The 56002-nt window shown below is 72.4% G+C and carries 53 protein-coding genes and 1 pseudogene (2 of these 54 only partly in view); 38 read left to right on the top strand and 16 right to left on the bottom strand.

The genetic code is table 11. The features are described 5' to 3' along the window. On the top strand, positions 1-585 hold the 3' portion of the coding sequence (locus FHU30_RS26445; protein WP_253879335.1) for a nitroreductase family protein. The gene continues 24 nt to the left of window position 1, outside the view; the window shows 585 of its 609 coding nt (coding positions 25-609); the start codon falls outside the window, past its left edge; the stop codon is at positions 583-585. A gap of 144 nt (positions 586-729) precedes the next feature. On the opposite strand, the gene FHU30_RS26440 is transcribed toward FHU30_RS26445, so the two are convergent. Beyond that, positions 730-1422, bottom strand: a complete 693-nt coding sequence (locus tag FHU30_RS26440) for an SDR family oxidoreductase (protein WP_253879334.1) — start codon at positions 1420-1422, stop codon at positions 730-732. Between the two features lie 70 nt (positions 1423-1492). Here FHU30_RS26440 and FHU30_RS26435 point away from each other — a divergent pair, with 70 nt between their 5' ends. After that, the gene (locus FHU30_RS26435; protein WP_253879332.1) at positions 1493-2080 is read left to right on the top strand and encodes a TetR/AcrR family transcriptional regulator; all 588 of its coding nucleotides are present in this window, start codon (positions 1493-1495) and stop codon (positions 2078-2080) included. Positions 2081-2102: 22 nt separating this feature from the next. Here the strand turns inward: FHU30_RS26435 and FHU30_RS26430 are convergent, their stop codons facing one another. Further along, positions 2103-2777, bottom strand: a complete 675-nt coding sequence (locus FHU30_RS26430; RefSeq protein ID WP_253879331.1) for a pentapeptide repeat-containing protein — start codon at positions 2775-2777, stop codon at positions 2103-2105. 86 nt (positions 2778-2863) lie between these two features. Between FHU30_RS26430 and FHU30_RS26425 the strand changes: the two genes are divergently transcribed. Continuing rightward, positions 2864-3475, top strand: a complete 612-nt coding sequence (locus tag FHU30_RS26425; protein WP_253879329.1) for a TetR/AcrR family transcriptional regulator — start codon at positions 2864-2866, stop codon at positions 3473-3475. 60 nt (positions 3476-3535) lie between these two features. Next, a complete protein-coding gene (gene atpB / locus FHU30_RS26420; protein WP_253879327.1) occupies positions 3536-4318 on the top strand; it encodes a F0F1 ATP synthase subunit A in 783 nt (260 codons plus the stop codon). A 21-nt stretch (positions 4319-4339) separates the two neighbouring features. On the opposite strand, the gene FHU30_RS26415 is transcribed toward atpB, so the two are convergent. Further along, positions 4340-5536 carry a cytochrome P450 gene (locus FHU30_RS26415; RefSeq protein WP_253879326.1) on the bottom strand — a complete coding sequence of 399 codons (1197 nt, stop codon included), beginning with the start codon at positions 5534-5536 and terminating at the stop codon, positions 4340-4342. 139 nt (positions 5537-5675) lie between these two features. Here FHU30_RS26415 and FHU30_RS26410 point away from each other — a divergent pair, with 139 nt between their 5' ends. From FHU30_RS26410 to FHU30_RS47710, 4 genes and pseudogenes are all read left to right on the top strand, one after another. After that, complete coding sequence (locus FHU30_RS26410; protein ID WP_253879324.1) at positions 5676-6491, top strand: SAM-dependent methyltransferase; 816 nt, start codon at positions 5676-5678, stop codon at positions 6489-6491. 235 nt (positions 6492-6726) lie between these two features. Continuing rightward, the gene (locus FHU30_RS26405; RefSeq protein WP_253879323.1) at positions 6727-7413 is read left to right on the top strand and encodes an AAA family ATPase; all 687 of its coding nucleotides are present in this window, start codon (positions 6727-6729) and stop codon (positions 7411-7413) included. Further along, positions 7352-7903 carry an AAA family ATPase gene (locus tag FHU30_RS26400; protein WP_253879321.1) on the top strand — a complete coding sequence of 184 codons (552 nt, stop codon included), beginning with the start codon at positions 7352-7354 and terminating at the stop codon, positions 7901-7903. The genes FHU30_RS26405 and FHU30_RS26400 overlap by 62 nt, the downstream gene beginning before the upstream one ends. Then, positions 7800-8480: pseudogene (locus FHU30_RS47710) on the top strand (RloB family protein). The gene FHU30_RS26400 and the pseudogene FHU30_RS47710 overlap by 104 nt, the downstream one beginning before the upstream one ends. Before the next feature lie 3 nt (positions 8481-8483). Here FHU30_RS47710 and FHU30_RS26385 read toward each other — a convergent pair. The 3 genes from FHU30_RS26385 to FHU30_RS26375 all read right to left on the bottom strand — a co-directional run bounded on the left by FHU30_RS26385 (position 8484) and on the right by FHU30_RS26375 (position 13773). After that, the gene (locus FHU30_RS26385; protein ID WP_253879318.1) at positions 8484-10442 is read right to left on the bottom strand and encodes a hypothetical protein; all 1959 of its coding nucleotides are present in this window, start codon (positions 10440-10442) and stop codon (positions 8484-8486) included. A gap of 129 nt (positions 10443-10571) precedes the next feature. Next, a complete protein-coding gene (locus tag FHU30_RS26380) occupies positions 10572-12020 on the bottom strand; it encodes a catalase (protein WP_308211397.1) in 1449 nt (482 codons plus the stop codon). A gap of 238 nt (positions 12021-12258) precedes the next feature. After that, positions 12259-13773: a PucR family transcriptional regulator gene (locus FHU30_RS26375; protein ID WP_253879315.1), complete on the bottom strand. Its 1515-nt coding sequence runs from the start codon at positions 13771-13773 to the stop codon at positions 12259-12261. 157 nt (positions 13774-13930) lie between these two features. On the opposite strand from FHU30_RS26375, the gene uraD reads away from it, so the two are divergent. The 16 genes from uraD (at position 13931) to alc (ending at position 31147) form a co-directional block, all read left to right on the top strand. Continuing rightward, entirely contained in the window at positions 13931-14446 is a 516-nt protein-coding gene (gene uraD / locus FHU30_RS26370) for a 2-oxo-4-hydroxy-4-carboxy-5-ureidoimidazoline decarboxylase (RefSeq protein ID WP_253879313.1), read from the top strand. A gap of 79 nt (positions 14447-14525) precedes the next feature. Continuing rightward, positions 14526-14840, top strand: a complete 315-nt coding sequence (gene uraH / locus FHU30_RS26365; RefSeq protein WP_253879312.1) for a hydroxyisourate hydrolase — start codon at positions 14526-14528, stop codon at positions 14838-14840. A gap of 6 nt (positions 14841-14846) precedes the next feature. Next, entirely contained in the window at positions 14847-15746 is a 900-nt protein-coding gene (pucL, locus tag FHU30_RS26360; RefSeq protein WP_253879310.1) for a factor-independent urate hydroxylase, read from the top strand. Between the two features lie 11 nt (positions 15747-15757). Further along, positions 15758-16633: an FAD binding domain-containing protein gene (locus FHU30_RS26355; protein ID WP_253879308.1), complete on the top strand. Its 876-nt coding sequence runs from the start codon at positions 15758-15760 to the stop codon at positions 16631-16633. After that, positions 16633-17157 (top strand): (2Fe-2S)-binding protein, encoded by a 525-nt coding sequence (locus FHU30_RS26350; RefSeq protein WP_253879305.1) that lies wholly within the window; start codon positions 16633-16635, stop codon positions 17155-17157. Before FHU30_RS26355 ends, FHU30_RS26350 begins: the two co-directional genes overlap by 1 nt. Beyond that, positions 17154-18512, top strand: a complete 1359-nt coding sequence (locus FHU30_RS26345) for an 8-oxoguanine deaminase (RefSeq protein WP_253879304.1) — start codon at positions 17154-17156, stop codon at positions 18510-18512. Before FHU30_RS26350 ends, FHU30_RS26345 begins: the two co-directional genes overlap by 4 nt. A gap of 2 nt (positions 18513-18514) precedes the next feature. Next, positions 18515-20875, top strand: a complete 2361-nt coding sequence (gene pucD, locus FHU30_RS26340) for a xanthine dehydrogenase subunit D (protein WP_253879302.1) — start codon at positions 18515-18517, stop codon at positions 20873-20875. Between the two features lie 165 nt (positions 20876-21040). Further along, positions 21041-22501 carry an NCS2 family permease gene (locus FHU30_RS26335; RefSeq protein ID WP_253879300.1) on the top strand — a complete coding sequence of 487 codons (1461 nt, stop codon included), beginning with the start codon at positions 21041-21043 and terminating at the stop codon, positions 22499-22501. Further along, a complete protein-coding gene (locus FHU30_RS26330; RefSeq protein ID WP_253879299.1) occupies positions 22501-23595 on the top strand; it encodes an XdhC family protein in 1095 nt (364 codons plus the stop codon). Before FHU30_RS26335 ends, FHU30_RS26330 begins: the two co-directional genes overlap by 1 nt. 50 nt (positions 23596-23645) lie before the next feature. Further along, entirely contained in the window at positions 23646-24035 is a 390-nt protein-coding gene (locus tag FHU30_RS26325; protein ID WP_253879297.1) for an allophanate hydrolase-related protein, read from the top strand. After that, positions 24035-24832 (top strand): hydroxypyruvate isomerase family protein, encoded by a 798-nt coding sequence (locus FHU30_RS26320; protein ID WP_253879295.1) that lies wholly within the window; start codon positions 24035-24037, stop codon positions 24830-24832. The genes FHU30_RS26325 and FHU30_RS26320 overlap by 1 nt, the downstream gene beginning before the upstream one ends. A 7-nt stretch (positions 24833-24839) precedes the next feature. Next, entirely contained in the window at positions 24840-25733 is an 894-nt protein-coding gene (locus tag FHU30_RS26315; protein WP_308211406.1) for an NAD(P)-dependent oxidoreductase, read from the top strand. A gap of 95 nt (positions 25734-25828) precedes the next feature. Beyond that, the gene (gene gcl, locus FHU30_RS26310) at positions 25829-27544 is read left to right on the top strand and encodes a glyoxylate carboligase (protein ID WP_253879292.1); all 1716 of its coding nucleotides are present in this window, start codon (positions 25829-25831) and stop codon (positions 27542-27544) included. A 41-nt stretch (positions 27545-27585) separates the two neighbouring features. Continuing rightward, the gene (locus FHU30_RS26305; RefSeq protein ID WP_253879291.1) at positions 27586-28770 is read left to right on the top strand and encodes a glycerate kinase; all 1185 of its coding nucleotides are present in this window, start codon (positions 27586-27588) and stop codon (positions 28768-28770) included. 50 nt (positions 28771-28820) lie between these two features. Further along, positions 28821-30149 (top strand): allantoinase AllB, encoded by a 1329-nt coding sequence (allB, locus tag FHU30_RS26300; protein WP_372503954.1) that lies wholly within the window; start codon positions 28821-28823, stop codon positions 30147-30149. Beyond that, on the top strand, positions 30146-31147 hold the full coding sequence (alc, locus tag FHU30_RS26295) for an allantoicase (RefSeq protein ID WP_253879287.1): 1002 nt from the start codon (positions 30146-30148) through the stop codon (positions 31145-31147). The genes allB and alc overlap by 4 nt, the downstream gene beginning before the upstream one ends. Positions 31148-31188: 41 nt before the next feature. Here the strand turns inward: alc and FHU30_RS26290 are convergent, their stop codons facing one another. Continuing rightward, complete coding sequence (locus tag FHU30_RS26290) at positions 31189-31665, bottom strand: carboxymuconolactone decarboxylase family protein (protein ID WP_253879286.1); 477 nt, start codon at positions 31663-31665, stop codon at positions 31189-31191. Between the two features lie 177 nt (positions 31666-31842). Here FHU30_RS26290 and rpmG point away from each other — a divergent pair, with 177 nt between their 5' ends. Next, a complete protein-coding gene (gene rpmG, locus FHU30_RS26285; protein WP_253879284.1) occupies positions 31843-32007 on the top strand; it encodes a 50S ribosomal protein L33 in 165 nt (54 codons plus the stop codon). A 64-nt stretch (positions 32008-32071) separates the two neighbouring features. Here the strand turns inward: rpmG and FHU30_RS26280 are convergent, their stop codons facing one another. The 3 genes from FHU30_RS26280 to FHU30_RS26270 form a co-directional block, all read right to left on the bottom strand. Next, entirely contained in the window at positions 32072-33049 is a 978-nt protein-coding gene (locus FHU30_RS26280) for a hypothetical protein (RefSeq protein ID WP_253879282.1), read from the bottom strand. Further along, positions 33046-33444 (bottom strand): hypothetical protein, encoded by a 399-nt coding sequence (locus tag FHU30_RS26275; protein WP_253879280.1) that lies wholly within the window; start codon positions 33442-33444, stop codon positions 33046-33048. Before FHU30_RS26275 ends, FHU30_RS26280 begins: the two co-directional genes overlap by 4 nt. A gap of 91 nt (positions 33445-33535) precedes the next feature. Continuing rightward, entirely contained in the window at positions 33536-35191 is a 1656-nt protein-coding gene (locus FHU30_RS26270) for an FAD-dependent oxidoreductase (RefSeq protein ID WP_253879278.1), read from the bottom strand. 103 nt (positions 35192-35294) lie between these two features. Here FHU30_RS26270 and FHU30_RS26265 point away from each other — a divergent pair, with 103 nt between their 5' ends. Both FHU30_RS26265 and FHU30_RS26260 read left to right on the top strand, forming a co-directional pair. Beyond that, complete coding sequence (locus FHU30_RS26265) at positions 35295-35849, top strand: TetR/AcrR family transcriptional regulator (protein WP_253879271.1); 555 nt, start codon at positions 35295-35297, stop codon at positions 35847-35849. A gap of 58 nt (positions 35850-35907) precedes the next feature. After that, a complete protein-coding gene (locus tag FHU30_RS26260) occupies positions 35908-36171 on the top strand; it encodes a hypothetical protein (protein WP_253879267.1) in 264 nt (87 codons plus the stop codon). A gap of 49 nt (positions 36172-36220) precedes the next feature. Here the strand turns inward: FHU30_RS26260 and FHU30_RS26255 are convergent, their stop codons facing one another. Next, positions 36221-36457, bottom strand: a complete 237-nt coding sequence (locus FHU30_RS26255) for a DUF397 domain-containing protein (RefSeq protein WP_199744763.1) — start codon at positions 36455-36457, stop codon at positions 36221-36223. A gap of 196 nt (positions 36458-36653) precedes the next feature. Here FHU30_RS26255 and FHU30_RS26250 point away from each other — a divergent pair, with 196 nt between their 5' ends. Together FHU30_RS26250 and FHU30_RS26245 are read left to right on the top strand one after the other, a co-directional pair. Then, positions 36654-37190: an RNA polymerase sigma factor gene (locus FHU30_RS26250; protein WP_253879265.1), complete on the top strand. Its 537-nt coding sequence runs from the start codon at positions 36654-36656 to the stop codon at positions 37188-37190. A 5-nt stretch (positions 37191-37195) separates the two neighbouring features. After that, complete coding sequence (locus FHU30_RS26245) at positions 37196-38170, top strand: CU044_5270 family protein (RefSeq protein WP_253879625.1); 975 nt, start codon at positions 37196-37198, stop codon at positions 38168-38170. Between the two features lie 18 nt (positions 38171-38188). Here FHU30_RS26245 and FHU30_RS26240 read toward each other — a convergent pair whose 3' ends face one another. Continuing rightward, positions 38189-38716, bottom strand: coding sequence for a TetR family transcriptional regulator (locus FHU30_RS26240; protein ID WP_253879624.1), 528 nt, complete (start codon positions 38714-38716; stop codon positions 38189-38191). Between the two features lie 328 nt (positions 38717-39044). Here FHU30_RS26240 and FHU30_RS26235 point away from each other — a divergent pair, with 328 nt between their 5' ends. The 5 genes from FHU30_RS26235 to FHU30_RS26215 are packed head-to-tail and all read left to right on the top strand — an operon-like array spanning position 39045 to position 45495. After that, positions 39045-40706: an AMP-binding protein gene (locus tag FHU30_RS26235; protein WP_253879260.1), complete on the top strand. Its 1662-nt coding sequence runs from the start codon at positions 39045-39047 to the stop codon at positions 40704-40706. Then, entirely contained in the window at positions 40707-41786 is a 1080-nt protein-coding gene (locus FHU30_RS26230; protein ID WP_253879259.1) for an acyl-CoA dehydrogenase family protein, read from the top strand. A 3-nt stretch (positions 41787-41789) separates the two neighbouring features. Then, positions 41790-42962: an acyl-CoA dehydrogenase family protein gene (locus FHU30_RS26225; RefSeq protein WP_253879257.1), complete on the top strand. Its 1173-nt coding sequence runs from the start codon at positions 41790-41792 to the stop codon at positions 42960-42962. A 9-nt stretch (positions 42963-42971) separates the two neighbouring features. Further along, positions 42972-44315 carry an OB-fold domain-containing protein gene (locus FHU30_RS26220; RefSeq protein WP_253879256.1) on the top strand — a complete coding sequence of 448 codons (1344 nt, stop codon included), beginning with the start codon at positions 42972-42974 and terminating at the stop codon, positions 44313-44315. Between the two features lie 16 nt (positions 44316-44331). Beyond that, positions 44332-45495 carry a lipid-transfer protein gene (locus FHU30_RS26215; RefSeq protein WP_253879254.1) on the top strand — a complete coding sequence of 388 codons (1164 nt, stop codon included), beginning with the start codon at positions 44332-44334 and terminating at the stop codon, positions 45493-45495. Here the strand turns inward: FHU30_RS26215 and FHU30_RS26210 are convergent. The 3 genes from FHU30_RS26210 to FHU30_RS26200 form a co-directional block, all read right to left on the bottom strand. Continuing rightward, positions 45482-47011 (bottom strand): immunity 49 family protein, encoded by a 1530-nt coding sequence (locus FHU30_RS26210; RefSeq protein WP_253879252.1) that lies wholly within the window; start codon positions 47009-47011, stop codon positions 45482-45484. The two genes, FHU30_RS26215 and FHU30_RS26210, sit on opposite strands and share 14 nt — an antisense overlap. An 11-nt stretch (positions 47012-47022) precedes the next feature. After that, entirely contained in the window at positions 47023-48591 is a 1569-nt protein-coding gene (locus FHU30_RS26205) for an immunity 49 family protein (protein ID WP_253879251.1), read from the bottom strand. A gap of 135 nt (positions 48592-48726) precedes the next feature. Continuing rightward, on the bottom strand, positions 48727-49374 hold the full coding sequence (locus FHU30_RS26200; protein WP_253879250.1) for a TetR family transcriptional regulator: 648 nt from the start codon (positions 49372-49374) through the stop codon (positions 48727-48729). A gap of 145 nt (positions 49375-49519) precedes the next feature. On the opposite strand from FHU30_RS26200, the gene FHU30_RS26195 reads away from it, so the two are divergent. Together FHU30_RS26195 and FHU30_RS26190 are read left to right on the top strand one after the other, a co-directional pair. Then, positions 49520-51115 (top strand): MFS transporter, encoded by a 1596-nt coding sequence (locus FHU30_RS26195; protein WP_253879248.1) that lies wholly within the window; start codon positions 49520-49522, stop codon positions 51113-51115. A 291-nt stretch (positions 51116-51406) separates the two neighbouring features. Continuing rightward, positions 51407-52141, top strand: coding sequence for a rhomboid-like protein (locus FHU30_RS26190; RefSeq protein WP_308211405.1), 735 nt, complete (start codon positions 51407-51409; stop codon positions 52139-52141). A 116-nt stretch (positions 52142-52257) separates the two neighbouring features. On the opposite strand, the gene FHU30_RS26185 is transcribed toward FHU30_RS26190, so the two are convergent. Further along, entirely contained in the window at positions 52258-53478 is a 1221-nt protein-coding gene (locus FHU30_RS26185; RefSeq protein ID WP_253879246.1) for a sigma-70 region 4 domain-containing protein, read from the bottom strand. Positions 53479-53760: 282 nt separating this feature from the next. On the opposite strand from FHU30_RS26185, the gene egtA reads away from it, so the two are divergent. Beyond that, a complete protein-coding gene (gene egtA, locus FHU30_RS26180; protein ID WP_253879245.1) occupies positions 53761-55080 on the top strand; it encodes an ergothioneine biosynthesis glutamate--cysteine ligase EgtA in 1320 nt (439 codons plus the stop codon). Next, positions 55074-56002, top strand: the 5' portion of a protein-coding gene (gene egtB, locus FHU30_RS26175; RefSeq protein ID WP_253879244.1) for an ergothioneine biosynthesis protein EgtB. Its footprint extends 400 nt past the window's final position; the window shows 929 of its 1329 coding nt (coding positions 1-929); the start codon lies at positions 55074-55076; its stop codon lies off the right edge, out of view. Before egtA ends, egtB begins: the two co-directional genes overlap by 7 nt.

Below are 56002 nucleotides of genomic sequence, written 5' to 3'. Positions count from 1 at the left end.
CGTCGCCGGATGGTCCGCCTGTACCGGCCGGACCCCGTTCCCGAGGACGTCCTGGACGGCGTCATCGCGGTGGTCCGGCGGGCACCGAGCGCGGGATTCAGCCAGGGCCACCGGGTCGTTGCCGTCACCGACGCGGAGACGCGGACCCGGATCGCGGAGATCGCGAACGAGCGCTGGTACCTGGACCGCGGGCGCGAGCCGTGGCTGTCGGTCGCGCCCATCCTGCTGGTGCTCGGGGTCAGCGAGGACGCCTACCACGAGCGCTACCGGCGTCCCGACAAGGTGAACGCCGAGGGCGCGGAGATGACCTGGCCCACCCCGTACTGGTGGGTGGACTCCGGCGCGCTGATGATGCTGCTCCAGCTCGCCGCCATCGACGCCGGCCTGGCCTCCGGTTTCGCCATCGTCCACCGGACGGACGAGCTGAAGGAGCTGCTCGGCATGCCCGGCGACGTGGCGGTCGTCGGGATCATGACGCTCGGCTACCCGGCGGAGCCCCCGGACGGCGACCCCGCGGACCGCGCCCGCCTCCGCTCGATGCGCAAACCCCTCGACCACCTCGTCCGCCGCAACCGCTGGTCCTGACCCGGCCCCCGCCGTGACATGAGCCCCGGCCCGGTCCGGCAAGGGACCGGGTCGGGGACCGTCGCTCGTCGCGGTGTTCGTCGCGGTGTTCGCCGGGGCGGCGATCTGGATCGATCGACTTCGCCGGTTCGGCGAGTTGGTCCGCTACGAGATGGTCGCGCCGCCGTCGACCGGGAGGATCGTCCCGGTGACGTACTCGGCGGACACCAGGTAGGCGATCGCGTCCGCGACCTCCTCGGCGCGACCGGCGCGCGGCACCGGGAGGGCGCCGGTGAACTGGTCGAACGCGCCGGTCCGCTGCTCCTCCGGGATGAAGGACCACCACGGCGTGTCGATCAGGCCGGGGGAGACGGCGTTCACCCGGACGGGCGCGAGCTCGGCCGCGAGCGGCGGGACGATCCGCTCGATCGCGCCGTTCACCGCCGCGAGCACCGCCGTGCCCGGGTTCGCGGCGCGCGCGGACGCGGCCGACAGCAGCGTGATCGAGCCCTTCACCCGGCCCTGCGCCAGCCTGATCACGGTCAGGTAGGCGAACAGCTTGCCCTCGAACATGGCCCGGACGGCGTCCGCGCCGACCTCGGCCACCGGGCCCATCGCGATCCCGCCGGGGCTGAAGGCGAGGACCAGGTGGTCGATCTCGCCCGTCCGCTCCAGGAACTCGCGGACCTCGGTCTCGTCGGCGCAGTCGACCTGCTCGGCCGCGGTCACGACCGCCTTGAGCTCGGCCAGCCGCTCGGGGTCGCGGCCGGTGACGATCACCTCCGCGCCGCGCCCGGCGAGCCGCTCGGCCGCCGCGCGGCCGATGCCGGAGGTGCCACCCATGATGACGACGCGCATCCTGCGCTCCTTTTCTAGACGTTGCGTCTCGATATTAATCCGAGACGCGGCGTCTTGTAAAGTGGCGGGCATGACCGGACAACGCGGCCCGGGCCGCCCGCGCAGCGAGGCGGCGCGGCGGGCCATCCTCGACGCGGCCATCGGCGAACTCCAGGAGCGCGGCTACGGCGCGCTGACCATGCAGGGCATCGCGGCCCGCGCCGGCGTGGGGAAGCAGACGGTCTACCGCTGGTGGCCGTCCAGGGCCGACGTCGTGCTGGAGGCCGTGATCGAGTGGGCGGACGAGGCGGTCGCCCTCCCCGACACCGGCTCGCTGGAGGACGACCTGGACGCGTTCCTCGCCGCGACCTTCCGCCAGCGCGGGCAGCGCCCGCTGCTGCTGGGGCTGATGGCCGAGGCGCTGCTCGACCCCGCGTTCGCGACGCAGTTCCGCGACCGCTTCCTGTTCGCCCGGCGCGCCGCGTTCCGCTCGATCCTCGACCGCGCCGCCGCGCGCGGCGAGGTCGCGCCGGACGCCGATCCCGAACTGCTCATGGACGTCGTCTACGGCGTCCTCTGGTACCGGCTCATGCTCGACCACGCCCCGATCGACGACGAACTCGGCCGCCGCCTGAGCCGCCTGGTGGCCCGCGAGGCCGCAGCCCCCAAGCCCCCCTGATCCTCCTGTGCCGGGTCGGCGGTTAGTCGGCGATGGTGATGCCGAGGGCGTGGACGAGGGAGGGGAGGAGGGAGCGGGCGTCGGACGGTGCGACCGTCGCGCCGTCCAGGCCGTCCACGCCGCCGAGGCCGGACAGGTCGCAGCCGTCGAAGCGGACGTCCCGCATGGACGCCTGGCTGAACTGCGCCGCGACCAGCGTGCAGTTCTCGAACCGGACGTCGCGCAGCTCGGCCTTCTGGAAGTTGGCCTCGGTGAGGTTGCAGTCGCGGAACACCACGTTCCGGAGGACCGCGAAACGGAATCCGGCCAGGTCGGCGCGGCAGCCGTCGAACGTGACGTCGCGCAGGCCCGACTCGCTGAACTGGGTGCCGGTCATCCGGCAGGTGGTGACCGCGGCGTTGAACAGGCGGGAGTCGAACAGCCGCAGGTTGGCGAGGTCGCTGCCCCGGAACGCCACGTCCGCGAAGCCCGCGCGGTGCAGCGTGAGGCCCGCGAGGCGCGTGTCGGTGAAGCGGCAGCGCTCGAACGTCACGTCCTCCGGGTCGTCCTCGGGGGTGAACAGGTCGAGCGCGCCGAAGTCGAGGGACAGGCGCTTGGCGTCGTGGACGAGCTCGGCGTCGTCCCGTCCGGCGGGGGTGAGCTCTCTGGGCAGGCGCGGTGCGCGCGGGGATTTCGGACTCGTGCTGGACCCGGACATGCCGCCGACCGTACCCGACGCCTTCGCGCCCGCGTGCGCCGTACGCTGGCCGGATCGGATTCCGGGAGACGGGAGGGCGCGGCGCGGTGCCGAAGAAGGTCGACCACGAGCAGCGGCGCAGGCAGATCGCCGAGGCGCTGCTGCGGATCGCCGGGGACCGCGGGCTCCAGGCGGCGACGATGCGCGAGGTCGCCGCGGAGGCGGGGGTGTCGCTCCGGCTCGTCCAGTACTACTTCGACACCAAGCAGGAGCTGCTGCTCGGCGCGGTCCCGTTCCTGGGCGAGCGGATGTCGGCGCGCATGATCGCGCGGATCGGCGAGGAGGCCGGCGGGGCGTCCCCGCCCCCGCCGCGCGCGGTCCTGGAGGGCGCGCTCACCGCCGTCATGCCGCTGGACGATGAGGGCCGGCGGCTCTGGCGCACCTACAACGCCTACTTCGTCCTCATGCTGGACGACCCGGAGTTCGCCGAACGCGTCGGCGCTCCGCATCACAGCGCGACCGACCGGTTCCTGGCCGACCACATCACGCGCGCGCAGGAGGCGGGCGAGATCGACCCCGAGCTGGACGCCCTGACCACGGCCGCCGGGCTGTTCACGATGGCGCAGGGGCTCGGCTCCGGCGTGATGGCCGGGCACCGGGACGGCCCGGAGGCCCGCGCGATCCTCGCCTACCACCTCGACCGCCTCTTCCGACGTTAGTGGTACGCCTGTACCATATCTACTTGGTACAGGCGTATCATCATGCCTCGGGAGGGCCGCATGCCGACCGCGTCCGACGACTTCCACGCCCCCGGCGGCGAGCTGTTCCAGTGGGGGCCGCTGTGGCCGGGCGTGCTGCCCCACTGGGTCACCAAGCCGGTTCTCCTCATCGTCCTCTCCGCCGTTGCGGTCTGCCTCTTCTGCTGGCGCGCCTTCGGGCGTCCGTCGCTGGTCCCGCGCGGCGTCCAGAACGTGGGGGAGCTCGGCTACCTGTTCGTCCGCGACCAGATCGCGCGGCCGATGATCGGCAAGGACGGCGACCGCTGGATGCCGTTCCTGCTGCCGCTGTTCCTGTTCGTCCTCGCCATGAACCTCATGGGGGACGTCCCGGTCCTGCAGCTGCCCGCGACCTCGCACTTCGCGATGCCGCTGCTGCTCGCGCTCGTCTGCTACGTCCTGTACCTGGTGGTCAGCGTCCGGACGCAGGGGTTCGCGGCCTACTTCAAGAACGTCATGTTCCCGCCCGGCCTGCCCGCCTGGGTGTACGTGCTCTACGCGCCGATCGAACTGCTCCAGCACCTCGTCCTGCGGCCGTTCACGCAGTCGGTGCGGCTGTTCGCGAACATGTTCGCCGGGCACATCCTGCTGGCCTTCTTCGCGACCGTGGCCTGGTGGTTCCTGCTGGAGAGGCCCACGGTCGCGGGGTTCGGGCTCGGCGTGGTCGGGGTGGCGATGTCGGTGCTGCTGACCGCGTTCGAGATCTTCGTGCAGGTCCTGCAGGCGTACATCTTCACGCTGCTCGCCGCGTCCTACATCGGCGGCGCGCTCCACCCCGACCACTGAGGCCGAGCTGCGGCCAGCCGCTCAGTGCCGGGCGGTGATCCGGGTCGGGAGGGCGACGAAGCCGCGGTCGTTGGACGAGTAGATCCGCTTCACGCCCGACTCGTCCAGCTCGAAGTCGGCCACGGCGGACGCGATCTCGGTCAGCGCCACGCGCGCCTCCAGCCGTCCGAGCGCCGAGCCCAGGCAGTGGTGGCGGCCGATGCCGAACGAGAGCGCCCGGCCGGTGTCGCGGTCGAGGTCGAAGGCGTCCGGCGCGTCGAACACGCGCGGGTCGCGGTTGGCGGAGCCGAGCAGGGCCAGCACGCGGCCGTCCTTCGGGACGGTCACGCCGTGCAGCTCGACGTCCTCGGTCGCGGTGCGCGCGAGGGCCTGCGTGGACGGGTCGTACCGCAGCGTCTCCTCGATCCACGCGTCGACGCGGCCGCCGCGCAGCGCCGCGGCGCGGGCGGACGGGTGCGTCCAGGCCGCGTGCCAGCAGTTGCCGAGCAGCAGCATGGACGTCTCGATCCCCGCCCCGACCAGCAGGATCAGCACGCCGACGATCTCCTCGGGGGAGAGCCGGTCCTCGCCCTCCGACGCGTCCAGCAGGCCGGAGAGCAGGTCGTCCCGGCGCTCCTTCGCGCGCTCGATCGTCAGCTGCGTGTAGTAGCCGACCAGCTCGCCGATCGCGGCGAGCGCCTCCGGCGGCAGGTCGGTGACCGGTCCGGGCACGTCCTCCGGCCGGTGCATGATCGCCGAGCCGAGGTCGCGGACCCGGTCCCGGTCGGCCTCCGGGACGCCGACCAGCTCGGAGATCACGTCGGTCGGGAAGCGCGCGGCGAAGTCCGACATCAGGTCGAACTCCCCGGCCTCCAGCAGCGGTTCGAGGTAGCCGCGGGCGATCTCGCGCAGCCGCGGCTCCAGCGCCGCGACGCGCTTGGCGGTGAACGCCCGCGACACCAGGCCGCGCATGCGGGAGTGCTTGGGCGGGTCCATGGCGACGAACGAGAAGAACCGCTCGGCGTCCGGGCCCCAGAACGCGGGCTCGATCCGCAGCCCGTTCACGCTGGAGAACCGCGCCGAGTCGCGCAGCGCGGCCTCGACGTCCTCATGCCTGGACAGGACCCAGATGTCGTCCTCGTCGTTCCGGTAGACCGGGGCCTCCTCGCGCAGGCGCTCGTACACCGGGTACGGGTCCTTCTGGACGTCGAAGTCGAAGGGGCTGTAGCGGACACTCATAGGGAAGGGCCTTCCGCGTCGTCGCGACCGAAGCGCACCGATCATGACCGGAATCCACCCGGCATTCCACCCCGAACGCCCGAACCGCCGCCCGTCCGGCACAATGATCAGGCAGGAGCCGCCCGAATCGAGGTGCCGTGTGAGCGTTGAGCGCGCCCCCCGGGGGATCGACCCCAGCAAGCCGCATCCCGCCCGCCGGTACAACTACTGGCTCGGCGGCAAGGACAACTTCGAGGCGGACCGCGTCTCCGGCGAGGCCGTCGCGTCCGGCTTCCCCACGATCCGGCTCGCCGCGATCGAGAACCGCCGCTTCATGCAGCGCGCCGTCCGGCACCTCGCGCGCGAGGAGGGCATCCGGCAGTTCCTCGACATCGGCACGGGCCTGCCGTCCGCCGGCAACGTCCACGAGATCGCGCAGGAGATCGACCCGTCGTCCCGCATCGTGTACGTGGACAACGATCCGATCGTCCTCGTGCATGCGCGCGCCCTGCTGACCAGCTCGCCCGAGGGCGCGACCGCCTACCTCGACTCCGACCTGCGCGACCCCGGGCGCATCCTCGCCGACCCGGTCCTCCACAAGACGCTCGATCTGACGAAGCCGGTCGCGCTGCTGCTCGTCGCGATCACCCACTTCCTCACCGACGAGGACGACGCCTACGGCAAGGTCGGCACCCTGGTGAACGCCCTGGCCCCCGGCAGCCACGTCATCATCACCAACGCGACCGCCGACTACCTCACCCCGGACGAGCTGGCCGCTGTCAACGAGGCCAACCAGCGCAGCGGCATCCCCTTCCGCAACCGCTCCCGCGCCGAGTTCGCCCGCTTCTTCGACGGCCTGGACCTCCTCGACCCCGGCATCACCTCCGTCGTCGAATGGCGCCCCGACACCCCACCCGAACACCGCCCGCCCGTCGAGGACGTCTCCATGCACTGCGCCGTCGCCCGCGTCCCCTGAGTCCCGAAGGTCCCGGCCACGTCACCGACTCATGTGATTGCATGGAGTTACTGGCCTCGTGCGCGAGTTTTCGGCAAGCTTGCGGGGTAAGCCGGGAATGAGAGGGGGCTTCGATCCAGATGATGCTGAGTTTCCGCACTGCCAACCATCGTTCGATCAGGGACGAGCAACAGTTGCTCCTCACCTCGTCCTACGCTTCGGACTTCCCGAGGCGCCCTCGTGGCAGGCGCTCCCGGTGGTGGGGGTCTTCGGCCCCAACGCCTCGGGCAAGTCGAATCTTTTCGATGCCCTCCGATACGCGCGAGCGATGGTGACCGGTTCGTTCCGGGAGAGCGAGCCCGACGCCGGTGTGCGGCGGTACCCCTTCGCGGGCGCGGACGGCGCCGCCTCATCGAGCTACGTCACCGATGTGTCGATCGACGGTGTGCGACACACGTACGGCTTCTCGGTCGATGACGGCGGTGTCGTCGAAGAATGGATGTACAGCTACCCGCGCGGCCGTGAGCGGACGGTGTTCCATCGGACGCGAGACGGCTACCGGTACGGCGAGAGCACTCCGCGAAGCCTGAGGGAGATCGAGCAGTTCACCGAGCCGAACGTGCTGTTCATATCGGTCGCCGCACGAACGCGCCAGGAGTCGGTTCGCCCAGTTTATGACTGGTTCGCCAGCGGTGATTTTCGTGACCATTCCACCGGGAGAGGCTTCGGCCGGCGGCACATGCGGACCCTGCCGGGATGGGAGCGGGCGGGATACCTCGACCGGCTTTCCACTCTGCTCCGTGCCGCTGACACGGGAATCGAACGGGCGGAGATCCGTGAGGAGGACGACGCTGAGTACCACGCGCGAATGAAGTTGATGGATGAGATTTCCCGGGCAGGCGGCGCGGGAGCGACTCCGTCGTCTCAGCCTTCGCCACCTTGACGGGGCGGAGGGTTTCTCGCTGGGCGTCGATGAGGAGTCCGCAGGTACGAGGGCGCTGCTCGACCTGAGTCTTCCGACGTTCTACTCGCTCGACCGGGGCAACCTCCTGGTGGTGGACGAGCTGGATGCCAGCCTGCATCCGTTCCTCAGCGCTCAGCTGATCAGGCTGTTCCAGGACCCGGAGACCAATCCGCGCGGTGCCCAGTTGGTGTTCACCAGCCATGATCCCTCCCTTCTCGGTCGCGTTCAGGGGGTCGAGGTGCTCCACCGGGACCAGATCTGGTTCACCCAAAAAGGTGATTCCGGGGAGACCGAGCTGTTCCCGCTCTCCGAATTCAAGCCTCGCAAGGATGAGAACCGAGAGCGCCGGTACCTCGCAGGAAGGTATGGTGCCGTGCCAGTCGTCAACGATGAGCTGTTCATCGCCGCATTGGCCGCTCGTGAGGAACCCGCCGATGTCCCCCAGAACTCCGAAGCCCAGCGGATGTAAGCAAACGAAAGGGGCAGTGGCCAGGACCACGGATCTGCGGCGTCGTCCCAGTGGTGCCAAGAAGGAAAGAGCCAGTTTTCTGATCCTCTGCGAGGGGAAGACGGAGAAGCGGTACTTCACGGGAATGCGCACGCGGCGTGGTCCTGAGCTCGCCGTCGACGCACCGGGTGGTGATCACGTCGGGGTGGTTCGCGAGGCCGTCCGGCGCTGCACCGATGAGTACGACGAGGTCTGGTGCGTCGTGGACACCAAGCTGGACCGCGAGCTGATCGGTCGGCTGCGCGCCGAGTCCTCCGGCACTCCTGTCGAGTTCGCCCTGTAGACCCCGAGTTTCGAAACGTGGCTGCTTCTGCATCACACGGACCGCGCGGCACCGTTCGCCTCGGCGGAGCAGGCGAAGAAGACGCTGTCGAGCATAGTGCCCGGCTGGAGCGAGGCGAAGACCAGGTTCACCGACTTCGAAGCCGGAGTCGACCAGGCATGCGAGCGTGCCAAGAAGCTGCATGAAGGTGAGCGGGATCCGCATCTGAATCCTTACAGCGATGTCTGGCGGCTGGTGGAGCGCATTCTCTGGTGACGCCTACTGGCGGGAGAGGACTCGGGTGGCGCCGGTGATGATGGTGGTGGCGAGGATCCAGCCGGAGGCCACGAGGGCGGCGGCGAACCATTGGTCGGTGCCCTTGGGGGCGAAGGCGCTCTCCTGGCCGAAGCTGATGATGGGCAGGAGCAGGTCGAGCGTGTAGAGGAACGGGTTGAAGCGCGGGTGCTCGTCGGGTTTCAGGACCGGCGGGTGATGCCAGGTGAAGATGAGCGTGCCCAGGGTCAGCAGGGCTATGAGCCAGGTGGCGGCTCGCATGGGGCGGTAGCCATAGCCGACCGTCCAGTCTTGGACGTAGCCCCAGAGGCGTTGGGGGAGCGCATGGACGCTTCGGCGGCGGCGTTGTTTCGCTAGGAGGACGTCTCGGGCGGCGCCTTCGTGCCCTGTGCGCCGGTAGACGGCCGCTAACTGCTCGTAGGGCTGAGGGATGTAGCCGTCGGTGTCCCGTGTCAGGAGTTGGAGGCGGGGGCCTACCGGCATGGGACGGTGCAGGGTTTCGTAGACGAAGCCGTCCAGCCGGACGGCTTCGGGCCACGCGCTGGGGAAATCGGCCAGGACGTTGGTGGTCGCGTGGCGCAGGTCGGCTTGGCCTAGGAGTTTCGTGGTTTCGGCGAAGCGCAGGATGCCGGTGCGGGAGCGTTTCAGTTCCAGGTCGCCGTCGATCGTCGCGCTGTCGAAGCAGAGATCGCGGGCGATCTCCGCGGACGTGAACGAGACGCGGCCCCGGGCGGTGAAACCCTTGCAGCAGTCCACCGAGCCGCCGACCTTGACGCGGGCGCCGGTGACGCCGTCCATGCGGGCCTCTTTGAGCGTGAGGCTGGCGGTCACCTGCGCGTCGGTGAGGTCGAGAGCGCCGGCCAGCCTCGTCCGCCGGAGGCTCAGGCCGCCTCCGATGGACGCGGTCGCCAGCGTCACGGCGATGCCGCCGGGTTGCGAGACCCGGGAGTCGAGCAGGTGGAAGCCGCCGCCGACGCGGGCCCCGGAGAAGGTCAGCCCGCCCTCGGCGGAGAAGCCGTCGCACAGCCGGACGCTCCTGCCGATCTCGGTGTTCGGAGCGTAGAGCGCCTGGCCGCCGGGGTTGGCGAGCGTCGCACCGTCCATGAGCAGCGTGCCGGTCAGCGTGCTGCCGCGGAGCGTGACGCGGCCCTCGGAAGTGAAGCCGCCGGACATCTCCAGCGTGCCGTCCACCTTGAGGGCGCTGGCGCGCAGGGCGTCGCCGCCGGGGTTGGCGAGGCGGGCGCCGGTGAGGTCGCAGAGCCGCCCGATGCGGGCGTGCTGGAGGCGGAACTCGCCGGACGCCTCCATCGCGCGGGCGAAGAGGCCGTCCCCGATGGCGAGGCCGTCGCCGTCGAAGGCGACGTCCGGGGCGGAGAGGTGGGCGGCGTCGAGTTTCAGGGTCTGGCCGATGCGGGCGTTCCAGAGGCTGACCTTGCCGTCGATCGCGGCGTCGCGGAAGCTCAGGTCGCGGCCGACGGTCAGGTAGTCGGCGCGGACGGCCGGGTCGCCGCGCAGCTCGGCTCCGGTGAGATCCAGGATGCCGGTGATGTCGGTGCCGTCCAGCCAGAGCGTGCCGTCGCAGCGGCATTCGAGGAGGCTGAACGCGCCGGTGATGCGGGTTCCGAGCGCTTGGAGCCCGGGCAATCGCGCGCGCACGAGGGTGAGGGCGGACATCTGCGCGCCGTCCAGGACGGGTGCCTCATCGAACTCGCAGCCGACCAGGATCAACGGATGCGGGACGGACGCTAGGGACAGGTCCAGTTGCCCGGTGACGCGGGCGTTGAACAGCCGGACGGCAGGGGTGCGGCCTGGCTCGACCGGGCGGACGCCCAGGGCAAGCGCGGCGATGACCGAGGCGCGGACGGGCGCTCCGGCCAGGTCGGTGGCGAGCGATTCGGGGAAGGCGTCCCAGAGGCGTTGTTCCGGTTCCGTCAGATCGTCCACATCGGATGGGACGCGGTGGAGCCGGGGTCGGTTGCTGAGGTCGGCCACTAGGGGCGCGGCCCCGTCCGGGGTGGAAGTCGGACGGGGCCCGCCTCGTGTGTCCGGTCATGGGGAACCGGACGGGGTCCGTCAGGAGCGGCGCTCCTTGACGGCCGTCTCGACCGCGTGGCCGTACGCGGGGTCGGCGGCGCGGAAGTGCGCGATGGCGCGGTCCACGATCGCGTCGTCCGAGACCCGGGAGAGGCCGCCCGCGATGTTGGCGACGAGCCTAGACTGCTCGGCGCCGCTCATCAGCCGGTACAGCGCTCCCGCCTGCGAGAAGTGGTCGTCGTCCCGGTGGAGGACGGGCTCGTGCGCGCCCGCGAGGCCCGAGACTTCGATTCCTGTGGCCAGCGGCTTGTTCGTTTGGGCCGGGCCACCGAAACTGTTCGGTTCGTAGTTCTTGGCCCGTCCGGCATTGCCGTCGAAGCGCATCGCGCCGTCCCGCCCGTAGTTGGACGCGGACGTGGCGTGCGGCGCGTTCACCGGCAGTTGCGTGTGGTTGACGCCGAGCCGGTAGCGGTGCGCGTCGCCGTACGCGAACAGGCGTCCCTGGAGCATCTTGTCCGGGGACGGCCCGATTCCCGGGACGAAGTTGTTGGGCGAGAACGCCGCCTGCTCGACCTCGGCGAAAACGTTCTCCGGGTTCCGGTTCAGGACGAGCCTCCCCACGCGCACGAGGGGGTAGTCGGCGTGCGGCCAGACCTTGGTGAGGTCGAACGGGTTGAACCGGTAGGACGCGGCGTCCTCGACGGGCATGAGCTGCACGGACAGCGTCCAGGACGGGAACATGCCGCGCTCGATCGCGCGGTGCAGGTCCTGCTGGTGCGAGTTCGGGTCGCGTCCGGCCAGCACGGCCGCCTCGTCCGTGGTCAGGCACTTGATGCCCTGGTCGGTCCTGAAGTGGTACTTCACCCAGTGCGCGCGCCCCTCGGCGTTGACCCACAGGTAGGTGTGCGAGCCGAACCCGTTCATGTGCCGGTAGGTCGCGGGGATGCCGCGGTCGCCCATCAGCCAGGTGACCTGGTGCGTCGCCTCGGGGGAGTGCGACCAGAAGTCCCACACGTTCTCGGGCTCCTGGACGCCGGTGTACGGGTCGCGCTTCTGCGAGTGGATGAAGTCGGGGAACTTCAGCGGGTCCTTGATGAAGAAGACCGGCGTGTTGTTGCCGACAAGGTCGTAGTTGCCCTCCTCGGTGTAGAACTTCACGGCGAAGCCGCGCGGGTCGCGCACCGCGTCCGCGCCGCCGAGCGAGTCGGCGACGGTCGAAAACCGGACGAACACCTCCGTTCGCTTCCCGACCTCGGCCAGGAACGCGGCATGGGTGTAGGAGGTGACGTCGTCGGTCACCTCCAGATGGCCGTACGCTCCGGCGCCCCGCGCGTGCACGACGCGTTCGGGGATCCGCTCGCGGTTGAACCGGGCCAGCTTCTCGACGAGCTGCTGGTCCTGGATGAGTAGCGGCCCGCCGGCCCCGGCGGACGCGCTGTTCTGGTTGTCCGCGACGGGCGCCCCGGACTCGGTCGTCAAGTGGCTCACTGTCACCTCCGTGGTGACGCCGACCGTACGGAAGGGGCTCCGGGGCCGGTCAAGGACGGCCCCGGAACTCTGTACGAAGCTCCGCCCAGGCGGGCGCCGCCCGGCCGCGAACTCCGCCGGATCCTCCAAAAGCCGGCGGTCAGCCGAGGCGCAGCGCCAATAAGCGCCTCGCTCAGCCGAGGCGGAGGGCCAGGAAGCGCCTCGCTCAGCCGAGGCGGAGGGCCAGGAAGCGCCTCGCTCAGCCGAGGCGGAGGGCCAGGAAGAAGTCGACGCGGTCCTCCAGACGGGCCAGGTTGCGGCCGGTCAGCTCCTCGATGCGCTGGATCCGGTAGCGGACGGAGTTGACGTGCAGGTGCAGCTGCTCGGCGCAGCGCGTCCATGATCCGGAGTGCTGGAGGAAGGTCTCCAGGGTCAGGATCAGGTCGGCCTTGTGCACCTCGTCGTAGGTGCGCAGCGGGTCGAGCAGCCGGACCTTGAACATGTGCCGGACCTCGTCCGGCACGGACGCCAGCAGGAGCACGTGCGTGGCCAGCTCGTCGTGCCCGACGACCGCGACGGCCTCGCCGCGTCCGGCCGAGAGGCGCCGGGCGTAGCGGGCCTCCTCGACCGCGCCGCGCAGCTCACCGGCGGCGACGACGTCGCTCACCCCGACCGCGAGCCGGTCCCCGCCGAGGCCGGGGGCGAGGGCCTGGAGCGCCTGGTGCGCCTCGCCGGCCACGTCGTGGCCCCGCTCGACCTGCACCAGCGCGACCGCCTCGTCGTCCAGCAGGCCGACGACCGGGCTCGGGCCGGGCATCGCCTCGCGCAGGACGGTCCGCAGCTCGCCGGGCCGCAAGCGTCCCGTGGCCGTGGCCGAAACGGCCGCGAAGGTGGCGGTGGCGTCGAGGCCGGTCAGCTCCAGCCGCGGGACGACCTCGTCCGCCGCCGCGCCCGACACCACCAGCCGGACGAGCTCCTGCGTCAGCCGCCCCTCCACGCTGAGCCGATCGTCCAGCCGGGCCCGTTCCAGCGCGACGATCGCGGTCAGCTCGGACATCAGCGCGCGCCGCTCGGCGGGCCAGTCCTCCACGTCGCCCGCGCAGGCGATGAACCAGTCGGCGACCCGCGCGGTGGTGTCCGGCGCGACGGGGAAGATCGACAGGTCCGGCGAGGTCAGCCGGTGCGGCAGGCGCGGCGCGGTGAGGAACACCCGGGCCAGGCCCTCGGGGTCGTCCGGCGGCCCGGCACCCGCGACGACGCGTCCGGTGGGGGTCAGCACCCAGCAGCGCATGCCGAGGTCGCGGTCCACCAGCTCCAGCACCGGGCCGAGGCCCGCGCCCTCGCTGACCCCGGCGACCAGCTGCCGGTGCCGGTCCAGGACGGCGGTCAGGTCGGCCGCCCGCGCCCCGGACAGCCGCCGGACGACGTGCTCGGTGACCGTCGCGAACGCCACGTCCTCCGGCACCCGGAACAGCGGGATCCGGTACTGGGCGCAGGCCTCCACCAGGTCGGCGGGGATCGTCCCGTTCACCGCGTCCCAGGCGGCCAGGGCCGAGACCCCGGCGCGGGCGAGGGCGCGGACGAACACCTGCGAGTCGTCCGGGGACGTCCGCCAGACCAGCCCGGTCAGGACCAGCTCCCGGCCGCTCAGGTAGCGGCCGGGGTCGAGCAGGTCGGTGGTGACCACCCAGCGGACGACCCGGTCCAGCTCGTCGTCGCCGGTTACCAGCTCCAGCCGGATTTCGGGCATCGCCAGCAGGGAACGCAGCCTCATAGGGCCGAACGTTAACCCACGGTTCACGTGCGGAGGCGATTGGAGCAACGCACGAAATCCACGGTGAGGTGCCGTGCGGAGTTCGGACTTCCTGTCTCTCGACCTGCCGGGCGGCGGCTGTGTGTACTCGTGTCAACCACCGGAAAGGGGAGGCGGAGTGCTGGACCGGTTGAACGCGCTGCCCGAGGACGCGGCGGAGGCGGAGCTGCTGACCTGCTGCGCCTCCCGGCGCTGGGCGGCCGAGGTCGCCGCCGGGCGGCCCTACGACGACCCGGCCGCGCTGGCGGCGGCCTCGGCGAAGGCCCTGGACGACCTGGACTGGGCGGACGTCCGGGAGGCCCTCGACGCGCACCCCCGGATCGGGGACCGCGCGAAGGGCGAGGGCCGGGAGGCCCGCTGGTCGCGCGGCGAGCAGTCCGGGGCGGCGTCCGCCGCGGACGAGACCAAGCGCTTGCTGTTGGAGGGGAACCGGGCGTACGAGGAGCGTTTCGGGCACGTGTTCCTCATCTGCGCGACCGGCCGGACCGCCGAGGAGATCCTCGCCGACCTGCGCGTCCGGCTGGGACACGACGCCGAGACCGAGCGGTCCGCGGTCCGCGCCGAACTCGCCGCGATCACCGGCCTCCGCCTGGCCAAACTGATCGAGGGTCCTGAATGCCGCTCTCCACGCTGACCGAGGGTTCTGAATGTCGCTCACCACGCTGATCGAGGGGGCCCGGAGGCCGCTCTCCACGCTGATCGAAGGGGCGTGAATGTCGCTCTCCACGCACGTGCTGGACGCCGCCCGGGGACGGCCCGCCGAGGACGTCCGCGTCCGGCTGGAGCGGCGGGACGGCGCCGGGTACCGCGAGATCGCCGCGGCCCGGACCGACGCCGACGGCCGGATCCGCGACTGGGGCGGGGCCGACCTGGCCGCGGGGACGTACCGGCTGGTCTTCGACACCGCGGAGCTGTCGGACTTCTACCCCGAGGTCGCCGTGGCGTTCCGGATCGCCGATCCCGGTCAGCACTACCACGTGCCCCTGCTGCTGAGCCCGTTCGCCTACTCGACCTACCGAGGGAGCTAACCCCCCATGGCCATCGTTCTCGGCCCCAACCGCTACGGGAAGGCGGAGACGCGCGTCGTGCGCGTCACCAAGGACGGCGGGACCCACCGCATCAAGGACCTGAACGTCAGCGTCTCCCTCTCCGGCGACATGGACGAGGTGCACCTGACCGGCGACAACGGCTCGGTGCTCCCCACCGACACGCAGAAGAACACGGTCTTCGCGTTCGCGAAGAAGTACAACATCGGGGAGATCGAGGAGTTCGCGCTGCTCCTGGCCCGGCACTTCGTGGACTCCCAGCCGTCCGTCCACCACGCCCGGGTGGAGATCGAGGAGTACGCCTGGGACCGGATCCCGGTGGAGGACAACCCGCACCTCGGGTTGCGGGACGAGCAGCACTCGTTCGTCCGGAACGGCGCGGAGACGCGGACCTGCCTCGTCCACAGCGACGGCACGGACGGCGAGGAGTCGGTGGTGTCGGGGCTGACGGACCTGGTCGTCCTGAATTCCACGGGCAGCGAGTTCCACGGGTTCATCAAGGACGAGTTCACGACCCTCGCCGAGACCAGCGACCGGATCCTCGCGACGGCGGTGACGGCGCAGTGGCGGCACCGGGGCACGTCCTCGGACTGGGGACGGTCCTACCGGCGGGCCAGGCAGTGCCTTCTGGAGGCGTTCGCCGAGACGCACTCGCTGTCGCTGCAGCAGACGCTCTACCAGATGGGCCGCCGCGTGCTGAACGACCGGAGGGAGGTCTGCGAGGTGCGGATGGCGATGCCGAACAAGCACCACTTCGTCGTGGACCTGGAGCCCTTCGGGCTGGACAACCCGAACGAGGTCTTCTTCGCGGCGGACCGGCCGTACGGGCTGATCGAGGGCTCGGTGCTCGACGACGACGCACCGCAATCGCCTTCGGCCTGGAAGTGAGAGGCTGAGATATGGAGTTCCTACGGCCCGTGACCTGGGCGGACGCGCTGGCCGCCAAGGCCGGCCAGCCGGACGCGCTGCCGATCCAGGGCGGCACGGACGTCATGGTCGAGATCAACTTCGACGTGCACCGGCCGCCGGCGCTGCTCGACCTGAACCCCGTCCGCGAACTGGCGGAGGTCGAGACGCTGCCGGACGGCACGCTGCGGGTCGGCGCGGGCGTCCCGTACGTCCGGCTGATCAACGAGCTGGGCGACCGGCTGCCCGGCCTCGCGCAGGCGTCCCGGACGGTCGGCTCCCCGCAGATCCGCAACCGGGGCACGGTCGGCGGCAACCTCGGCGCGGCGTCGCCCGCCGGGGACAGCCACCCGCCGCTCCTCGCCTCGGACGCCGTGATCGAGGCCGAGTCGTCCGCCCGCGGCACCCGGCTGATCCCGGCTGTGGATTTCTACAAAGGCGTCAAGCGGAACGCCCTGGAACCGGACGAGCTGATCCGCGCGATCAGGATCGCCCCGGCGTCCGGCCCGCAGTACTTCTCCAAGATCGGCACCCGGAACGCGATGGTGATCGCCGTCTGCTCGTTCGCGATCGCCCTGCACCCGGACGAGCGCCGGGTCGGGACCGGTGTCGGGTCCGCCGCGCCGACACCGCGCCGCGCGACCGCCGCCGAGGAGTTCCTGTCAGCCGAGCTGGACTGGGACGCCCGCGGCCCGCTGTCGGTATCGGTCGCGCAGCGGTTCGGTGAGCTGGTCAAGGAGGCCGCCGCGCCGATCGACGACGTCCGCGGCACCGCGGACTACCGCAAGCACGCCCTGTCGGTGATGGCGCGCCGCACGCTGACCTGGGCCTGGAACGACCACCGCGCGACCCGAGAGGAGGCGTCCTGATGCGCGTGAACGTGACCGTCAACGGCTCGCAGGAGGCCGTGGACGATGTGTGGGAGGGCGAGTCCCTGCTGTACGTGCTGCGCGAGCGGATGGGCCTGCCCGGCTCCAAGAACGCCTGCGAGCAGGGCGAATGCGGCTCCTGCACGGTGTACCTGGACGGCACCCCGGTGTGCTCCTGCCTGGTCGCGGCCGGGCAGGTGGAGGGCCGCGAGGTCCGCACCGTCGAGGGCCTCGCCACCGCCGGACGCCGCGATGCCGCGGGGGACACCGCCGGACGCGCGGCCGCCGGGCACGACGAGCTGGACCCCGTCCAGCAGGCGTTCCTGGAGGCGGGCGCGGTGCAGTGCGGGTTCTGCACGCCCGGCCTGATCGTCCAGTCGCACGACCTGATCGAGCGGAACCCCGAGCCGTCCGACGCGGAGATCCGCGAGGCGCTCGCCGGGAACCTGTGCCGCTGCACCGGCTACGAGAAGATCCTCGACGCCGTGCGGCTGGCCGCGAAGCGGAAGGCGTCCGCCGAATGAGCAGCAGCCTGATCGTCATCGAGAACGCGTACGTCGTGACCGTCACCGGGGACGAGTACCCGGACGGCCACATCGTGATCGAGGGAGACCGGATCACCGCGGTCGGCGCCGGACCCGCGCCCGTGGCCGGCGGCGAGCGGATCGACGCCAGGGGCTGCCTCGCCACGCCCGGCCTGGTCAACTCGCACCACCACCTGTACCAGTGGGCGTCCCAGGGCCTCGCGGCCGACAACACCCTGTTCGAGTGGCTCGTCGCGTCCTACCGGGTCTGGGCGAAGATGGACGCCGAGGTCGTCGCGGGCGCCGCGTCCGCCGGGCTCGGCTGGCTCGCCAAGTCGGGCTGCACGACGTCCACCGACCACCACTACGTCTTCCCGAAGGGGCGCGGCGACCTGTTCGCCGCCGAGATCGAGGCGGCGCGCGAGCTGGGCGTCCGGTTCCAGCCGTGCCGCGGCTCGATGGACCGGGGCGCCTCGCACGGCGGCCTCCCGCCGGACGAGGTGGTCGAGGACATCGACACGATCATGTCCGAGACGTCCGCCGCGATCGACCGGTACCACGACGCGTCCTTCGGCTCGATGCTGCGGATCTCCGTCGCGCCCTGCTCGCCGTTCTCGGTCACCAAGGACCTGCTGGTCCGGTCCGCAGAGCTGGCCCGGGACAAGGGCGTCCGGCTGCACACCCACCTCGCCGAGACGCTCGACGAGGAGGAGCACACGCTGCAGCAGTTCGGCATGACCCCGACCGAGTACATGGACTCGATCGGCTGGCTCGGCCCGGACGTGTGGCTCGCGCACTGCGTCCACCTGCACGACACCGACGTCAAGCGGCTCGCGGAGACCGGGACCGGCACCGCGCACTGCCCGTCGTCCAACGCGCGGCTCGGCGCCGGCATCGCCCGGGTGTCGGCGCTGCTGGAGGCCGGTGCGGCGGTCGGGCTCGGTGTGGACGGCGCCGCGTCCGCCGAGATGGTGCCGCTGGCCGGGGAGATCCGGCAGGCGATGTACTTCCAGCGCGCCAAGCACGGCCCGACCGCGCTGACCGTCCGGCAGGCGCTGGAGATGGCGACCATGGGCGGCGCGCGCTGCCTCGGCCGGCAGGACGAGATCGGCTCGCTGGAGCCGGGCAAGCTCGCCGACATCGCGCTCTGGCGCGTGGACGGCTTCCACGCCGCGGTCGACGACCCGGTCGTCGCCTTCGGCTACGGCGCGACGCCGCCGCTCGCGCGCCTGCTCGTCGGCGGCCGGACGGTCGTCCAGGACGACACGCTCGTCACCGTCCCGCAGGACGAGGTCGGACGGCGCGGAGCCGCCGCCCACCGCCGCCTCATGACCCTCGCCGAGGAGGTCCTGTAGCCATGCGACCCGAGAACCGCACCTCCTCAACGGCCCCGAGGAACCAGGCGCCGATCAAGTCGCCGGGGCATGTCGCCGCGCACGTCGGGCCGGAGGGCAGGGGCCGCGTCGGCGACAGCCCGCTCCGCCCGGACGGCACGCTCAAGGTCGCGGGCGAGTTCGCCTACTCGTCCGACCTGTGGATCGACGGCATGCTGTGGGGCGCGACGCTGCGCAGCCCGCACCCGCGCGCGCTCATCCGGTCGCTCGACATCGCGCCCGCGCTGGCCGTGCCCGGCGTCGTGGCCGTCCTCACCCACGAGGACGTGCCGGGCGTCAAGTTCTTCGGCCACGACGGGACGCTCGACCAGCCCGTCCTCGCGATCGACCAGGTCCGGCACCAGGGCGAGCCGATCGCGCTGGTCGCCGCCGACCACCCGGAGACGGCGCGACGCGCGATGGAGAAGATCGCGATCGAGTTCGAGGTGCTGGAGCCGGTCACCGACGCCCGCGCGGTGATCGCCGACCCGGAGCGGCACAAGGTGCAGCCGCTCGGCGGCATCACGCGGCACCAGCCCGTCCGGGTCGGCGACGTGGACGCGGCGCGCGCCCAGGCCGAGGTCGTCGTCTCCGGTGACTTCGAGGTCGGCATGCAGGACCAGGCGTTCCTCGGCCCCGAGTCCGGCCTGGCCATGCCGTCCGAGGACGGCGGGATCGACCTGTACGTCTCCACGCAGTGGATGCACAACGACCTCGAACAGATCGCGCCCTGCCTCGGCCTGCCCGAGGAGAGGATCCACATGACGCTCGCGGGTGTCGGCGGCGCGTTCGGGGGTCGCGAGGACCTGTCCATGCAGATCCACGCGGGCATGCTGGCGCTGCACACCGGCAAGCCGGTGAAGATGTCCTACAACCGGTACGAGTCGTTCTTCGGGCACGTCCACCGGCATCCGGCGTCGATGCACTACGAGTACGGCGCGACGGCGGACGGGAAGATCCTCTACGCCGAGGTCGAGATCGTCCTGGACGGCGGGGCGTACACCTCGTCCACGCTGAACGTCACGGGCAACGCGGCCTCGCTCGGCGTCGGGCCGTACGAGATCCCGAACATCAGGATCGACGCGTACGGCGTCTACACCAACAACCCGCCGTGCGGCGCGATGCGCGGTTTCGGCGCGGTGCAGGCCTGCTTCGCCTACGAGTCGATGATGGACCGGCTCGCCGCCGCGACGGGCCTCTCGCCCGTCGAGGTGCGCCGCCGGAACGCCGTCTCGCAGGGCTCCAAGCTCGCGACGGGCCAGGTCATCGAGTCGCCCGCGCCGCTCGCCGACATGCTGACCCGGCTGGAGGCGATGCCGCTGCCGCCCGCGGCCGACACGTCCGACATCCGGAACCTGCCGGGCGGCGCGTCCCAGACCACGCACGGCGAGGGTGTCGTGCGCGGCATCGGGTACGGCGTCGGGATCAAGAACATCTGCTTCTCCGAGGGCTTCGACGACCTGTCCACCGCCCGCGTCCGGCTGGAGGTGATCGGCGGCGAGGCGACCGTGCTCGTGCACACCGCCGCCGCCGAGGTCGGGCAGGGCCTGGTGACGCTGCAGGCGCAGATCGCGCGGTCCGAGCTGGGCGTGCGGAAGGTGACGATCGCGCCCGCCGACACCACGGTCGGGGACGCCGGCTCGACCTCGGCGTCCCGCCAGTCGTACATGAGCGGCGGCGCCGTGCAGAAGGCCTGCCACGCCGTCCGGGACGAGCTGCTCGCCATGGCCGAGCGCAAGTTCGGCAGCACCTACGGCCAGCTCTACCTGGACGACGGCTACGTGGTCTCGCGCTGGAACGGCATCGTCGGGCCGATCGAGAAGGTGCTCGGCGAGGACGTCATCGAGGCGACCCGCGAGTTCCACCACCGGCCCACGCAGAAGATGGACCCGGAGACCGGCCAGGGCAACAGCCACACCCAGCTCGCGCTGTGCGTGCACCGCGCGGTCGTGGACGTCGACACCGAGCTCGGCCTGGTCAAGGTGGTCGAGATGGCCGCCGTCCAGGACGTCGGGAAGATCCTCAACCGGCTGTCGCTGGAGGGCCAGATCCACGGCGGCTCCGCGCAGGGGCTCGGCCTGGCCGTGATGGAGGAGATCGTCGTCGCCGGCGGCCTGGTCCGCAACCCCTCGTTCACCGACTACCTCATCCCGACCATCCTCGACATGCCGCCGATGCGGCTCGACATCCTCGAACACCCCGACCCCGACGCCCCATACGGGCTGCGGGGCGCCGGAGAGCCACCCACGCTCTCGTCCACGCCGGCGATCGTCGCGGCCGTCCGCGACGCGACCGGCAAAGCGCTCACCCGAGTGCCGGTTCGCCCGGAGCACATCGTGGCGTGATCCCGCCGCGGCCTCCGGTCAGCAGTTGACCAACAGGGGCGGCCCGCCGATGCGCTTGGGGGACGGCGGGCCCTGCTCCACAACCGCTCCGATCGAAACGAACGGACGGCCTCGTACAAGAGGGCCGCCCGGGGTTCGATCGCGCCCTGAAGGAGGGCACGAACCGTGACCGAGACCCAAGCCCCACCCCCGAAGTCACGCCCGTCCACCACCCATGCGAACCGCTCACCGCTCGACCGCTTCTTCGATCTGACCGGGCGCGGCACCACGGTGCCGCGCGAGATCCGCGGCGGCGTCACCACCTTCGTCGCCATGGCCTACCTGGTCGTGCTCATCCCGCTGATCATCGGGGACGCGAAGGACGTCACCGGAGCCAAGCTCGACCCCGCCCAGCTGACCACCATGGTCGCGCTGTCGGCGGGCCTGTCCACCCTGCTCATGGGACTGGTCGGGAACGCGCCGCTCGCCATGGCCGCCGGGCTCGGCGTCACCCCGATCGTGGTCTTCCAGGCCGCGCCGCACATGACCTGGCCGCAGGCGATGGGCCTGGTGGTGCTGGAAGGCGTGATCATCGTGCTGTTCGCGCTCACCGGCGTCCGGCAGCTGATCATGGACGCCATCCCGCTCGCGCTGAAACAGGCGGTCGGCGTCGGGATCGGCGCGTTCATCGCGCTGATCGGCCTGGTGGACGCCGGGTTCGTCGGCCACCACGCGACCGCGCCCGCGTCCACCCCGGTCACGCTCGGCGTGCTCGGCAAGCTCGCGGGCTGGCCCGTCCTGGTGTTCTGCTTCGGGCTCGTCCTGACGCTAGTGCTGTTCATCCGCAAGGTGCCGGGCGCGATGCTGATCAGCATCGTCGTTTCCACGGTCCTCGCGGTCGTGGTGGACAAAACCGCCACGATCGACCCGAAGACGTGGGGACCGGTCGTGCCGAAGCTGCCGGACTCGATCGTCGCCACGCCGAAGTTCGACCTGATGTTCAAGGTCGACCTGTTCGGCGGGTTCGGCCGGGCCGGGATCGTCACCGCGTCCGTCGTGCTGTTCACGCTGGTGCTGTCGGGCTTCTTCGACGCCATGGGGACGATCCTCGGCGTCTGCGAGGAGGCCGGGATGACCGACGGGCAGGGCCGGCTGCCCGGCCTTTCGCGCATCCTCACCGTGGACGGCTTCGGCGCGATCATCGGCGGCGGCATCAACGGCTCGGCCAACACCGCGGTCGTGGAGTCGGCGGCGGGCGTCGCCGAGGGCGCCCGGACGGGCCTGGCCAGCGTCGTCACCGGCGTCCTGCTCGGCGCGCTGATGTTCCTCACACCGCTCGCCGGGGTCGTCCCGGTCGGGGCCGCCGCGCCAGCGCTGGTCGTGGTCGGCGCGCTGATGATGACGCACGCGCGGAAGATCGACTGGGAGGACCTGGAGATCGCCGTCCCGGCGTTCCTGACGATCGTGCTGATGCCGTTCACGTACTCGATCACGGTCGGCGTGGCGGCGGGCGTGCTGTCCTACACGCTGCTCAAGCTGGCCCGCGGGAAGGTCGGCGAGATCCACTGGCTGCTCTACCCGCTGTCGCTGGTCTTCATCGCCTACTTCACCCTGCACCCGATCGAGGAAGCACTGGGGATCAAGTGATGCGCGAGATCGCCGACCGGCTCCGCGGCTGGAACGCTGCCGGAACCCGCTACGCCGTCGCCACCGTGATCAACGTGGGCGGCTCCGCACCTCGCCAGCCCGGCGCGGCCATGGCCGTCTCCGAGTCCGGCGAGGCCGTGGGGAGCGTTTCCGGCGGATGCGTCGAAAGCGCCGTGTACGAGCTGTGCCGGGAGGTGCTCGACGGCGGTTCGCCCGTCCGCGAGTCCTACGGCTACAGCGACGACGACGCCTTCGCGGTGGGCCTGACCTGCGGCGGCACCATCGAGGTGTACGTCGAACCAGGACCCGTTCCGGACGCTGGGCTGGCGGCGGTCTCCGCTTCCGAACCCGTGGCCTTCGCGCATGTCATGCCGCACGCGTCCGCGCCGATCGTGGTCTGGCCCGACCGCCACCTCGGCGGGACCGGCCTGGCCGACGTGGACGCCGTGGTGCTGGGCGAGGCCCGCGCGATGCTCGACGGCGGGCGGACCGGCGTCCGGTCGGTGCGCTGCCGCGATGATCTCGACGTCTTCGTCCAGTCGTATGCGCCGCCGCCCCGGCTGCTGGTGTTCGGCGCGATCGACTACGCGTCCGCGCTGGCCCGGCAGGGGTCGTTCCTCGGGTACCGGGTGACGGTATGCGATGCCCGTCCGGTGTTCGCGACGGCCGCGCGCTTCCCGGACGCGGACGACGTCGTCGTGGACTGGCCGCACCGGTATCTCGCCGCCGAAGCCTCGCGCGGCGCCCTCGACGGGCGGACGGTCGTGTGCGTCCTCACGCATGACGCCAAGTTCGACGTCCCGCTGCTGGAGGTCGCGCTGCGGCTGCCCGTCGCCTACGTCGGCGCGATGGGCTCGCGGCGGACGCACCGGGAGCGGCTCGTCCGGCTCCGCGAAGCCGGACTCACCGACCGGGAGCTGGCGCGGCTGCGCTCGCCGATCGGGCTCGACCTGGGCGCCCGGACGCCCGAGGAGACCGCCCTCGCGATCGCCGCCGAGTTCGTCGCCGCCCGGCGCGGCGGCGCCGGCCTGCCGCTGGGTCGCACCGACGGCCCGATCCACCACGACGACCTGACCACCGCCGGAGTCGCCTGACCACGACCGACCTGACCGCCGCTGGAGTGGCCTGAACGAAGGAGGGATCGATGCCGCACGTGTTCCTGAACGGCGGGGCGATGCGCGGGGGACCGCTGCACTACCTGCTGGACGGCGCGCCGCTCGTCGCGTCCACCACGACCGCCGCCCGCTACCGCTTCTACTCCGTCGGCGACCGCTGCCCGGCGCTGGCGCCCGTCGCGCACGGCGGGACGGCGGTGTCCGGCGAGGTATACGACGTCCCGATGGACGTGCTGCGGGACCGGCTGCTGCCCGCCGAGCCGCCCGAGCTGGAGCTCGGCGTGGTCGAACTGGCGGACGGCTCGTCCGCGTTCGCGATGCTGCTGCGCCGCCCGCCCACCTCGTATCCCACACTGACCGACATCACCGAGTTCCAGAGCTGGACCGCCTACCGGACGAGGAAGAAGGAGGCAGCTTGATGCCGCGACGCTACGCGGTCAACTGCTCGATCCTGTTCACCGAGCTGCCGCTGCTCGAACGGGCCGCCGCCGCGCGCGACGCCGGGTTCGAGGCCGTCGAGTTCTGGTGGCCGTGGCCCGAGGCGCCCGTGCCGTCCGAGAGCGAGATCGACGCGTTCTGCCAGTCGATCGAGGACGCGGGCGTGCGGCACATCGGGCTCAACTTCTACGCGGGCGACATGCCCGCGGGGGAGCGCGGCGTCCTGTCGGACCCGGCGCGCGCGGCCGAGTTCCGCGAGAGCGCCGGCGTGCTGGAGCGCATCGCTGAGCGGACGGGCGTCCGCGCGTTCAACGCCCTTTACGGGCAGCGCCTCGACGGCGTTTCGGCCGCCGAGCAGGACCGGGTCGCCACCCAGAACCTCGCGTTCGCCGCCCGCCGCGTCGCCGCGTTCGGCGGGACGGTCCTGGTCGAGCCGCTCGCGCGCGGCCTGAACGGCGCCTACCCGCTGGAGACCGCCGCCGACGCGATCGCCGTGCTCCGCCGCGTGGACGAACCGAACGTGAAGTTCCTGTTCGACGCGTTCCACCTGGCCAGCAACGGCGACGACCTGGAGCGGGTCGTCCGGGAGCACGCCGCCGACATCGGGCACGTCCAGATCGCCGACGCGCCCGGACGCGGCGCGCCCGGCACCGGCGGCATCGACTTCGGCGCGCTGTTCCGCGCGCTCGACGAGGCCGGCTACGACGGCTGGACGGCCCTGGAGTACAAGCCGGACGGCCCGACCGGGTTCGGCTGGATGAAGGAGTGGCCCGCATGAGGCTCTCATCGACGAACAGGAGCCAAGGATGAGCACGATCGGATTCGTCGGGCTCGGGATCATGGGCGCGCCGATGGCCCGCCACCTGGTCGCCGCCGGGCACGACGTGACCGGCTACGACGTGGCGCCCGCGGGGCTGGACGCGCTGGTCGCGGCGGGCGGGCACGCGGCGTCCGGTGTCGCGGAGGCCGTCGCCGGGGCGGAGGTCGTGATCACGATGCTGCCGCAGGACGAGCACGTCGAGGAGGTCTTCTTCGGCGGGATCCTCGAATCGGCCAAGCCGGGCGCGCTCTGCATCGACTTCTCGACCATCCGTCCGGAGACGTCGCAGCGCGTCGCCGCCGCCGGGCGCGAGCGCGGCCTGCGCGTGCTGGACGCCCCGGTCAGCGGCGGCGAGAAGGGCGCGGTCGACGCCGTCCTGTCGATCATGGTCGGCGGGGAGCGCGCGGACTTCGAGGCGGCCCGGCCCGTGTTCGAGGCCGTCGGGAAGACGTTCGAGCTGGTCGGCGGCAGCGGCGCGGGCCAGTACGTGAAGGCCGCCAACCAGCTGATCGTCGGCGGCACCTACGGGCTGGTCGCCGAGGCGATCGTGCTGATGGAGGCCGCCGGCGTGGACGCCAAGGCGGGCATCGACGTGATCGCGGGCGGGCTCGCCGCGTCCCGCATCCTCGACCTCAAGCGCGACTCGATGCTGGCCCGCTCGTTCGAGCCGGGGTTCCGCATCGACCTGCACCACAAGGACATGGGCATCGCGACCGCCGCCGCCCGGAGCGCGGACGTGTCGCTGCCGATGACCGGGCTCGTCGCGTCCCTGGTCGCCGCCGCCCGCTCGCGCGGCTACGGCACGCTCGACCACTCGGCCCTGCTGAAGGTCGTGGAGGACCTCTCGGGCCGTTCCTAGAAGCGTTTTCCTTGCCAGAACGGACGGCCGGCCTTCCACCGAGCGCCAACTCCGAGCAGGAGGCCGGCCGTCCGCCCCAGAAGGGATAGTGCACCATGGCGAAAGTTCCCGTCATGTCGGCGGTCGTCGACATCCTCAAGTCCGAGGGCGTCGACATCGCCTACGGGTGTCCCGGAGCCGCGATCCTGCCGCTGTACCAGGCGATGGAGCGGGACGGCGGGATCGAGCACCTGATCGTCCGGCACGAGGAGGGCGCCACCCACATGGCCGACGGCTGGTCGCGGACGACCGGCGGGGTCGGCGTGGCGATCGGCACGTCCGGCCCGGCCGGGACGAACATGATCACCGGCCTCTACACCGCGCACGCCGACTCGGTGCCGATCCTGTGCATCACCGGCCAGGCCGCCTCGGACAGGCTGCACCAGGAGGCGTTCCAGGCGGTCGACATCGTGGAGATCGCCAAGCCGGTCACCAAGTGGGCGGTGCAGGTCAAGGAGGCCGCGCAGGCCCCCTGGATCTTCCGCGAGGCGTTCCGGGTCGCGCGGTCGGGACGTCCCGGGCCGGTGCTCATCGACCTGCCGATCGACGTGCAGAAGCAGGAGATCGAGTGGGACGCGTCGATCGACGCGCCGCTGCCGGTCACGCCCGTCGCGCCGCACCCGCCGCGCGTCGAGCGGGCACTCGACATGCTCCTGGCGGCCGAGCGTCCGCTGCTGCTCGCGGGCGGCGGCGTCATCCTCGCGGACGCGTCGGACGAGCTGGTCGAGCTGGCCGAACTCCTCCAGATCCCCGTCCAGGCGACGCTGATGGGCAAGGGCGCGATCGACGAGGACCACCCGCTCTACGCGGGCATGACCGGCATCCAGACCTCGCAGCGCTACGGCAACGCGTCCTTCCTCGAAGCCGACCTCGTGCTCGCGCTGGGCGCGCGCTTCGGCGATCGGCACACGGGGCAGCTGGACGTGTACCGGGGCGAGCGGAAGTTCATCCACGTGGACGTCGAGCCGACGCAGATCGGCAAGGTCTTCGGCCCCGACCTGGGCATCGTCTCCGACACCAAGCTCTTCCTGCGCGCCCTCACCGAGGCCGCCCGAGCGCGCGGCGTGTCCGGGACGTCGGGTTCGTGGGCCGAGCGCGTCCGGTCGCTGAAGGCGTCGCTGGTGCGGCGCGAGGACTTCGACGACGTGCCGATCAAGGCGCCCCGCGTCTACAAGGAGATCAACGCCTTCTACGGCCGCGACACCTACTTCGTCACCGCGATCGGGCTGTACCAGATCTGGGGCGGGCAGCACCAGAAGGCGCCGAAGCCGCGGCACTACCAGGTGTGCGGGCAGGCCGGCCCGCTCGGCTGGGAGATCCCGGCGGCGATCGGCGTGAAGACCGCGCTGCGCCGCACCGAGCCGGACGCCGAGGTGGTCGGGATCGTCGGCGACTACGGCTTCCAGTTCCTGGTGGAGGAGCTGGCGGTCGCGGCGCAGTACGACGTCCCGTTCGTGCTCATCATGATCAACAACGAGTACCTCGGGCTGATCCGGATGGCCGAGGACCACGGCGGCTACGGCATGAAGTACGAGGTGGACATCCACTACGACGAGTTCGGCACCGACAACGTCAAGATCATGGAGGCGTACGGCTGCTCCGGCCGCCGGGTGCTCGCGCCGGGCGACATCCGGCCCGCGCTGGAATGGGCGCGCAAGGAGGCCGGCCGGACTTCCCGCCCGGTGCTGGTCGAGATCATGATTGACCGCGAGTCCGACACGGCCAACGGCGTGCGCATCGACCGGATGCGCGAGTACGAGCCGGTGCCGTAGGCGCGTTCTGAGGCAGGCGCGTTCTGAGAAAGAGGTGGCAGGTGAAGCGGGACCACGTGGTGATCGCGCCCGACAAGTTCAAGGGGTCGCTGACGGCGGCCGAGGTGGCCGCGCACGTCGCGGCCGGGCTGCGCCGCGCCCGCCCGGACGTCCCGGTCACCCTGCTGCCCGTCGCGGACGGCGGTGACGGCACGGTCGACGCCGCCGTCGCGTCCGGCTTCTCCCGGTTGCAGACCGCGGTGACCGGGCCGACCGGCGAGCCGATCGTCGCCGCCTACGCGGTGCGCGGCTCGACGGCCGTGGTCGAGCTGGCCGAGGCGTCCGGGCTGCGGCGGCTGCCGGGCGGCGAGCTCGCGCCGCTGACCTCGTCGAGCCGGGGGACGGGCGAGCTGATCGACGCGGCGCTGCGCGGCGGCGCGCGGCGGATCGTCCTCGGGCTCGGCGGCTCGGCCTGCACCGACGGCGGGGCCGGCATGGCGTCCGCGCTGGGCGTCCGGTTTCTCGACGCGGACGGCGCGGAGCTGCCGCCCGGCGGTGCCGCGCTGCGCCGCCTCGCCTCGATCGACCTCGGGACGCTGCCGTCCCGGCTGGAGGACGTCGAGGTGGTAGTGGCGAGCGATGTAGACAGCCCGCTGCTTGGCCCGGACGGCGCCGCCGAGGTGTTCGCGCCGCAAAAGGGCGCGTCGCCGACCCAGGTCCGGACGCTCGAACAGGGCCTCGCGCGGCTGGCGTCGATGGCCGGCCTGGTCGCGGTCGGCGGCCGCGGTCCCGTGCACGAGCGGCCGGGCGCGGGCGCGGCGGGCGGTGTCGGGTTCGGCGCGATGACCTTCCTCGGCGCGGCCGTCCGGCCGGGCATCTCCTACCTGCTCGACCTGCTCGGCTTCACCACCGCCGTGCGCGGCGCGCGGCTGGTGATCACCGGCGAGGGCTCGCTGGACCGGCAGTCGCTGCGCGGCAAGGCCCCGGTCGGCGTCGCCCGCGCCGCCGCCCGGGAGGGCGTCGACACGGTCGCCGTCGCGGGCCGCCGCGCCCTGACCGGCGAGCAGCTGCGCAAGGCCCGCATCCAGGACGCCTTCGCGCTCACCGACATCGAGCCCGACCCCGCCGTCTGCATGGCCGAGGCGGGGCCGCTGCTCGAACGCCTCGCCGCCGATCGGATCGCCGCGGCGTGGCTGACCGGAACCCCCGTCCCCCGCGAGGAGCGTGACCGTGACCGTGACCTGTGACCTGGTGAGTGATCCTGACGTGGTGAGTGGCCGTGGCCTGGTGAGTGACCGTGAGCTATGACCTGGTGATCCGCTCGCGGCGCGCCGTCCTCCCGTACGGCGAGCGGCCCGCCGCCGTCGCCGTCCGGGACGGCCGGATCGCCGCGGTCGGCGACCGCGACGCGCCGCTGCGGGCCGCCGCCGAGGTCGATCTCGGCGACCTCGCGCTGCTGCCCGGGCTGGTCGACACGCACGTCCACATCAACGAGCCCGGCCGCACCGAGTGGGAGGGCTTCGCGACCGCGACCCGCGCGGCGGCCCGGGGCGGCGTCACGACCCTGATCGACATGCCGCTGAACTCGCTGCCGCCGGTGGTCGACGTCCCCGCCCTGGAGACCAAGCGCGCCGCCGCGTCCGGCGCGGTGCACGTGGACGTCGGGTTCTGGGGCGGCGCGGTGCCCGGGAACGTTCCATCGCTGCGCCCGCTGACCTCGGCCGGGGTCTTCGGCTTCAAGTGCTTCACGGCCGACTCGGGCGTCCCGGAGTTCCCGCCGCTGTCCCCGGAGCAGATGCACGAGGCGTTCCGCGAGATCGCCGCGCTGGACGGCCTGGTCATCGTGCACGCCGAGGACCCGTCCCAGCTGGCCCCGCCCTCATCGGGGGAGTACGCGGACTTCCTGGCGTCGCGTCCGGCCTCGGCCGAGCGGTCGGCGGTCGAGCTGGTCATCCGGCTCGTCGAGCAGACGGGCGTGCGCGCGCACATCCTGCACCTGTCGGCGGCCGACTGCCTCGAACCCCTCGCCAAGGCCCGCTCGCGCGGCCTCCCGATCAGCGCCGAAACCTGCCCGCACTACCTGACGCTCTCCGCCGGGGACGTCCCGTCGCCGGACGCCACGTCCTACAAGTGCTGCCCGCCGATCCGCGACGCCGCCAACCGCGACGCCCTCTGGACGGGCCTCGCCGACGGCGTGATCAGCTGCGTCGTCACCGACCACTCGCCCTGCACGCCCGAGCTGAAGCGCGGCGACTTCGCCACCGCGTGGGGCGGCATCGCGTCCCTGCAGCTCGGCCTCCCCGCCGTCTGGACGGCCGCCCGCGAGCGCGGCCACTCCCTGAACGACGTCGTCCGCTGGATGGCCGAAGGGCCGTCCGCGCTCGCCGGCCTGACCTCCCGCAAGGGCCGCATCGCCGTCGGCGGCGACGCCGACCTCGTCGCCTTCGCCCCCGACGAGCCCTTCACGGTCGTCCCCGCCGACCTCGAACACCGCCACCCCGTGACCCCGTACGCGGACCGCACCCTCACCGGCGCCGTCCAGGCGACCTGGCTGCGCGGCGAGTCCGTGAACGGCACGCCGCGCGGCGTCCTGCTGAGCCCCGCACCCGATCGGAGTAGTACGTGACCGACTTTTCCGCCCTCCCGGACCTCGCCCTGCGCACCCTGGGCGGATCGGTGACCGCCGCGAGCGACGAGTCGTTCGAGGAGAAGGAGAACCTGATCAACCCCTGGGCGCCGCGGTTCTCCCCGGAGACCTTCGGCGCGAAGGGCCAGGAGTACGACGGCTGGGAGACCGCCCGCCGCCGCCCCGACGCGTCCGGCGCCCTCGGCCACGACTGGGCCGTCGTCCGCCTGGGCCTCCCCGGCGTGATCCGCGGTGTCGTGATCGACACCGCCTGGTTCAAGGGCAACTACCCGCCGCACGCCTCCGTCGAGGCCTGCTCGGTGGACGGCTACCCCGGCCCGTCCGACCTCACCGGCTGGACGGAGATCGTCCCGAAGAGCCCGCTGCAGGGCGACACCGTCCACGAGTTCAAGGTGGACGTCGACCGCCGCTTCACGCACGTCCGGCTGAACATGTTCCCGGACGGCGGGATCGCCCGCCTCCGCGTCCACGGCGAAGTCGTGCCGGATCCCCGACTTCTCACGGGCCTCACCATCGACCTGGCCGCCCTGGAGAACGGCGCCCACGTCACCGAATGCAGCAACATGTTCTACTCGTCACCCGACAACATGCTTTTCCCCGGCCACGCCCGCAACCAGGCCGAGGGCTGGGAGACCGCCCGCCGCCGCGACGCCGGGAACGACTGGGCCGTGGTGAAACTGGCCGCCCCCGGCAAGATCGCCCTGGCCGAGTTCGACACCACGAACCTGAAATTCAACGCCCCCGCCGCCGTGGCCCTCTCAGCTCAAACACCTACCGGCGAATGGCGCGAACTGATGCCGAGAACAAACCTCCAACCGGACACCCGCCACCGCTTCCGCCTGGACTCCGACGTCGAGGCGACCCACGCCCGCATCGACATCCACCCCGACGGCGGCCTGGCCCGCGTCCGCCTCCTGGGCACCCTCACCCCCGCGGGCGAAGCGGCCCTGACCTCCCGCTACGCGTCCCTGACCTGACGGAGCGGGGGCGCCCGGACGACCCGGGCGCCCCCGTCAGATCACCCGAACTGCCCGGGCTTGTAGTCACCCCCCGGCTGCTTGTTGATGACGCCCATCCGGTTGCTGGCATTGATGAGCGCCACGATCAGCAGCAGATCGGTGAGCTGCGCCTCGTCGTAGTACTTGGCGGCGTTCTCCCATACCCCCTCGGAAACCCCGCCCGCCCCGTCCGCGATCCGAGTGCCTTCCTCGGCCAGCTCAAGCGCGGCCCGCTCGGCGTCCGTGAAGACGTTCGACTCCCGCCACGCCGCGACGAGGTTGATCCGGGTCTGGTCCTCGCCCGCATGCGCCAGATCCTTGCTGTGCGCATCGGTGCAGTACCCGCACCCGTTGATCTGGCTGGCCCGCAGCATCACCATGTCCCGAGTCGCCGCCGGAACGGTCGACTCCTTGATGATGACCCCGCTCGCCGAAGCGAAGTGCTTCAGCGCCTTGGCCGCCACCGGACTCCCGAACAGATTCAACCGAGCACCCATAACGACTCCTCACTGGCGAACACGATGTCGCCATAGAGATGCCGCACCCCCGAACCCTGTGACACCCACCCACCGTGACCTGCCCCACAGCCCGCAGGGCCGAATCCGCCGACCGGGATGAAATTGAAAACGGTTGTCGTTATGATGGCATCGGTTTCCGAGGGAAGAGGGGAACTCATGGCGCGTAGCGAGCTGCGGCCCGTGGTCAGGCTCCGGTCCACCGCCGGGACGGGGCACACGTATGTGACCCGCAAGAACAGGCGGAACGACCCTGACCGCATGGTGCTGCGCAAGTACGACCCGGTCGTCCGGCGGCACGTGGACTTCCGCGAGGAGCGCTAGGCGCTCGCACAGACCAAGGCCCCGCGTCCGTCCCGAGCACCCGGGCGCGGGGCCTTGCCATGTCTCAGGACTTGGGCTCGTCCTCGCGCGGCGCGGAGAGCGCTTCGGCGATCGGGCTCTGCGGCGGTGCCGGTTCCGCAGGGGCGGACGCCGCGGGCTTGGGGGTCAGCGAGTCGGCGACCGAGACCGGCGGTGTCCAGCCCGGCTCGGGCGCCGGGGGCATGGACGGGAGCGACGGCTTGAGCGGCGCGGTCAGCTTCGGCGCCGGCTTCTTCGCCGTCTCGGCGGCCGGGGTCAGGATGCGCGGCTCGCGGTCCGGGATGAGGCCCGGCCCCGGCTTGACCGACGGGGACGGGACGTCCATCCTGCGGCGCGTGCCCTTGCGGGAGCGTGATCGGGAACCCGAGCCCCCGCGGCCGCCGCCCATCCCGCCCATCGGGATGCCGATCATCGGGACGATCTGCTGCTGTTGCTGGTTGCCGTTGTGGTGCTCCGGCGAGGACTTGTCGTCGTCCTTGGCATCGGGCGACGGCGAGGCCGAGGCCAGGGTGGTGCGGCGCTTCGGCGGCGGGGCGTCGGCGGCGCCGTCGATCTTCTCCGGGAAGGCGTGCCACAGCTCGGTGATCCGGGCGTTCAGGCGGCGCATGTACTGGTCGACGTCGTCCTGGACGGCGCCGTGCTCGGGCGCGTGCTCGATGTACCAGGGCAGGATCTCGCCGCCGTAGGCGCGCAGCGCCTCGCTCATCGCGCGGGCGGCGGCGAGGAGGTGCTCGGCGTCGGCGAGCAGGCGGCGGAGCGCGGCCAGGGACGGGGAGCCCTCGGCGGCCGGGTCCTCGCCGTGCCGCCGGACGAGGTGGAAGAGCAGGTCGCGCAGCTCGTGCAGGCGGCGGGTCGCGTCGTCGTAGGCGGACGCGGCGGTGGCGACGTCGGCGGGGGAGGTGCCGCGCAGCATGTCGCGGACCTTGTCGGCGTCCCCGTACCCGGACAGGGCGCCGGCCGGGGGGTTGCCGGTGCGGATGGGAGCGTGGCGGGGGTCGGTCATGAGGTCTCCTGCGGGCCGCCGTCCGGCGAGGCGCCACCGGCCTTCGGGCCGCCGTCCAGCAGCTCGCGGACGCGCCCGACCCGGTCGACGTTGTCGTCCTCGGCGTCCTGGACGGTCTCGGCGCTGCGCTCCAGCGCCTCGGCGGCGGTCCGGATCTCGCTGAACAGCAGCCGGTAGGCGGCGGTGAACTCGGCATGGCCGCGGGCGGCGGTCCCGGCCAGGGCGCCCGCGGCGTCCCAGGAGCCGAACGCGGCGGCGGGGGTGTTCGTCCGGACGGTCACGTCGGCGGGCGATCCGGGGGTGCTCGGGCGCGCGAGCTCGCGGCGGAGCAGCGCCGCCGCTCCCCGGGCGAACTCGTGGTCGTGTGCCGTGCCCCCGTGGTTCGGTTCGGTCACGAGACGACTCTCCCTGGTGATCGGTAGAGGCGCCATCCTCGCCGAGGGCCGCCGCCCGGGTCAAACCGGACGGCGGCCCCGCCAGGGCGTATTACGGACGTGCCATATGGGTCGCCGCGGCATAACCGAAGGTCATGGCGGGGCCGATGGTCGCGCCCGCGCCCGGGTAGGTCCCGCCCATCACCGACGCGGACGCGTTGCCCGCCGCGTACAGGCCCTCGATCACCGTGCCGTCCGCCCGCAGGACGCGCGCGTCCGCGTCCGCCACCGGCCCGCCCTTGGTGCCGATGTCGCCCGGGACGAGCGGGATCGCGTAGTACGGCGGCTTGACCAGCGGCGCCAGGTTCGGGTTCGGGAGCGTCGGGTCGCCGTAGAAGTTGTCGTAGGCGCTGTCGCCGCGTCCGAAATCGACGTCCCGGCCGTTGCGGGCCATGGCGTTGAAGCGCGCCACGGTCGTCTCCAGCCGCTCCGCCGGGACGCCCATCAGGCCCGCCAGCTCGCGGACGGACCCGGCCTTCTTGATGAACCCGTCCTTCAGCCACGCCTTCTTGAACGGCTGGCCCGGGAAGTGGTTCAGCATGATGTAGCGGTTCTTGGTCCGGCCGTCGATGACCATCCAGGACGGGATCGCGCGCCCTTCGCCGTCGGAGTACATCCGGTCGACGAAGTCGGCGTAGGGGAGTGCCTCGTTCAGGTACCGCTCGCCGTCCTGGTTCACGACGACCATGCCCGGGACGGCCCGGTCGGTGACCAGGAAGACCGGCTTCTCGCCGGGCGGGACGACCGCGGGCATGCCCCAGACCTTGTCCATCAGGTCCAGCTCCGCGCCCGCCTTCAGCGCCGCCTCCACGATGTCGCCGGTCTGCTGCTCGGCGGCCGAGGTCCACTTCGCGTCGGTCGGGGACGGCAGGTACCGCTCGCGCAGCTCCTGGCTGTGCGAGAAGCCGCCGGACGCCAGCACGACGCCCTTCTCGGCGCGGATCCGGACGGTCCTGCCGCCGCGCTCGGCGATGACGCCGACGACCCGATCGCCCTCGATGACCAGGTCCCGGAACGGGGTGTTCACCCGGATCTCGCCGCCCTCGTCCGCCAGGGACGTCGCGAGCCGCGCGGCCAGCGACTCGCCGACCGACGCGAGCTTCGCCCCGGTGACGACGGCCCGGGCGAACCGGCCGCCGATCTTCAGCGCGGTGAGCTTGCCGCGGAGCGTGCGGCCGATCATGTTCACGTCGTGGAACTCGGCGCCCTTCATGACCATGCCGTACGTCGGGAGCTCGGTGCGGCGCATGGTCGCGCGCAGGCCCTTCAGCTTGCGCAGGTCGAACACCGGCGGCTCGACCGTCCGGCCCTGCCCGAAACCGCCCGCGCGCTCGGGGTAGTAGTCGCTGTACCCGCGCACGTACTCGAACCGGACGTGCCGGGTGCGGTCGTGAAGGAACCGCACCATCTCCGGCCCGCGCTCCAGGTAGGCGTCCTTGCGCTCGGCCGGGACGCGGTCGCCGACGGTCGCGTCCAGGTAGGCGCGGGCCTTCTCCGGGGAGTCGCCGAGGCCCTGGTGCTCCAGGTACAGGTTGCCCGGCACCCAGATCGCGCCGCCGGACAGCGCGGTCGAGCCGCCCCACTTCGCGGTCTTCTCCAGCACCACCGCGGACAGGCCGCGCAGCCGGGCGGTCAGGGCGGCGGTGAGCCCGGCCGCACCGGACCCGACCACGACCACGTCGAAGGTCTCGTCCCAGCGAGTGTCCATCGTTGCCTCCTCGCCGGTCGGGGTCGGGACGCGACTCCGGCCGTGAACATCGTTGTTCCTATATGAGACAGTACTGTCTCGATCGCCTACACTCTAACGCGCCATGACCTCCGTTTCTTCCGACGTTTCTGCCGAGGACCGCACCCGCGCCGCGATCCTGCGCGCGGCCGCCTCCGCGCTGCGCGCGCACGAGCGGGCGAGCATGGCGCAGATCGCCCGCGCCGCCGGGCTCGGCCGCGCCACCGTCTACCGGTACTTCGCGAACCGGGACGACCTGCTCGCCGCCCTCGCCCGGCACTCGACCAGCGAGTCCGTCCGCGCCCTGGACGAGGCGGGCCTCGACGCCTGCCCGCCCGCGACCGGGGTCGAGCGGATCGTCCGGGCGCTGCTGCGCGTCGGCCGCGACTACTACGTCCCCGGCCGCGCCCACCCCGGCGGCAGCATCGAGGAGCAGGCCATCCGCGAGCGCGGCGCGGCCGTCGTCGCGCGCGGCCAGCAGGACGGCGTCTTCCGCGCCGACCGCCCCGCCGACCAGCTGGCCGCGATGCTCGGCTTCCTCGTGGAGGGCGCGCTGGTCTACGAGCCCTTCCCGGCCATGGGCCTGGAGGACGCCGCCGACGCGATCACCGCCCAGTTCCTCGACGGCGCCCGCCCCTGAACGGTCCTTTGCCGCCCGTTTTGTCTGCAATAACGCCGTTCCGGGGAGGACAGCGGGCGTGAGCAGACTGAACGCCGAGGAGCGCCGCGAGCTGAAGCCGGACGAGTTCGGCATCCCGCCGCGCGACGGCAGACCCGGCAAGTACCCGATCGAGAACAAGTCCCACGCCGTGGACGCGCTGGCCCGCGTCGACCGCTTCGGCACGCCCGAGGAGAAGGAGCAGGTCCGCAAGGCGGTGGCCAAGCGCTATCCGGACCTCCCGTCCAGCGAGGGCGAGGGCTCCTCCGACGCGGCCAAGGCCGAACGCCGCCACGGCAAATGAACGAGGCCCCCGCGTCCCATCTCGGACGCGGGGGCCTCGCGGCGATCCGTCAGCCCTCGGCCGGCGGCTCCTCTTCCAGCAGGTCGTCGAACTCGCCGTCCTTCACACCGGCCACGAACGCGTCCCACTCGGCCTCGGTGAAGTAGAGGACGGGACCGTCGTCGTCCTTGGCGGAGCGCATCACCACGGCCCGCTCACCGAACTCCTTGTGGTTCACCGGGACGTCCTTGCCGTCGATGAACTCGATGATGACGCCATCGGTGACGATCGGTTCCTGGTTGTTCACTGCCACCCCTTCAGAGCCCGTCCGCGATTGCCCCCAGCCTAGAACGCGCGCCCCTTCCGCGCCCCCGCGAACGCGACGCGGGCGTCCGGCGAAGGGAGGATGACAACGCGTCCTCTCACGGAAGGCCGACCATGCCCCCCGAAGCGCGCCTCCCCGCCCGGTGAAGCGGATCCTCGCGCGAAGCGCCGACGCGTCGGTGATCGAACGATCGCTGCGCGAACCCGAGGACTTCGCCCAGATCTTCGACCGCTACTACGACGCGATCCACGGCTACGCGTCCCGCCGCCTCGGCCCCACGGCCGCCGACGACGTCGCGGCCGAGACGTTCCTCATCGCCTTCGACCGCCGCGACGCCTACGACCTCTCGCGCCCGGACGCCCGGCCGTGGCTGTACGGCATCGCGTCCAACCTGATCGCCCGGCACCACCGCGCCGAGGCCCGCCAGTACCGCGCCCTCGCCCGAACCGGACCGGACGGACCGTCCGAGGGGCCGGAGGACCGCGCCGCCGCCCGCCTCGACGCGTCCGCCGCGCGCGGACCCCTGGCCGACGCCCTCGCCGACCTCGCGGGCGGCGAGCGCGACGTCCTGCTGCTGGTCGCGTGGGCGCAGCTCAGCATGCAGGAGGTCGCCGAGGCGCTCGACCTGCCCGCCGGGACCGTCCGGTCCCGCCTTCACCGCGCGCGCCGCCGCGTCCGCGCCGCGCTGCCCGAGGCCATCGAGGAGGCCGTGTGAACGACATGGAGACCCTTCGCGACGCCTGGGCCGGCACCGAGCCCCCGTCGCCCACGGCGCGCGCGAACGCCCGCGCCGCCCTACTGGAACGAGCCGCCGCCGCCCAGTCCGCCGAGTCCGGCGAGCCGGTTCCGCGCGTCCGGGCCAGGCGCCGCGACTGGACGATCGGACTCACGGCAGCAGCCGTTGCCGCGACGGTCATCACCGGTTTCGCGGTCGCTCCGTCGCTGAACAGAGGTGAACACTTCGCCGCCCAGCCGACCACCGCGAAGGGAGTGCTCGAACGTGCCGCCTACGAGGCGGAGCACCGCCCGTTCAAAGCTCCCCGACCAAACCAGTGGCTCATGGTCGACACCCGCGTCGTACTCGCGACCAGGTGGACGAAAACGAACGATGCGCTGCCCGGCCCGTACAAGACGTCCGACGACCGGCTCTGGTACAAGGTGGCCGATGAGCGGGCGGCCACCGTCGACCCGAAGTCGAAGAAGCTGGTCGACCGGATGTCGATCGCCGCGTATCCCTTCCCGCACGGCTACGCGAACGTCGCCAGGCTGCCCACCGACCCGGCAGGGCTGATCGCCTGGTGGAAGGACAAGGAGCGGGCGACGAACGGGAGCGGGGAGCCCGCCTGGGAGCTCCTGGTGACCCAGCTCGGCATGTTCCTGATGAAGAGCGTGCCACCGCCGAAGGTGCAGGCGGCGGTCTACCTCGCGATGACGAGGATCCCGGGCGCGACGGTCGCCACCGGCATCAAGGACGGTCTGGAAGGGCGCACCGCCGTCGGGGTCGGCTGGCCCACCCGCCCGGGGGTCGTCCAACAGATCCTGTTCGACTCGTCCACCTACACCTACCTCGGCACGCGTGACCTGAACGGTCCGCGCCCGGCTTCCGGTACCTCCGGAGTCGAGGGGACCTTGCTGTCCGCCGAGTTCCGCACCCGGGCGGTGTACGTGGACGGGCCCGGGCAGGTGCCGAACTAGGGCCGGGCCCGGGCCGGGTCAGAAGTCGTGGAGGAGGCGTTCGGCGGCGACTTCGAGGCGGGACTGGATCTGGTCGGCGGTGGCGTGGCCGCGGAGCATCTCGATCATCTCCATGGTCCACACGCTGGCCAGGGCCTTGGCGAGGACGTGGCGGCGGTCGCCCGGCGGGACGGCGACGTCGCGGCCGACCGAGGCGCGCAGCAGCAGGCCGGTCATCCGGTCGCCGAAGTCGGTCTTGACGTCGGAGAGCAGCAGGGAGCGGATCAGGGCCTCGGCCAGCTCGGGCTCGCGCATGAGGCCGCGCGTCGCGCGCATCAGGACGTCCACGGCGCGGCGGTGCGCGGCCTCGGTGCGCGGCGGGCGGCGCTCGATGCTGCCTTCGAGGAGGTCGAGCTCCTCGCTGACGACCGCGACGACCAGGTCCATCTTGGACGGGAAGTACCGGTAGAGCGTGCCGAGGGCGACGCCGGCGCGCTCGGCGACCGTGCGCATCTGCATGGCCTCGACACCGCCGCGCGAGGCGAGCGCGGCGGCCGCCTGGACGATCCGGCGGCGGCGCTGGACCTGGCTGCGCGACCGCGCGCCGCCTCCGCGCGGGGCCTCCTGCCCGGCGGCGTCCGCCGCGGCGGCCTCCCCGGCGGCGACCCCGTCCACGGTGTCGGCCCCTGCGTCGGTCACGGCGGGGTCCCCGGTCGGCTGGTCGCCGGTCACGGCCTGTTCTGCGCTCACCGGGACATCGTACAGGGCGGACAGGAACGTGTTATCTGAATGCGGTTCGGTTCGCCGGACCCGCTCCGCCCAGGGGCGGTCGGAGGGGGTGAGGGCGCCCCTGGACACAGACTAGAATCTGTTCTAGTTTTGCGGCCGGGAGGTGATGCCGGTGACCGTCGCGGAACTGCTCGCGGCCCGTGCCGACGACGACCGTCCGGGACTCTCCTGCGCCGACGACGGGCGGCGCTGGAGCTGGCGGGAGGTCGTCGCCGAGTCCGCCGCCCGCGCCGCGTGGATGGCCGCCCGGCGGCCGGGCGAGCGCCCGCTGCACGTGGGCGTCCTCCTCGACAACGTGCCTGAGCTGGTCTTCCTGCTCTGCGGCGCGGCCATGTCGGGGAACGTCGTGGTCGCGCTGAACCCGACGCGCGGCGCCGCCGAGCTGCCGGGCGACGCGTGCCGCGCCGACTGCGACCTGGTCGTCCACCAGCCCGAGTACGCGCCGCTCGCGCAGCGGACGGCCGTCCGGACCGAGGGGTTCGCCGACCGCACCCGCGAGGTCGTCTCGCTGGAGGAGCACGAGCGGGCCGTCGCCGAGTTCGCCGGGGTGCTCCCGCCGAAGGCGGACGTCGACGCGACCACGCTGATGATGCTGATCTTCACGTCGGGCACGTCCGGACGGCCGCGGGCGGTCCGGGTGACGCACCGGAAGGTGGTCGTGCCGGGCGAGAACCTGGCCGGGCGCCTGCTCAAGCCCGAGGACGTCGTGTACTGCCCGATGCCGCTGTTCCACTCCGGCGCGATCATGGCGGCGTTCGCGCCCGCGCTGGCCGCCGGGGCGGAGCTGGTCGTGCGGAGCCGGTTCAGCGCGTCCGGGCTGCTGCCGGACGTCCGCGCGCACCGCTGCACGTACCTGCACTACGTCGGCAAGGCGCTGTCCTACGTGGTCGCCACACCCGCCAGACCGGACGACGCGGACAACCCGCTGAAGATCGCGTTCGGCAACGAGGCCGCGCCGCTGGAGCAGAAGGGGTTCGCCGACCGCTTCGGCTGCTTCGTCATCGACGCCTACGGCTCGACCGAAACCGCGATCTCGTTCTCGCCCGATCCGTTCGGGCCGCCCGGGGCGATGGGCAAGCTCACGCCCGGAATCCAGGTGCTCGACCCGGAGACGGGCGAGGAGTGCCCGCCCGCCCGCTTCGACGAGACCGGACGCCTCACCAACCCGGACGAGGCGATCGGCGAGCTGGTCAACACCACCGGCGAGGGCCTGTTCGACGGCTACTACAACGAGGACGCCCCCGACCGGCTCCGCGACGGCATGTTCTGGAGCGGCGACCACGCCTACCGCGACGAGGACGGCTACGTCTTCTTCGCCGGACGCGCCGCCGACCGGCTCCGCGTGGACGGCGAGAACTTCGGGGCCGTCCAGGTCGAGCGGGTGCTCGCGGCGTTCCCGGGCGTCCGGCAGCTCGCGGTGTTCGGGGTTCCGGACGCCGCGTCCGGCGACCAGGTGATGGCCGCGCTCGTCACCGACACCGGCGGGTTCGACCCGGACGCGTTCGCGGCGTTCCTGAAGGGCCGCGACGACCTCGGGCCGAAGGGGACGCCCCGGTACGTCCGGGTGGCGCGGGAGCTGCCCGCCACCCCGTCCAACAAGATCCTCAAACGTGCGCTGGCCCGGGACGGCTGGCGCACCGACGACCCGGTGTGGTGGCGGCCCGGCCGCGACCTCGCCTACCGCCGGATGACCGCCGAGGACGCGGCGTCGCTCGCCGCCGAGTTCGGCCGGCGCGGACGCCGCCACCTCCTGGAAGGGAGCGCCTGAGTGGACTTCAACCTCGACGAGGCCCAGCGCGAGCTGCGCGACCTCGCCGCCGGACTGCTCGGCCGCGAGGCCGCGCCGCAGCGCCTCGAAGCGTTCGAGAAGGGCGGGACGGCCTACGACGAGCCCGTCTGGAAGGCCCTCGCGCAGGCCGGGCTGCTCGGCCTGGTCGTGCCCGAGGAGCAGGACGGCGCGGGCCTCGGCCCGGTCGAGCTGACCGTCCTGCTGCGGGAGATCGGCGCGCACGTCGCGCCCGTCCCGGCGTACGCGACGCTCGCGCTCGCCGCCCTGCCGATCGCGCTGACCGGCACGGACGCGCAGAAGGCGCTGCTTGCGGGCGTCGCCACGGGCGAGACGGTCCTGACCGGCGCGTACCGCGAGGTCGGACCGTCCGGAACCGTCGAGACCACCGCGCGCGGAGGACGGCTCACCGGGACGAAGACGTACGTCCCCTACGCGCGCGAGGCGTCGCACATGCTCGTCCCGGCGCGGGCGGAGGACGGAACGATCCAGGTGTACCTGGTCGAGCGCGCCGAGGCGGCGATCGCGGACCAGCCGTCCGCGACGACCGAGCCCCTCGCCCGCGTCGAGCTGGACGGCGCGCGCGGCGAACCGCTCGGCCCCGGCGCCTGGGACGCCTTCCGCCGGTCGGCCGTCACCGGCGCGGTCGCGGTCTCGTCCGGGGTGGTCGAGGGCGCGCTGAACCTGACGACCGAGTACGTCAAGACGCGCGAGCAGTTCGACCGCGCGCTCGCCCAGTTCCAGGCCGTGACCATGCAGATCGGCGACGTGTACATCGCCAAGCGCGCGCTGGACGTCGGCGTCTGGGGCGGCGCGTGGCGGTTCGCCACCGGCGCGGACGACACCGACGAGGTGCTCGCGATCGCGGCGTACAACGCGTCCGACCCGGTGGTGAAGGCGCTCTACACCTGCCAGCACCTGCACGGCGGCATCGGCCTGGACGTGACGTACCCGCTGCACCGCTACTTCGCGTGGGCGAAGCAGGTCGGGCACCTGCTCGGCGGCGCCGAGGACCAGCTGGAGACGCTCGGCGCGCTCGTCGCCGCTCAGGAGGTGCGGTAACCGATGTTCATCGACCTGACCGACGAGCAGAAGGAGCTGCGCGCCGAGCTGCGCGCGTACTTCCGCGGCTGCCTCACCCCCGAGCAGCGCAAGCAGATCGCGGACGACCCGTTCGGCGAGCACTACATGGCGCACTGCAAGCGCCTCGGCCGGGACGGGATGCTCGGCGTCGCCTGGCCGGAGGAGTACGGCGGGCGCGGCTACGGACCGGTCGAGCAGCAGATCTTCGCCAACGAGATCGCGCGCGCCGAGGTGCCGTACCCGATCATCACCCTGAACTCGGTCGCGCCGACGATCCTGCAGTACGGCACGGACGCGCAGAAGGCGTTCTTCTTGCCGAGGATCCTCGCGGGGGAGTGCCACTTCGCGATCGGCTACAGCGAACCGGGCGCGGGCACCGACCTGGCGTCCCTGCGCACCACGGCCGTCAAGGACGGCGACCACTACGTCGTCAACGGCCAGAAGATCTTCACGTCCGGCGCGCACTACTCCGACTACGTCTGGCTGGCCGCCCGCACGGACCCCGAAGCCAAGAAGCACAAGGGCATCTCGATGCTCATCGTGGACTGCAAGGACCCCGGCTTCTCGTGGACGCCGATCGTCACCATGGACGGCCGCCACCACACGAACTCGACGTACTACCAGGACGTCCGCGTCCCGCTCGACATGCTCATCGGCGAGGAGCACAAGGGCTGGGACCTGATCGTCAACCAGCTCAACCACGAGCGCGTCACGCTCGGCCCGGCGGGCAACATCGGCCACACCTACGACCGGTTCGCCACCTGGGCGCGCACGGCGGTCGGACGCGACGGGCGCCCGCTGATCGAGGAGCCCGCCGTCCGGCGCGCGGTCGCGCAGGTGTACGCCTACCTGCGCGTCAACGAGCTGCTGAACTGGCAGGTCGCCGCCAACATGGACCTCGGCTGGCTGGGCGCCGCCGACGCGTCCGCCACCAAGATCTACGGGTCGGAGCGGATGCAGGACGTCGGCCGGATCGTCGGCGACGTGCTCGCCCGGTTCGGCGATCCCGGCGACCCGGCGACCGCCGCGTTCCTGGAGGTGCTGGACCACGGCGTCAAGGGCGCGGTCGTGCTGACCTTCGGCGGCGGCGTGAACGAGATCCAGCGCGAGCTGATCGCCATGATCGGCCTCGGCCTGCCCCGCGCACCCCGCTAAGGAGCCGCTTTGCGCAACGAACCGGCCGCTCTCCGCGACGACGAACCGGCCGCCTTCCACGACGAACTCACGACCCTCGCCGGGCGGCTGGCGGACGGCGGCGAGCGGCCCGCGCCGCCCTGCCCGGACGCGGTGAACGCCGCGATGATCCGGCACTGGACGCAGGCGCTCGGCGACGCGTCCGGCGCCTGGGAGGACGTGGCGCCGCCCGCGATGATCCAGGTCTGGTCGATGCCCGGCCTGGTCGCCGCGAAGGCCGGCTCGGTCGCCGACGACCCGCTGCGGCTGCTCAACGAGAACGGCTACACCGGCGTCGTCGCGACCAACTGCGACCAGGTCTACGACCGCTATGTGAAGGTCGGCGAGCGGCTGCGCTCGACCATGCGGTTCGGCGGCGTCGCCGGGCCGAAGCAGACCGCCATGGGCGAGGGCTACTTCGTGACGTGGTACCAGTCCTGGTACGACGAGAACGACCAGCGCGTGGCCGAGATGCTGTTCCGGGTACTGAAGTTCAAGCCGAAACAGCGCGGGGGAGGCGGCGGCTCGAAGGCGTCCTCGGCGAAGTCCGGCAAGTACCCGCTGCAACCCGCGATCGGGCCGGACACCGCGTTCTTCTGGGACGGCCTGAAAGACGGCGAGCTGCGCATCCAGAGCTGCGCGGACTGCGGCGCGCTCCGGCACCCGCCCGGTCCGATGTGCCCGGAGTGCCACTCGACGAACCGGACGTTCCGCAAGGCGAGCGGACGCGGCGCCGTACACAGCTTCGTCGTCCACCACCATCCGCCCGTCCCCGGCCGGACGCCGCCTTACGCGGTCGCGGTCGTGGAGCTGGAGGAGGGCGTCCGCGTCCTCGGCAACGTGATCGGCTGCGACCCGTCCGAGGTCGAGGTGGACATGCCCGTCCGCGTGGTCTTCGAGCGCATGGACGACGACCTCGTCCTGGCCCAATGGACTCCGGTAGACGCGCCTGATCCGGAAGAGCCCGAACCTGAAGCGGAAGCAGAGGGGCTGCGGATCGAGCTGACGCCGACGTTCGTCATCGCGACGGCGATCGCGACGCGGGACTTCACGCCCGTCCACCACGACATCGCACTCGCGCGCGCCCAGGGGTCGAAGGACATCTTCCTGAACATCCTGACGTCGATGGGGCTCGTCCAGCGGTTCGCGTTGGAGACCGTCCCGGGCGCGGTGCTGGACGGCATCCAGGTGCGGCTCGGCGTCCCCGCCTACGCGGGCGACGCGCTGACCCTCACCGGCGAACGCGTGGACGCCCGGACGCTCAAGGTGCGCGGCGCGGTCAGCCTCGGCGACCACCTGACCGCGACCGTCACCTTCAAGGAGGACGCGCAGTGACCAGGGAGGACGCGCAGTGAGCTTGTCGGGGAAGGCGGCGATCGCCGGGATCGGGGCGACCGAGTTCTCCAAGGACTCCGGACGGTCGGAGCTGCAGCTCGCCGCCGAGGCGTGCCTGGCGGCGATCAAGGACGCGGGCCTGTCCCCGTCCGACGTGGACGGGCTGGTCACCTTCACCGCGGACGCCAGCGCGGAGATCGCCATCCAGCGCGAGCTCGGCATCCCGGCGCTGCGGTTCTTCTCCCGCGTGGACTACGGCGGCGGCGCGGCCTGCGGCACCGTCGCGCACGCGGCGATGGCCGTCGCGACCGGGCAGGCGGACGTCGTGGTCTGCTACCGCGCGTTCAACGAGCGGTCCGGACACCGTTTCGGACAGGCCAACAAGGGCGGCGGCTCGGGTTCCAACGCGATGGAGTTCTCCTGGCATCTGCCGTACGGGTTCGCCACTCCTGCCGCGTGGGTCGCCATGCAGGCCCGCCGCTACATGCACGAGTACGGCGCGACGAGCGCGGATTTCGGACGCGTCGCCGTGGCGATGCGCAAGCACGCCGCGACGAACCCGAGGGCGTGGTTCCACGGCCGTCCGATCACGCTCGACGAGCACCAGGCGTCCCGCTGGATCGTGGAGCCGCTGCACCTGCTCGACTGCTGCCAGGAGTCGGACGGCGGCCAGGCGGTCGTCGTCACCAGCGCCGAGCGCGCCCGCGACCTGCCGAACCGTCCGGTGATCATCGCGGGCGCGGCGCAGGGCACCGGGGCCGACCAGATGATGATGTTCTCCTACTACCGCGGCGATCTCGCCTCCCTGCCCGCGATGCGCACGGTCGGCGAGGGCCTGTGGCGCCAGTCGGGCCTCGGCCCGGACGACGTCCAGACCGCGATCCTGTACGACCACTTCACCCCGTTCGTCCTGATCCAGCTGGAGGAGCTGGGGTTCTGCGGGCGCGGCGAGGCGAGGGACTTCATCGCGGACGGCGGCATCGAGCTCGGCGGCCGGCTGCCGCTGAACCCGCACGGCGGCCAGCTCGGCGAGGCGTACATCCACGGCATGAACGGCATCGCCGAGGGGGTCCGGCAGGTGCGCGGCACGTCGGTCAACCAGGTTCCGGACGTGTCGAACGTGCTGGTCACGGCCGGAACCGGCGTCCCGACGAGCGGCCTCGTCCTCACCGCGGGCTGAGGTCTTCGATGACGCGGCGCGATAGGTAGTCGGACTCGACCGTGATCGGGATGCCGCGGTCGTGCGCGAGGCAGGCGAGGCCGAGCACCGCCGTCGGCAGCCGCGGCTTGACGCTGGACGCGTGGTACTCCGCGAACAGGACGAGCGCGCGGGCGAGCGCGGTGTTGAAGCCGTCGTGGTCGTCCGCGAGGAGCGCGTCCAGCAGCCGGTAGTGGGGCCGCATCAGGTGGTCCCAGGTGCGGTCGCGGCGGCGGGCCGAGAGGGCGCGGTCGAGATGCGGGCGCGGATCGGCGTTGTCGAGCAGCGCGTGCAGCGCCAGCACGTAGTGGCCGGTGTCGTTGTCGCCCAGGCCCAGGCCGGCGGGATCGACGGCGGCCAGCACTGCCGTCAGGTCGTCCGCCCGCGCGGCGAACGCCAGGGTCACGGCATGCACGAAGCGACCGGTGGACGCGAACCAGCCCGGTCCGGAGGCGGGCATCTCCTCGGTGCGCCCGTCCAGGGTGATCTGGATGGGCGTGCCCTTCGGGGCGGACGCGAGCGCGAACAGGGCCGTGTACGCCTCGCACTGCGCGTCCAGGTCGCGGCGCCACTCGGGCGTCTCGGCCTGCGGGTCGGACAGGGCGCGTCCGGCCAGTGCCTCGCCCAGCAGGTCGGCCGCGTCGCCGATCGCCGAGAGCCGCCGGTGGTCGGGCGCCTTGGCGGAGAAGGCGAGGTCGACCCGCTCGCGGAGAAGCTCCTGGTTCACCTCCCAGGCGTCCGCGGCGGGGCGGGGGATCGGGCCGTCCGGGACCGGCGGCACCGGCCCGGCCTCCAGCAGCAGCCCTTCGGGCAGGTAGTCGGACGCGACCTCGACCGTGAGTCCGGCGGCCCGGGCCAGGACGGCCATGGCGAGCGGGCCCCACGCGATCAGCGACCGGGGGAGTACGCTCGCCTGCTCGCGGTGCGCCTCCAACGCGCCGGCGAGGGCCGCGTTGAACACGTCCGCGTCGCGATCGATGATCGCGAGCAGCAGGTCGCCTTCGGAACCCACCCCGGTGAGGTCGGCCTTCGTCCCGGCCCTGTAGGACACGAGCGCCTGGATGTAGCCGTCCTTCTTGAAGCGCGCGGCCGGCTTCACCAGCGGGTTCAGCAGGTCGTGGTCGAACAGCAGCGCCATGTGCCAGGCGTGGAGCCACTCGTTGCGGTTCGGCTTCGTCCGGACGTCCTTGACGAAGGAGAAGCCGACGCCCAGGTAGTCCACCTGGACCTTGACCGCTTGCCCGGAGCGGGTGGCGTTGGCGGCGACGTAGTCGCAGTACAGCGAGGCCGCCGAGCGCAGCGCGCGCCACGTCTCGGGCGTCTCCGCGCGCGGGTCGTCCTGCGTGGTCCGGGCTGCGGCGTAGTCCGCGAGCATGTCGGCGAGGAGCTCGATGCCGGTCGGTCCGCCGTTCTCGGCGCGGTCGGCGTCCTCCGCCAACTGCTCCGGGACGGCTGCGAGCGCCGCTTCGAGCGCCTCGTCCGGGATGTGGTGTCGCATCGCCGGGCCCCCTAGCCGCGCTCGATGAGCGTGCGGGGGAGGTAGTCGGACTCGACGCGGACCGGGATGCCGCGGTCGTGCGCGAGGCAGGCGAGGCCCAGCGCGTCCAGGTGGAGCTGCCCGGCCGGGTCGCCGATGTTGTCGCCCGCGCTGTAGTAGTCGCGGTAGAGGCCGAGCGCCTCGGCGAGGACGGCGTTGAAGCCGTCCGCGTCGTCCTCGGCGATGCGGTCCAGGAGCCGGACGCGCGGGTGGCGCAGGCACTCCCCGTGCGCGTCGCTCGGCGCTTTGGACAGCAGGTCGCGCAGGTGCGGACGCGGGTCCTCACCGCGCAGGACGGCGTGGCACGCGCGGGCGTAGTCGTTGGTGTCCTTGCGCGTCCGGCGCAGGTCACCGGGGTCGAAGGCGGCCAGCACGGCGCTGTCGGCGGACGACCGGACGACCCACATCAGCGCCGCCGCCTGCCCGTACGCCCAGTCGGACGCGTCGCCCGCCGGGCCGCACGCGGGCAGCTCCTCGGCGCGTCCGGCGAGCTGGACGGTGATCGCCGTGCCCTCCGGCACCGACGCCAGCCGGAACGCCGCCGCCGTGGCCTCGCTCGCGACCGCCAGCGCGTCCTGCCACAGGGGCAGCTCGGCGCGCGGATCGAGGACCGAGCGGAACGCCAGCGCCATCAGGATGTGGTCGGCGACGCCCTTCATCGCCCTGAACCGGTACTGCAGCAGCACGTTCGGGCTGAACGCGTGCTCGATGTCCTTCGCGTCGTACTCCCCTCTCCCGCCCAGCCACTTCTCCGCGCGCTCGGCGCCGAAATCGGGACGCGCGACCGGGCCCCCGTCCGCACTCGGCTTGGCGGGACCGGCGCGGGTGTAAAGCCGTTCGGGCAGGTAGCCGGACTCGACCTCGATCGCGAGACCCGCGTCGTGCGCGAGCGCGGCCAGCGCCAGCGGGCCCCAGGCGATCAGGTCGCGGACGTTCCTGCCCTCCCTCGCGCGGTGCCGTTCCAGCGCCGTGATCAGGCCGGTGTTGAAGGCGGCGGCGTCGCCGTCCACGATCGCGCGCAGCATCTCGCTTTCGAGGGTGGTGGGCTCCAGCTCCACCGGTTCCCCCAGCCAGCGGGCGACGAGCGCGCCCACGTAAGGCTCGTCCTCGAAGAGGTAGGCGAGCTCCGAAAGGCTGCCCAGCAGGTCGTCGTCCCCGGCGACCAGCGCCATGTGCCAGGAGCGGACCCACTCGAACGAGGTCAGGGTGCCCCGGCCCTCCTGGATGAAGCCGAAACCGACGCCGAGGTACTCCACCCAGGCCCGGACCTCCACGCCCTCCGGCTGCCGCTCGGCGAGCGCGTGGTCGCGGTACAGCCCGGCCGCCGAGGAGATCGCGAGCCAGGTGTCGCGGGACTCCACGCGGGGGTCGAGCTCGACGGTACGGGCCGTCGCGTAGTCCAGCAGCATGTCGGCGAGCATCTCGATGCCGTACGGGCCGCCGTACTGGGCCAGCTTGCTCTGCCTGCCCAGCTCGTCGGGGACCGCGGCCAGCGCGGCAGCGATGGACTTTTCCGGAATGTCATGACGGTCGACGCGCATGGGCCGCGATGGTAGCGACCCCCGGCGACAATCACCCGCCACACGCCGAACCTCACCCCGCCGTGCTCTGCGGAGAGGCGGTCGCCGGCCGGTGCCTGAGCAGGCCGAGGCGGACGGGGCGGCCGGATCAGGCGGTCAGCAGCCGGAGAAGCCCTGTTCGAGGATCTCGAACGCGGCGTCCACGGCCTCGGAGAACGAGTCGAAGCCGCCGATGCCCATGCGGTAGGCGTCGGCGGCGACCATGAACGCGGTGGAGGCCATCGCGGCGAACATCCGGGGGCGCAGGTCGCGGTCGGGGTCGGCGCCCATCCGCTCGGCGACGGCGCGGGTCATCTCGTCGTTCTTGCGGCGGGTGCGCTCCATGCTGCCCGCGCGCAGGGCCGGGCTCTCCTCGGTGAGGCGCATCAGGCAGTCGAACCGGGACATCCGCTCGTCCGCCTGGCCGTCGGCCTCCATCGCCTCGATCAGCCGCGTCCCGGAGTGCCGCATCGCGGACAGGACGGACTCGTCCGCCGGACGCCGCCGGAACTCGTCCAGCATGGCGTAGAACTGCTCCTCCTGCGAGGTCAGCGCCACGTCCTCCTTGGACGCGAAGTAGCGGAAGAACGTCCGGGCCGACACGTCGACGGCCTCGGCGATCTGCTCGACGGTGGTGGCCTCGAACCCCTGCTCGGCGAACAGCCGGAAAGCGGCGTCGAGGAGGGCCTCGCGGGTCGCCTGCTTCTTGCGTTCGCGCCGACCGGGAGGCGGGGTGGGCTCGGTCTCGGGAGCGGGCGCGGTCATGACCGGATTGTAGCGGCCCATTCGCCCTCCGTCCATTGAACTGTCATCGTGTGTCTTACGTCATGGAATGAAGCTTGGCGCTTGACGACATGTGTCACTGTATGACACTTTAACTCTACCAACCTTCGTCATCCGAGGACGTCCCATGGCTCAGACCTCCAGTCCCGACCTGCTGCTACCGCCGTCGGAAGCCCGCGCGCGGTCGCGGCCCGGCCACGGCCACCCCTGGCTCACCCTCATCGCCGTCGCGCTCGGCGTGATGATGGTCGGCCTCGACGCCACCGTGGTGTCGGTCGCCAACCCGGCCATCGCGCACGACCTGCACGCCTCGCTGTCCGGCCTGCAGTGGGTCACCAACGCCTACCTGCTCTCGCTCGCCGTATCGCTGATCCCGGCCGGGAAGATCGCCGACCGGTTCGGCCGCAAGCGCACCTTCCTCGCCGGCGTGATCGGCTTCGCCATCGCCTCGCTCGCCATCGGCCTGTCCGGCGGGCTCGGCATGGTCGTCTTCTGGCGCGTCGTGCAGGGCTTCGCGGGGGCGCTCCTGCAACCGGCCAGCCTGGCGATCCTGCGCAACACCTTCCCGGCCGAGAAGCTGAACGCCGCCATCGGCATCTGGGGCGCCACCGTCGGCATCTCCATCGCGGGCGGCCCGATCGTCGGCGGCCTGCTGGTCGAGCACGTCAACTGGGAGTCGGTCTTCTTCCTGAACGCGCCGCTCGGCGTGGTCGCGCTGCTCGTCGGCCTCTGGGTGATCCGCGAGTCCAAGGACGAGGAGGCCGCCGGATCGTTCGACCTGGTCGGCGTCGCGCTGCTCACCGCGTCCCTGTTCTTCCTGGTCTGGGGCCTGATCAAGGCCGGCGAGCACGGCTTCGGGCACACCACCCCGCTCGCCTCGTTCGCCGCCGCGGTCGTCCTCGGCATCGCGTTCGTGATCGCCGAGCTGCGGGTCAAGCACCCGGTGCTGCCGCTCTCGCTGTTCCGCTCGGTGTCCCTGTCGGCCGCGACCGGGCTGATCGTGCTCGGCTTCTTCGCGATGTTCGGGACGATCTTCTTCATCACCCTGTACCTGCAGGCCGTGCACGGCCTGTCCCCGGTGCAGTCCGGCGTCCGGATGCTGCCGATGACCGGGATCTTCATCGTCGCCTCGCCCATCGCCGGGTTCCTGACCAGCAAGTTCGGCCCGCGCCTGCCGCTGGTGCTCGGCATGGCGTTCACCTCCGCCGCGATGTTCGGCCTCTCCCGGATCGGGGTGGACGCCCCCTACATCCAGCTCTGGCCCTGGTTCGTGCTGGTCGGGCTCGCGTTCGGCATGGTGATCGTCGCCGGGACCGAGGCCATCGTCGGCAACGCCCCCGCGCACCTCGCCGGCGTCGCGGGCGGCCTCCAGCAGACCGCCTCGCAGCTCGGCGGCGTGCTCGGCACCTCGGTGCTCGGCGTGCTGCTGTCCACCAAGGTCGGCCACGTCCTCACCGACCGGCTGACCGGGGCCGGCGTCCCGGGCCCGGCCGCGCACCAGCTGGCCGGCCAGACCGGCCTGGTCTCCCAGGGCGTCGCGCCCGTCCCGCCGGGCACCCCGGCCCCGGCCGCGCACGCCATCACCACCGGAAGCCACCTCGCCTTCATGGACGGCTTCCAGACCTCGCTGACCGTCGCGGGCGCCGTGGCCGGCGTCGCCATCCTCGCCGCCCTCCTCGTCCGCCGAGGCCAGACCCCGGTGGACGGCGCCGCCGCCGTCTGACCGGGCCCGCCGGCCGGGGGCCTGGGGCCGGTAAGGAGCCGCCTCGCCCGGCGCCCCTTACCGGCACCTAACCCGGAAGCCATAGCTCACTAACCCCGGACGACCGAAGCGCTCGTGCCGCGTTCTCCCCCCGACCATGGAGGAGACGCGGCACGTTGCGCGAGGTGGGCGCCGCTGCCGCACCGGCACCGGGAACCAAGGGGCATGACTGGCGATTTCGAGCGTTTGAGCGGGGAGTTTTTCCCGTATCGGCCGTACCACTCCCGGGCCCGAACTAGCCTGCCGAGCGTGATGGGTGGCTTCCTCCGGCGGTATCCCGTGCCGCTCCTGTTCCTCGTCCTGTTCGCCGCGTCCGGGTTCGTGCAGCTCTACCTGCTGACCGAGCCCGCCCGCCAGACGCTGATCGCGTGGTGCAGCACCAACCTCGACAACCTCTCCTGGAACCCGATCGGCACCCTGGTCACCTCGGCCTTCGTCGCCGAGGGCGAGCACGCCGCGCAGGCGGTGCAGCTCGTGGTCATGGGGCTCGGCCTGTTCCCGGTCGCGCGCCGCTTCGGCAACCTGCGCGCCCTCCTGCTGGTCGTGACGGCACACGTGGCCGGAACCCTCGTCAGCGAGGGCCTGGCGGCCGTCCGGCTGGAGTTCGGCTCGCTCACCGCGTCGGTCCGCGACATCAGCGACGTCGGACCGTCCTACGTCCTCGCCGCGGCCCTGGTCGCCACGATCCTGTTCGGCCCGGGCAAGACCGCCCGGGTGCTGGCCGCCGCCGCGCTGGCCGTGCTGTCCCCCTACCTCTTCGAGGGCCTGACCAGCCTGGAGGTCGCCGCCGTCGGCCACGTCGTCGCGATGGCCACGGGCACCGCCCTGGGCGCCCTGATGACCGTCCGCCGGCGCCGCCGCGCCCGCTTCGTCCTCCCTGCCCTGGCCAAGATCGGCCCCGGCCCCGCCATGTCCGCCACCAGCCCCGCCTACGCCCGCCGCTCCCAGGCCGCCCAGCCCCCGGCCGCCCTCCCGGCCGCCGCCTGACGCAGCATCCCGCGGCCCCGGGCGCGGTCGGCCCGTGCGGCTGCCTCACCTGGACTCAGCTGGACGAAACGAGAAACGCCCCTGCCGTGAGGCGGGGGCGTTTCTCGTGCTTTGGGTCAGTTGCCGGTGGAGGTGGGGGTTCCGGTGGGGCTCGGGGCCGGGGTGGGCTCCGGCTGGGTCGGGGGGACCGTCGGCGGCGGGGTGGACGGGCCGGTCGACCCGGAGTTGGACGGGGGCGGGCTGGACGGCGGGGGCGTCGACGGCGGCGTGGTGCTCGGCGGGGCGGTGCCCGTGCCGGGGCCGGTCGGGGAGCCCGTGCCGGGGCCGGTGGACGGCGGGGTGGACGGCGAGGACGGCGAGCCGCTCGACGGCGGGCCGCCCGCTTCGGGCGCGGAGCCCGGCTGCGAAGTGGTCACGCCGTCGCCGGAGCCGGGCGGGGTGGTGCCGATCGTCCGCTCGGTGCCGGTGAGGCCGGGGGCCTTCGCCGTGGTGGACGGGCCGGTGGCGCCGGTGACCGAGGCGGTGCGGTCCGTCCGCGCGGACGGCTCGATCGAGCCCGCGCTGCTGCCGCGCGACGCCGTCCAGGACGCGAGCATGCCGACCGCGGCGGCGGCCGAGGCGGCGAGACCCGCGACGGCGCCGAGCCTGCGGCCGGACCGCTTGCGTCCGCTGGCGGCGGCCTTGTGCGCGGCGGTTCCCGGCGCGGGGGCGCCGAGTGCCGCGGAGCCGATCACCACGAGGGGGCTCGGGGACGTCGCGGTCGGGGACGGCTCGTCCACCTCGCGCTCGTAGGACGCGAGGACGCTGTCGCGCAGCGGTTCCGGCAGGGCTTCGGGGGCGCGGCCGGCCAGCAGGCGCGGGAGCGTGCCCTTCTCGAACGCGGCGATGACCTCGGCGGCTCCGGCGCCGGCCTCGCCGCGCATCAGCGCGTCCAGCACGCCGCGTTCGAGCCGGGTGCGGCCGCTGTGCAGCAGTTGCCGGACGGTGTCGGGCGCGAGCCCGAGGATGCGCGCGATGTCCGGAAGCTCCAGCCATTCGCCCGCGTCCAGGAGCAGGGCCTCGCGCTGCTCGGCGCGGAGGGCCGCGGCGGCGCGCAGCAGCGGGTCGTGCTCGGCGGCGGCGACGTGCCACGGCCGGGAGAACGCGCCGCGGGACTCGGCCGCGGTGCGGGACAGCGCGTACATCCAGAGCACGACGTCGCCGCGCGGCGGGTGCCGGACCGCCGCCACGAAGGCGTCGTGCACCGCCGCCGCCGCGTCGTCGCCGAGCAGCGACCAGCCGTGCGCGTAGAGGCGGGCGGCGTGCGCGTCGTAGAGGGAAGCCGGGTCCCCGCGCATGTGACCTCCGATGTGGGCGGCTCGGACGAGCCTGGGGCGGCTCGGGCAGAGCCGTCGGGAGCCGACCGGTGGCCGCCGGAGCGGAAGGGGCAGGGCTCGGGGCGGACCGGTGGGAAACGGGACTCTAGTGCATTCCGGAAATCAACGCGACGTGCGGGGTCCGCTGTCGCGCCCCGGAAGATCCGGAAGGGCGGCGCTTCCTGCCGATTTGGGGCCCGTTTGGGGATTGTTAGCTGAATCACATGATTCCTGATGCGTTTCAGCAGGGAAGGATTCGAACCTGTGATCGAGAATTCTCGCCGCCTGCGCCCCGGGGACGTCCGCCGCCACGTCGTCGGCACGTGCTTCAAGACCGGACCGCCCGGAACCGTCGGGGCGGAGACCGAATGGTTCGTCACCGATCCGCGCGAGCCCGGGGCGCCGGTCCCGGCCGCGCCCGTCCGCGCCGCCGTCGAGCGGGCCGGGCCCCCGCCCGGCGGCAGCACCGTCACCTACGAGCCCGGCGGCCAGCTGGAACTGAGCTCCGCCCCCTTTCCGAACCTGGCCCTGCTGCACGGGGCGCTGACCCGGGACATCGCCCACGTCCGCGCCGCCCTGGCGCCCGCCGGGCTGGCCCTCACGGGACACGGCGTCGATCCGCACCGTCCGCCGGGGTTCCAGAGCGAGCACCCGCGGTACCTGTCCATGCGCGACTACTACGTCGCGCGCGGCTTCCCCGACGTCGGGCCGCAGATGATGTGCTCCACCGCGTCCGTCCAGGTGAACCTGGACATCGGCGCGGACGAGGCGGACGCGGCCCGGCGCTGGCGGCTGGTGCACGCGCTCGGCCCGGTGCTCGTCGCCGCCTTCGCGAACTCGCCCTGGCGCGCCGGGCGGCGCACCGGCTGGGCGTCCACCCGGCAGGCCATCTGGACCGAGCTGGACCCGTGCCGCACCCGCTCGGTGCTGGCCGACGCCGCCGAGAGCCCCGCCGACGCCTGGACCCGGTACGCGCTGGACGCGCGGGTCATGCTCGTCCGCGGGCCGGGCGACCGCTGGATCTCCGACCCCGGCATGACCTTCGCCGAGTGGCTGGACAAGGGCGAGCCGACGGCCGCCGACCTGGAGTACCACCTGTCCACGCTGTTCCCGCCCGTCCGCCCGCGCGGCTGGCTCGAACTGCGCATGATCGACGCCCTGCCCGAGCCCTACTGGGCCGTCCCGGTCGCGCTGGCGACCGCCCTCCTGGACGACCCCGAAGCCTCCGCCGCCGCCGAGGCCGCCACCGCCCCCTTCACCCTCCCCCCACCCGCCCCCGCCAACCCGCACACCGCCACCGCGTCCGACCCGCGCGCTGTGTCCGACCCGCGCGCTGTGCCCGGCGCGTGCGCCGGGGGCGGTGTGAACGGCGCGGGCGCTGGGGACTGGTGGGTTCTGGCGGCCCGGAGGGGGCTTGCCGATCCGGTGCTCGCCGAGGCGGCGCGGACGTGTTTCGGCGCCGCGCTCGCCGCGCTTCCGCGGATGGGCGCGGGCGCGCTCGTCCCGGTGGTCGCCGAATACGCCGACCGTTACGTCGAGCGGGGCCTCAGCCCCGCGTTCGCCGAGGAGGCCTCCCGATGCTGACCGCACCGACCGAGGGCGCGCCGAACGAGGACGCCCTGAAGGAACTGGTCGCGGCGGAGCTGTCCGCCGCGCGCGACCGCAGCCTGGGCCTCACCACCGGGGCGCTGCCGCGGCCCGAGCTGACCGCGCAGGTCTCGCCGCTGATGTCGCCGCTGGTCTGGGACCTGGCGCACGTCGGCAACTACGAGGAGCTGTGGCTGCTGCGCGCCGCCGCCGGGATCACGCCGATGCGCCCGGAGATCGACGACCTGTACGACGCGTTCGAGCATCCGCGGTCGGCGCGTCCGACGCTGCCGCTGCTGTCGCCGGACGATGCGCGCGCCTACATCGCCGAGGTCCGGACGAAGGTGCTCGACTCCCTGGAGCGGGTGCGCTTCGACCCGGCGAACCCGCTCACCTCGGGCGGGTTCGTGTACGGGATGGTCGTCCAGCACGAGCACCAGCACGACGAGACGATGCTCGCGACGCACCAGCTGCGGAAGGGCGAGCCCGCGCTCCTCGACCGCGCCGCGCCGGATCTGCCGGTCTCGCTCGTCGAGGCGTCCGAGGTGCTGGTGCCGGCCGGGCCGTTCACCATGGGCACCTCGGACGACCCGTGGGCCTACGACAACGAGCGTCCGGGCCATGTGGTGGACGTCCCCGCCTACTACATCGACACCGAGCCCGTCACCAACGCCGCCTACCAGCGGTTCATCGAGGACGGCGGCTACGACGAGCCCCGCTGGTGGACGGAGGCCGGCTGGGAATGGCGGAACTCCTCCGGCAAGCGCGCACCCGCCTTCTGGACGCTAGAGGGTCTAACTTGGGTGAGACGTCGTTTCGGACGCGTCGAGCCCCTGCCGCCGAACGAGGCCGTCCAGCACGTGTGCTGGTATGAAGCGGACGCGTACGCCCGTTGGGCGGGCAAGCGGCTGCCCACCGA

Source organism: Actinomadura rupiterrae (assembly GCF_024172125.1).
Lineage (GTDB): Bacteria > Actinomycetota > Actinomycetes > Streptosporangiales > Streptosporangiaceae > Spirillospora > Spirillospora rupiterrae.
Note: the sequence above shows the minus strand (reverse complement) of the source record. Positions and strands in the feature narration are given on the sequence as shown.

What these genes read in the sequence shown, in the direction of transcription:
- FHU30_RS26440 (WP_253879334.1), bottom strand. Translation starts at nt 1,422, where the DNA reads ATGCGCGTCGTCATCATGGGTGGCACCTCCGGCATCGGCCGCGCGGCG.
- FHU30_RS26435 (WP_253879332.1), top strand. Translation starts at nt 1,493, where the DNA reads ATGACCGGACAACGCGGCCCGGGCCGCCCGCGCAGCGAGGCGGCGCGG.
- FHU30_RS26430 (WP_253879331.1), bottom strand. Translation starts at nt 2,777, where the DNA reads ATGTCCGGGTCCAGCACGAGTCCGAAATCCCCGCGCGCACCGCGCCTG.
- atpB (WP_253879327.1), top strand. Translation starts at nt 3,536, where the DNA reads ATGCCGACCGCGTCCGACGACTTCCACGCCCCCGGCGGCGAGCTGTTC.
- FHU30_RS26415 (WP_253879326.1), bottom strand. Translation starts at nt 5,536, where the DNA reads ATGAGTGTCCGCTACAGCCCCTTCGACTTCGACGTCCAGAAGGACCCG.
- FHU30_RS26400 (WP_253879321.1), top strand. Translation starts at nt 7,352, where the DNA reads ATGAGATTTCCCGGGCAGGCGGCGCGGGAGCGACTCCGTCGTCTCAGC.
- FHU30_RS26375 (WP_253879315.1), bottom strand. Translation starts at nt 13,773, where the DNA reads ATGAGGCTGCGTTCCCTGCTGGCGATGCCCGAAATCCGGCTGGAGCTG.
- uraH (WP_253879312.1), top strand. Translation starts at nt 14,526, where the DNA reads ATGTCGCTCTCCACGCACGTGCTGGACGCCGCCCGGGGACGGCCCGCC.
- pucL (WP_253879310.1), top strand. Translation starts at nt 14,847, where the DNA reads ATGGCCATCGTTCTCGGCCCCAACCGCTACGGGAAGGCGGAGACGCGC.
- FHU30_RS26355 (WP_253879308.1), top strand. Translation starts at nt 15,758, where the DNA reads ATGGAGTTCCTACGGCCCGTGACCTGGGCGGACGCGCTGGCCGCCAAG.
- FHU30_RS26350 (WP_253879305.1), top strand. Translation starts at nt 16,633, where the DNA reads ATGCGCGTGAACGTGACCGTCAACGGCTCGCAGGAGGCCGTGGACGAT.
- FHU30_RS26345 (WP_253879304.1), top strand. Translation starts at nt 17,154, where the DNA reads ATGAGCAGCAGCCTGATCGTCATCGAGAACGCGTACGTCGTGACCGTC.
- pucD (WP_253879302.1), top strand. Translation starts at nt 18,515, where the DNA reads ATGCGACCCGAGAACCGCACCTCCTCAACGGCCCCGAGGAACCAGGCG.
- FHU30_RS26330 (WP_253879299.1), top strand. Translation starts at nt 22,501, where the DNA reads ATGCGCGAGATCGCCGACCGGCTCCGCGGCTGGAACGCTGCCGGAACC.
- FHU30_RS26325 (WP_253879297.1), top strand. Translation starts at nt 23,646, where the DNA reads ATGCCGCACGTGTTCCTGAACGGCGGGGCGATGCGCGGGGGACCGCTG.
- FHU30_RS26320 (WP_253879295.1), top strand. Translation starts at nt 24,035, where the DNA reads ATGCCGCGACGCTACGCGGTCAACTGCTCGATCCTGTTCACCGAGCTG.
- gcl (WP_253879292.1), top strand. Translation starts at nt 25,829, where the DNA reads ATGGCGAAAGTTCCCGTCATGTCGGCGGTCGTCGACATCCTCAAGTCC.
- FHU30_RS26290 (WP_253879286.1), bottom strand. Translation starts at nt 31,665, where the DNA reads ATGGGTGCTCGGTTGAATCTGTTCGGGAGTCCGGTGGCGGCCAAGGCG.
- rpmG (WP_253879284.1), top strand. Translation starts at nt 31,843, where the DNA reads ATGGCGCGTAGCGAGCTGCGGCCCGTGGTCAGGCTCCGGTCCACCGCC.
- FHU30_RS26280 (WP_253879282.1), bottom strand. Translation starts at nt 33,049, where the DNA reads ATGACCGACCCCCGCCACGCTCCCATCCGCACCGGCAACCCCCCGGCC.
- FHU30_RS26270 (WP_253879278.1), bottom strand. Translation starts at nt 35,191, where the DNA reads ATGGACACTCGCTGGGACGAGACCTTCGACGTGGTCGTGGTCGGGTCC.
- FHU30_RS26265 (WP_253879271.1), top strand. Translation starts at nt 35,295, where the DNA reads ATGACCTCCGTTTCTTCCGACGTTTCTGCCGAGGACCGCACCCGCGCC.
- FHU30_RS26245 (WP_253879625.1), top strand. Translation starts at nt 37,196, where the DNA reads ATGGAGACCCTTCGCGACGCCTGGGCCGGCACCGAGCCCCCGTCGCCC.
- FHU30_RS26235 (WP_253879260.1), top strand. Translation starts at nt 39,045, where the DNA reads ATGCCGGTGACCGTCGCGGAACTGCTCGCGGCCCGTGCCGACGACGAC.
- FHU30_RS26225 (WP_253879257.1), top strand. Translation starts at nt 41,790, where the DNA reads ATGTTCATCGACCTGACCGACGAGCAGAAGGAGCTGCGCGCCGAGCTG.
- FHU30_RS26210 (WP_253879252.1), bottom strand. Translation starts at nt 47,011, where the DNA reads ATGCGACACCACATCCCGGACGAGGCGCTCGAAGCGGCGCTCGCAGCC.
- FHU30_RS26205 (WP_253879251.1), bottom strand. Translation starts at nt 48,591, where the DNA reads ATGCGCGTCGACCGTCATGACATTCCGGAAAAGTCCATCGCTGCCGCG.
- FHU30_RS26200 (WP_253879250.1), bottom strand. Translation starts at nt 49,374, where the DNA reads ATGACCGCGCCCGCTCCCGAGACCGAGCCCACCCCGCCTCCCGGTCGG.
- FHU30_RS26195 (WP_253879248.1), top strand. Translation starts at nt 49,520, where the DNA reads ATGGCTCAGACCTCCAGTCCCGACCTGCTGCTACCGCCGTCGGAAGCC.
- FHU30_RS26190 (WP_308211405.1), top strand. Translation starts at nt 51,407, where the DNA reads ATGGGTGGCTTCCTCCGGCGGTATCCCGTGCCGCTCCTGTTCCTCGTC.
- FHU30_RS26185 (WP_253879246.1), bottom strand. Translation starts at nt 53,478, where the DNA reads ATGCGCGGGGACCCGGCTTCCCTCTACGACGCGCACGCCGCCCGCCTC.